The sequence below is a fragment of the Commensalibacter nepenthis genome (assembly GCF_029953305.1).
GTDB classification, from domain to species: domain Bacteria; phylum Pseudomonadota; class Alphaproteobacteria; order Acetobacterales; family Acetobacteraceae; genus Commensalibacter; species Commensalibacter nepenthis.
The window spans coordinates 1,605,001-1,662,671 of the sequence record NZ_JASBAN010000001.1; the positions used below are offsets into that span (position 1 = coordinate 1,605,001).

The following is a 57,671-nucleotide window of genomic DNA, read 5'->3' on the forward strand; positions in this document are numbered from 1 at the left end:
AGATTCTGCTAGTAGTGGCGAGCGAACGCGGAACAGGCCAGTGGCTTTAAAGAGGTAAGTAGAATGGTATTGAAAGACCAGTCATAGAGGGTGATAACCCCGTATACGTAATATCTTTAAAGTCCTTGAGTAGGGCGGGACACGTGAAATCCTGTCTGAACATGGGGGGACCTCCCTCCAAGCCTAAATACTCCCTGATGACCGATAGTGAACAAGTACCGTGAGGGAAAGGTGAAAAGCACCCCGACAAGGGGAGTGAAAGAGACCTGAAACCGAATGCTTACAAACAGCTGGAGCCTCTTATGGGGTGACAGCGTACCTTTTGTATAATGGGTCAGCGAGTTTCTGTTTGCAGCAAGCTTAAGCCGATAGGTGTAGGCGCAGCGAAAGCGAGTCTGAATAGGGCATTAGTTGCTGGCAGAAGACCCGAAACCAAGTGATCTAGCCATGGCCAGGTTGAAGGTGCGGTAACACGCACTGGAGGACCGAACCCACGTCTGTTGAAAAAGACGGGGATGAGCTGTGGCTAGGGGTGAAAGGCCAATCAAACTTGGTAATAGCTGGTTCTCCGCGAAATCTATTGAGGTAGAGCGTCATGTATTACCTTGGGGGGTAGAGCACTGAATGGGCTCGGGGGTCCCAAAGACCTACCAAACCTAATCAAACTCCGAATACCCAAGAGTATGAGCATGGCAGACAGACAGTGGGTGCTAAGGTCCATTGTCGAGAGGGAAACAGCCCAGACCACCAGCTAAGGCCCCTAAATGATATCTAAGTGGGAAAGGATGTGGAGATTCCAAAACAACCAGGAGGTTGGCTTAGAAGCAGCCATCCTTTAAAGAAAGCGTAATAGCTCACTGGTCTAATTAAGAAACTCTGCGCCGAAAATGTAACGGGGCTCAAGATATCTGCCGAAGCTGTGGGTGCATATTTATATGCGCAGTAGCGGAGCGTTCTGTAAGTCTGTGAAGGAGATGGGGTGACCCTCTTTGGAGATATCAGAAGTGCGAATGCTGACATGAGTAGCGACAAACAGTGCGAGAAACACTGTCGCCGAAAGTCCAAGGGTTCCTGCGCCAGGTTAATCCACGCAGGGTTAGTCGGCCCCTAAGGCGAGGGCGAAAGCCGTAGTCGATGGAAATCAGGTTAATATTCCTGAACCTGCTAGAAGTGACGAATAGAATATGTTGTCAGATCTTATTGGATTGATCTGGCTTTTGGACTATTCCAGGAAATAGCTCTAGCGGATAGACCGTACCCGAAACCGACACAGGTGGACTGGTAGAGAATACCAAGGCGCTTGAGAGAACGATGCTGAAGGAACTAGGCAAATTACTTGCGTAACTTCGGGATAAGCAAGACCGGATTGTGGGCAACCATAATCAGGTGGCACAGAGCAGGGGGTAGCGACTGTTTAGTAAAAACACAGGGCTCTGCAAAGTCGAAAGACGACGTATAGGGTCTGACGCCTGCCCGGTGCCGGAAGGTTAAGAGGAGGTGTGCAAGCACTGAATTGAAGCCCCGGTAAACGGCGGCCGTAACTATAACGGTCCTAAGGTAGCGAAATTCCTTGTCGGGTAAGTTCCGACCTGCACGAATGGCGTAACGACTTCCCCGCTGTCTCCAGCATCGGCTCAGCGAAATTGAATTCCCCGTGAAGATGCGGGGTATCCGCGGTCAGACGGAAAGACCCTATGAACCTTTACTGCAACTTTGTAGTGGCATCAGGAAAACGCTGTGTAGGATAGGTGGGAGGCTTTGAAGCAGAGGCGCCAGTCTTTGTGGAGCCATCCTTGAAATACCACCCTGAGTTTTTTTGATGTCTAACCATATCCAGTAAGCCTGGATTGGGACCCTGCATGGTGGGCAGTTTGACTGGGGCGGTCGCCTCCCAAAAAGTAACGGAGGCGCGCGATGGTGGGCTCAAGCCGGTCGGACATCGGCTGTTGAGTGCAATGGCATAAGCCCGCCTGACTGTGAGAGTGACAGCTCGAACAGAGACGAAAGTCGGCCATAGTGATCCGGTGGTTCCACGTGGAAGGGCCATCGCTCAACGGATAAAAGGTACTCTAGGGATAACAGGCTGATCTCCCCCAAGAGTCCACATCGACGGGGAGGTTTGGCACCTCGATGTCGGCTCATCACATCCTGGGGCTGGAGCAGGTCCCAAGGGTTCGGCTGTTCGCCGATTAAAGTGGTACGTGAGCTGGGTTTAGAACGTCGTGAGACAGTTCGGTCCCTATCTGCCGTGGATGTCGAGACTTGAGAGGATTTGCCCCTAGTACGAGAGGACCGGGGTGAACATACCTCTGGTGTACCGGTTGTTGCGCCAGCAGCACCGCCGGGTAGCTAAGTATGGAAAGGATAACCGCTGAAAGCATCTAAGCGGGAAACCCCCCTCAAAACAAGGTCTCATTACGGGCCGTGGTAGACCACCACGTTAATAGGTCAGGTGTGAAAGCATGGAAACATGTGCAGCTAACTGATACTAATCGCCCTTGCACTTACACTATAAAACACACATACACTCATATCAGTCACTCTTATAAAATAACCAATTCCAATTAACCAACCATACACTCACAATACCAACCAACACACAAGGGTATATTAGATGACCTGGTGGCAATGGCGGGGAGTGAACCACCCGATCCCATCCCGAACTCGGCCGTGAAAACCCCCAGCGCCCATGATACTATGTCTTAAGGCATGGGAAAGTAGGTCGCCGCCAGGTCTTCTAATATACCCCCCTCTAAATATAAAATAATCCCCATTAAACTAAACACTCAGTTTAAACTTTCTATTACTATTATAAATAAAATAGGATTATCATTTATACTCTGTCCAATATACCTCGCAGAGTAAGAAAATAACGATCTGAACTATCCTTCAAAATAAAGAACGATAACTCTCAGATCTAAAATTAACTGAGATTAACTCAATTCATGTTAATTCAGTTCTCATATGCCAATAGGGAAATCATGCATCCCTCAACTACAAAGGCATATACACCCCTGCGGGGTGGAGCAGCCCGGTAGCTCGTCAGGCTCATAACCTGAAGGTCAGAGGTTCAAATCCTCTCCCCGCTCCCAATCAAATACATGTATAATCTGTAAGAATTAATCGCGTCGTTTACAGATTTTGTTTAAAATAACCATCTAAAACCTCATAGGGAAATTAATTAACTATGTTCGATTATGTCATGACAAATGCTCGTGTATATAAGGTCGTTAAAGATAGGTTTTGCAATCTTATTGGGTAATTATCTAAAGCCTGCGTTGCATAAACATGTGTTTTATTTTCACTATCTACTTCAAAACTATATTGTCTAGGATAATTTAAATATTGTTTTGTGTAAGATCATATAGTTAAATAGACTAATTTTATCGTATAACAGTTAACTTCTGATATTTATAAGTATAAATTATATTATTGATATAATAATTTATAAATTTTAAATGTATTTCAAAGTAATTATTGAAATAATTATTATAATATTACTATTTTTATAAATATATATGTTATAATAACATCATAATAATAATTTATATTACATATTTTATTTATAAAAGGATAGTTTTATTATGGTATTTACAGTAAATGTTAATAAAAAATTGAGGAATATTTTATTAGGAAAAAATGGTTTGTTAAAGGAGGTGAATGGTATAAACGGTATGCCCATTTCTGTTGCACCAGGGTTTCCAGATTTAGAAGATCAATTTAATCAAATGGGTATTACGCATATTTGATTGCATGATTGTTTTGGGATTGGTGATATTGATAATGGTTTTAATGTTACGCATTCAAATATTGATCAGTTAATGATAAACGTTCCTTCTGACCAACAACTTAAAGCAAAACAATTTATTGCTGATTATGCGAATAAAAGAACAATTTTTCCGTATGCTGCTGTTGGTATGCGTAATAACGATCTTACACAAGCTTTAAAAGGTGCGAATTATCAAATTACAGATGATGCTATTCGTCGTATTATGAATAATAATGTCAATGTGAACCCTGGTAAGCTTCAACGACAAATGATGTTTCGCATTGGGCGGACACTTGATGGTGGGTATGAGCCTCCCGAAAATTTTGATATTTATGCGTCGCTAGTTTCTAAGTTAGTAGAGCGTTATTCTTTAAACTATAAAGCGACTGGTTTGCCAAGAAAAGTTACATATTGGGAAATATGGAACGAACCAGATTTAATATTTTTTTGGAATAATAATACACCACAGGTTTTCTATGAATTTTATAGTAAAATAGCAAAAGCTATTAAAGCAGTTGACCCAATAGCGAAAGTAGGTGGGGCAGCTGTTGCTTTTGCATATAATCTCGATGGGGCATATATTGATGGCTTGCTTGGTTATTGTAAAACAACTGAGACTCCGATTGATTTCCTTTCTTGGCACTATTACCATAGCGAACCACAAAGTATTATGGATGTTGGCTATCATATCCAAAAAACTTTAAATAAATATGGTTACAATGATATTGAAAGTCACTGTACAGAATGGAATTCTACCGCAATAGGAACTGTGAATAGTTTAACGAAACTACAATCTGCGCAGAATGCTGCATTTTTGACATCAGTGTTAATATGTATGCAATATTCTAAAATTGATAAAGCATATTATTATCGTGGTGATGGCGCATCTTTTGGTCTGTTTAATGACCAATTTAATCCACAAAGTTGGCCCAATAAGAATTTTTGTACATACGCTGCGCAGGGATTTAATTTATTTACACGCATGTTTGAAACCCCTTATATATTAACCCAAGATAATAATTTTGATACTGGATTAACAACACTTGTTGGCGAAAACGAGGTGGGGAACAAGATCAATATTTTGGCTGCTAATTTTGAAATAGATACGAATTTTATCGACACCAATTTGCCGCCGAATGGCTATTCTTTGTATCAACAATATTATTTAGATTCAAATAGAACAACAAATCAATTAAATGATGATTGGAGCAAAGCTCATTGGTTCGGGGGAGTTGATCCTAGTACTATTCTGTATGATAATGAAGTTCGACAAAAAAAATTGATGCTTCAATTGCCTGTTATTGGGACGTTACCTACAAGAAATATCAGTTACGATCAAAGTCACACAGGATTGACTGTCAATATCACAAATATTGCAGAAAATTATAAAATCACAGCATATCTTATCAAAGAAGGTGGTCGCCTTGATCGTATGACACCAGAAAACGTAACGGCATCTGTGAATAGCTCTCTGATCAATAATGTTTTGTCGATTACGGATTTGGGGGTCACTCCATCAACTGTGACATTATATACTATTGATTTCACAGGTTAAGAGTGATCCCATATAAAGAACTTTTTTAAAAATAATGATAAATTTCTTTTTTTTAATAATAATTAGAGTGGAAAATTATCATTCAAAATATTATTTAGTTTATTGAGTGTATTCAATATTGTTGAGTGAATTTGAAGTATGTATTTTATTTAAAAATGTTATTGGTTTACACTTAATAAATATTATGGATAGTATCCATGGTTTACAACATTGAAAATAATAAATATTACACATGATAGAACTTTTTGAAATTATAGGAATAGGGCTCATTACCCTTTTACCTTTGGCAAACCCTTTAACGGCGGTTGCTTTGTTTCTTAGCTTAACTGAGGATATGAATCAAAAAACACGTAATCAGCAAGCACTGATGGCGGGTGTCTATGTTTTTCTTATTATGATTGTGACATGGTACGCGGGTCAGCTCGTTATGAATACGTTTGGTATTTCTGTGCCAGGGCTGCGCATTGCGGGTGGGCTTATCGTTTGTTTTATTGGTTTCCAAATGCTGTTTCCTGTCAAGAAGTTGCATGAGGTGCCAGAAGTTCATTCTGTGACAGCAGAATTGAAAAAAGAACCCGATACGAATATTGCTTTTGTTCCTTTGGCAATGCCTGGAACAGCAGGACCTGGAACGATTGCAATGATTATCAGCAATGCATCAGCCGTAAAGCAACCAACGGTACATATCTCCGAGTGGGTTATTTATGTTGCTCCAGTGGTGGTGTTTTTTATTATTAGTGCTTTATTGTGGATTTCTTTGCGCAGTTCAATGGTAATTATGCGCATTATTGGAAATAGTGGTGTACAGGCAATATCGCGGTTAATGGGATTTTTGTTGGTATGTATGGGGGTTCAGTTTATTATTAATGGTTCTTTGGATGTTGCAGCGAGCATACATTAAGTTTTTTTAATGGGATCACAACCTCTTGAATTGACCAAATAGCCGGCTTTTGATTTCCTGCTTGAATAAATTGGTTTTAAGGGTTTAAAAAAATGTTTCGTAAAAGTAATTATAAAATATCTTCTGCTTTAATGGTAATTACTTTTTTGTCTGTAACCTATACGGAAAAAGCGGACGCGCAACAATCTTTTCAATTGAAAAAAAGTACGACACTTCAACCAATTGATCGTAACGGCGCTAACGAGGATCCGTCTAAAGAGTTGTTATTTAGCGGATTAAATCATTACTTGAACCAATATGGAATTCAGTTGGGATTAAATTGGGTTACTGAAACTGCTGGGGTTGTCAGTGGTGGTAAGCGCAAAGGTGCTGATTTTACCCAACAAATTGCTTTTTCAGTTGATGTTGATTGGGAAAAGATTATCGGTTGGAAAGGTTTTTCAACTCATGCAATTATTATGAATCGTTCTGGACGTAATGCCAGTGCTGATTATGTAGGGGATTCGCAAATCCAAGCACAAGAAGTTTACGGGGGCGGGTATGCCCGTCTGGTTCGTATGTATGATTTATATGGTGAACAAAAATTATGGCATGACAAGATTGATATCAAGATCGGACGTATGAGTGTTGGTGATGATTATGCACATAGTGCGATTGCGTGTCAGTTTATTTTATTGACCACTTGTGGACATCCCAGAAGCACACAATCTCAACAAGGGTTTTCTGATTGGCCAGGTGCTGTTTGGGGAGGACGTATTTTATATAAAATAACTTCACAAGCTTATATACAAGTTGGCGCGTATCAAAGTACTCCTTGGCCTCAAGGAGGCAGAACGGGTTGGGATTGGGGAACATCACAAACAACAGGCGCTTTTGTCCCAGTAGAAGTTGGATATAATCCTGATATTGGTAAAGATCATTTGGTTGGGCATATTCATGTGGGTGCTGGGATTGACAGCAGCCGTTTTGAAACATGGTCTTCACAAGTAACGGGTTCAGGTAAAAAGGATAATCGTTTTCAATTTTGGATTCAAGCTGACCAAATGGTTTATCGTAATGATCCTGTGGAAGACCATGGGTTATACGTGATAGCGAATTATGGGCATGATGCAGCCACGACATCTACGTTTAAAGATTTTTATAATATTGGTGTTTTAGACCGTGGATTTTGGAAATCACGATCTTACGATCAATTTGGGTTAATGCTGACCTATTATACAGTGCCACGTGCTTTAAGTAGAGCACAACAATATCAAATTAATAATGGAATGGTCACAGGTGCTAATGGAATCTTTAACGGTTTATTGAACGGTGCACCTGGGGTTCAAACCAACAGTTTGTTATTCGAAGCCAATTATGGCATAGCAGCCTATCGTGGGGTGATGTTGATGCCAATTTTTGAATATTTTCATAATGTTGCTGCGACAAAAAGCACTTATAAAGATGCGGTCGTGTTTGGTTTAAAAACAAACGTTACTTTTTAGGGAAACTATTGTATAAATAACTGCTATTCGTTCGTTGAATTGATATCGTATTTAAAAATTTGACACGATTACATAAAATGAAACAGCGGTATTGAACAAAGTGATTAAAAAAATAATTTTATCAGGAGCAGCATTTTTATTGCTAGGAGCATGCAATCCTGAGATGGGGCGATTGCCTCTCGAAAGTGATGTTGGTTGTTTGCGCAAAGAATTATCTTCAGATATGCATTTATCTTTTCAAACAGCTGCCAATTTTTGTCAAAAAAACGATCATGGTGTGCCGTTGCCCTTGAATTTAAAAGGTGCATTGGATCTTCAAGTGCAGGCAGAGCGAGCCAATATTGCGTATATAAATTAAATATGTTCACGCTTTAATTTTTCAAGCAACAAAAACTGGTTTTTTGAATAATGAAACAACCAAAGAACCACAAGAAATCAATAAAAAAACTTGGAAACTGCGTTAATATATGTATTATTTGGGCGTAGTTAATGAAATTACTTAATTTTATATAGGATAAAAATGGTGCCGACACTCGGAATTGAACCGAGGACCTACTGATTACGAATCAGTTGCTCTACCCCTGAGCTATGTCGGCTTGTATATTTTGCTTTTTATATAGGAGCTGAGCATAGACTGCAAGGGTGATAAAAGATTTTTTTTGTAAGTTTATTACAAAATTTATAGATTTATCACAGTATCTATGTTTGCTTGTAAATAAAAAACGATATGTAAGATACATTGACATTGAAACAAGTTGTCAGGTTCACAGTTGATTAAGAGAGATTTTGTGTTAGAGAGTAAAAAAATAAACGAAGCGATACGCATCGTTGATCAAGTGGTGGAATGCCCATCTTGTGGATTAGTGCAAAAATATCCAGAGGTAAAACATGGTGAATTGGTCGCATGTCATCGATGTGGGCTTGAACTTTTTCGACATCCGATCAGCCGGCAATGGGCAGTTCCTTTTGCCTTTGCGATATCATCAGCGATTTTATACGTGATGATGGTGTCGTTTCCCTTATTATCTGTGAATATTTATGGACGAACAAATTCGCTGGGTATTTTGAAAGGTAGTATTGAATTTATGCATCAGAGCTTGGGAAGTGTAGGAGCTTTGGTGGGATTAGTTGTTGTTGTCTTTCCCATTATTATTATCGGTTTGATCCTTAGCATTTTGTATTATTCACGGTTTTTGACATTGCCGGCTTTTTTCCCGAAATTATTGCATTTATACCGATTATTACGACCTTGGTCGATGATTGAAGTCTATATTTTGGGGGTTTTCGTTGCTTATACAAAACTTGTAGGCATGGCTTATGTTGAAATTGATTATTCATTATATGCTATGGTTTTGCTGATGATTACCATGAGCATCACGGATGCGAGTACTGATTTTGCTATGTTGTGGGAACGATGTGCTATTCACAAAATAATGGTTTATCGTGAAAAACAAGTAGAAGTCAGCCATTATCATGCTGATATTTTACCCGAAAATGACTATCTGGCTTCATGTGAATGTTGTGGTTTGGTTTTTACAACCGACACTCGGATTCAAGAAGAGGAACAGCTTGGGATATGTCCTCGATGTGGAAAAAATATCCATAAACGTAAACCAAATAGCTTGAATCGGTCGTTGGCTTTGTTAATTACAGCTTTTGTTTTTTATATCCCAGCCAATCTCTATCCTATTATGAGTACAACAATGATGGGTAGAGTGAGCAGCCATCAAATCTTTGGCGGGGTTGTAGAGCTATGGCAAAGTCAGATGATTCCTTTGGCTTTATTGGTGTTTGTTGCCAGTATTGCTGTGCCTGTTTTAAAAATATCAGGCATAGGATTGATGATTGCTGCGTGCTTAATACGATCAAAAAAATGGCTGGTGATGAGGTCTAAATTATTTCGTGTCATTACCTTTATTGGTCGTTGGTCTATGATTGATGTCTTTATGATTTCCATTCTAATTGCATTAATTCATTTTGATGCGTTGGCAACAGTGCATGCCCATATTGGTATTTTGATGTTTGCTGCTGTGGTCGTGGTTACAATATTTGCAGCAGATACGTTCGATCCCCGTTTAATGTGGGATTATGCCAAAATGAATGAGTCTCGATCCAGTCATACAACAGCAGATAAAAATTAAGTTTCTATACAATTCGTATAAATAGTATTAACATTCAGTAAAAGAAATATGTCTAACAATAATAATGATCAATTACCCTTGGCACCAACACGAAAGATCAAGTTCTCCTTGGTGTGGGTTGTTCCTATTTTAGTCGCTGTACTAGCGATTTATCTGGGATGGAAAGCGATTTATAACGCAGGACCTACGATTACAATTTCATTTGAAACGGCTGATGGAATCGTCAGTGGACAAACACAAGTAAAAAATAAATCGGTTGTTTTAGGTACGGTTAAAAGCGTAAATTTAAGTCAAGATATGCGTCATGTTGATGTGCAAGTTGCGATGACAAGACGTGCTGCCTCTGTGATTTCAAGCAATGCACGCTTTTGGGTTGTTCGACCCCGCTTTAATGGTGCCAATATTTCAGGTCTAGAAACTTTGATTAGCGGTGCTTATATTGCGTTTGATCCAGGAAATTATAAAGTTGGCAAACGACAACGCTCCTTTGTGGGACTGGAATCACCACCTGGAGTGCGTTCTGGGCAACCTGGAACTACTTATACCCTTGCCACTAATAATCTAGGATCTTTGGGAGAGGGCGCGCCTATTTTCTATCGAGATACTGTGGCGGGCGAAGTGTTGAGTTACGACATGCCCAAGGGCGGTGTTGGACCGATTTTATTGCATATTTTCCTAAAAAAACCTTATGACAGCTATTTGCACCCTAATAGTGCTTTTTGGAATGTATCGGGGATTAAATTTGGTTTTGGTGCGACAGGGTTAAATATTGAATTGCAATCTATTCAGGCATTAATGTCTGGAGGTGTTGCTTTTGATGAATTAGATAGACCTTTGGTGGCAGATAAAGAGCATCAAAATAATGAGATCGTTCCTGCCAATACGCAATTTAATCTATATACCGATAGAGATGCTGCGGAAAATGCACGCTATCAAGATAATGTGCATCTTGTAACTTATGTAACGTCTTCGGTAAAAGGGTTATCCAAAGGAAGCAGAGTAACTTTGTTCGGATTACAGATCGGAACCGTACAGAATGTTGCATTAATTATTGATCGTGCCGCCAATAAAACCCGTGCAAAAATCACTATGGATATTCAACCCGACCGTGTTTTTTCATTTCAAAAAAAGTATGATTCTGCAACATTGGCTTTGATTACGAAATCATTGATTGCAAATGGAATGAGAGCAAGTGTCGCCAGTGATAATTTCTTGTTTGGCAGCTCTTTAATTTCATTGAATTTTGTTGATGCGAAGAAACTTATTATCCCGCAAAAAGAAGGCGATGCCTTGGTTATTCCAAGCCAAGCAGGGGGTATGGATGGGATTATGGCTTCTATGTCAACAGTTGCATCAAAATTGGCAGCAATGCCGTTGGATCAGTTGGGTGAAAATCTTAATAACCTCATGGCACATGCTGATGATCGTTTGAATAGTCCAGATGTGACCAAAACGTTAAAAGCAATGCGCCAAACGATGCAAAATATGAGCGATTTGAGTAAGAAAGTGAATAATGGAGCCTCTCCTTTACTAAAGGAATTGCCAGAGATGAGTCGCCAGCTAGATCAAACCTTAAAGAATGCGAATAAATTACTGGGCAGTTATGGTGGTAACACAGATTTCCATCGTAATTTACAAACAATGATTGTTCAGTTAAGCGAAACAGCAAGATCTTTGCGTTTTCTTAGTGATTTTATGACACAACATCCATCTGCTCTTATAACAGGACGTAAATAATGACCAGTTTTAACATAACAAACAGAGTATCGCGCCGTCATCTTTTGAAAACTGTTATGGGCGGGTCTCTTTTAGCCGTAACGGGTAGCGCATTAGCTGCATGCAGCAATTCTGGTCCGACATATTACACGCTTTCCCCTGTACAGGGCAGAGTTTATAATACGAATTCTTCTATTATAGAAGTCAGAACGCCTTCTTTAGCAGGATTTTTAGATAAGGATCGGATTGTTTCAGAAATTAGTAATAACAAATTGACATTATCTTCTTCTGATGCATGGGCGGATAATATTACCAATATGATTGGTCGGGTGATGATGCTAGATCTTGCCCAACGTCTGCCTAACTCACGTGTATTCTTGCAAAATCAAGCAACACAAACAGTCCCACAAGTTTATGTTGAAATGGATATTTCCAGATTCAACCAAGATGCAAGGGGTAAAGCGGTGGTCACTGCTGATTTAGTGATTCGACCTGAAGGGGATAAGCCTGCTCGTTTGAATCGTTTATTGACTTTAGAAAAGGCTCCTGCCGATAGTAGCACGCAAGCATTGGTCGTTGCATTAAGCGAGATGTTGGGCGAGATCGCAGATATGGCGGCGGGAAACCTTGTAAACATACCTGTTACGTCTGAACGTTACTAATTTATATCCTATAGATATGTATTGAAAAGGAAGCTTAGGCTTCCTTTTTTGTAATAGGAACATATTGAGATAATGGATGAATTATATATGTGGATAATATTAGATACAGCTGGCATTCAAGGAAATGAAAAAGGTGTTATTCTTTTGGAAGAGGAGTAATTTAGGGGCTCGTATAACGTTAGAAAGATGTGAGCAATATAATACCATTACAATAGGGATTTATGGTGTTGTGGTCCATACAGTTTTTTGCGACCAAGATTCGAGCTATAAGCTATATAAGGAAATGAAAAAAGATATTCAGGAATTTCTTGCACGGGAAACGACTGAAATAGAGAAACTACAATTTTATGAATTTTTTACTAAAAACTATTAAAAAAGCGCTTTGAACTATTAAAGCGCTTTTAAAACTTACTATTATAATTTTTCGACTTGATTATATTCAAGTTCTACAGGTGTTGAGCGACCAAAAATAGAAACGCTGACTTTCAAACGACCTTTTTCTGTATCTACTTCTTCAACGACACCGTTAAATGAGGTAAATGGACCGTCAGAAACTCTGATTTGCTCACCCACTTCGAAATTGACAGAAGGACGTGGACTATCCGTCCCTTCCTGAGCTTGTTTCATAATTTGCTCGGCCTCTGCGTTAGAAATAGGAGAGGGGCGCATTCTGTTACCCAGAAAGCCTGTGACTTTGGGAGTATCTTTGACTAGATGCCAAGCTTCGTCTGTCATTTCCATTTTTACTAGCACATAGCCTGGGAAAAATTTACGCTCTGTTTGAATTTTTTGACCGCGTTTAACTTCAATTACTTCTTCAGAAGGAACCAAAATCTCTTCGATTTGACCTGTTAAACCTTTTTGTTCTGCTTGTTCTTTGATTTGCTGAACGACTTTTTTTTCAAATCCAGAATAAACGTGAATGACGTACCATCTTTTTGCCATGACTGGCTTAACCCCCTATAAGCCAAACAAAGATTGAATACCAAAGCCGATGACTTGGTCTACAATAAAAAAGAATGCGGAAGCCCCAGCGGCCATGGCAAGCACGGCGGCTGTTGTGACTAATGTCGTGCGACGTGTTGGCCAAGTAACTTTCCTGGCTTCACTACGAACGTCACGCAAAAATTTCGTGGGATTGACCGACACGAAACACCTTTCCTAATTCAAAATAGTACAACATATTATATTGATGAATATAATATATCCGTACGGTTAAAGGACAAGATGAATGTGATTACATTCATGAAATACTATACGTGTCTTTTGGCAGGGGTGGAGGGTCTCGAACCCGCAACCTCCGGTTTTGGAGACCGGCACTCTAGCCAATTGAGCTACACCCCTGCATGATCACTGTGTGACTTTAAACTAGAATCACTCTTTTTGCAAGAACGATCATTTAAAATCATGATTAGGAGAAAAAGCAATGAATTTGATCGAAAGTCAAGAAAAAAATAAACGAAAAAATATTTTTCTATAAAATTAAAAAAAAGACTTGATCTGATAAAAATTTTTGCTAAAAGAGTGTTACATTAGTTGAATGTTTGTATAAACATCATCAATATCCTTGGTATAAGCGGGCGTAGCATAGTGGTAATGCAGTAGCCTTCCAAGCTTCTGAGGAGGGTTCGATTCCCTTCGCCCGCTCCAAATCTTCCCTAAATAATTAAATATAAAATAAGCATAAATTATGCTTGTGGCTTGTGCATTCCTTCTTTCAGTATTTGATGATGCTTTAATATCGATGGCTTAGTAAAATGTCATACGATAAGGCAAAAATGTCATTATGGTGCGGATGATTTTCCTAAAGAGCCATCAATTATTCAAGGTGGTGTTGATTTATTCAATAACGTCAATAAAAAATCAGAAGATTATTCTGTATTAGACCTATTATTTAATTTTAATGATGGCGGCTTGATTGACGAGGATTTTAATCAAGAAGATGCTGAATTTGCTGATGTTTATTATGATGATAAACTGCCATTTTCCAAAAAATATGGATCTTATTTACAAGATTATTGTAGTTTAGATATGCCTTTCTTGAGGGTGCCAAAGAAGAAAGTTATTATTATATTCATTTCTCAAGTGAAAATGGTGTGAAAGTAAAAGTGCTGTTCGACCAACTCTATCAACAATTTATGGATTTGCAGTGTAAATCATAGCTTTTTGTAGAAGAGATTGTAATAAATATGGCGTGACGAAGAGAAGTGTTTGAAAAGGAATTACACTATTTTTAAAAACTCATTTGGTGAAGTATCGTTATTTGTGAGTGAATGGAAACTATATTTCTATTGATAATAAAAAAGGATTTAAAGCAAAAATTAACTGGCAATATTTGAATGTAGGTATGGAATATGCTTGGTCTTTATTTATGGTTGATGCTGATATGATGTCTTTTACCAATTAATTAGATCCGCCTTACCCTTCCAATTTAGCGAATAGCCGACTTATTGATGATATTCTTGAATATCCAAATTGTTATGCGTTTCCACTTTTGATGGCTTTGTATATCATTCAAGAGAATCGTTTGAGTAAAGAGTATATAGATTGGGAGATGTTGTTGAGTGAGGGTAAATCAGGTTATTTTAATGATATATCTTTGAAAATTTCTTTGAATACGATGATTGCACAACAATGGATCAAAGGGGATATGAATAGTCTGTGATATAATGAAATGTGGTTCAAGCATTTAGGTGAATATTTAGTCTCTACTTTTTGTTACTTAAAGATCAAGTTATAAAATAATTTATCATTTATACTTGATCTTCCTTATTTTGACTGTTCTGGGGCTTTTCTTTTTGTAAAAAATCTTTTATCTAACACACAAGTTTAAAGTTACGGGTTTTGTGGTTTTGCGCTGGGGAAAAGATGTTAAGTCGTACAGACTTGCAACAGTCCAGAATTAAACGATGGGCAAAGTGCTTTTTAGTTTTTGTTTTTGATATGGTTTGGTATAGAGTATGTTTTTTATAAACATCTATCCATAATTGTTGGGAAGGTAAAGAAAGCTATATGGCTTTGTTACACTATTCTAGAAGAGAAATGAAAGAATAAACGAAGTGAGTACCGATGCAACAATGGCTGCTGGTGCAGCGTCAACTTTTGCGGCAAATGATCTCAAAGGTCGTTATGCTATTGCTCTTTACGAGTTGGCTGAAGAAGAGCGAGTTTTGAATGAAGTCGTTAGTGAAGTTGAAAATCTGTTAAAAATTATCAACGAAAGCGAATTGTTAAGAGAAGTGTTAAATAATCCTTCTTTTGATACAGCGCAAAGCCGTGAGATTATTGTCGGCACATTAAAACAAGCTGGATTTGGTCAATTGCTGCAAAATTTTGTTGGCGTAATTGCGAATAATCGTCGGCTTGCAAGTTTAAAATCTATTTTATTAGCTTTTTTTGCCTTGGTTGATTTTCGTCGTGGCGTAACAACGGCACAAGTCACCACAGCGCATCCTTTGACGGACAAACAACGTGCCCAGTTAAAAGATCGCTTGGCTCAAGTAGGGTATAATAAAGTAAATATACAAGAGCGTATTGATACAAAGTTACTAGGCGGCTTTGTCGTACGCATTGGGGCTCAGCTCTATGATGCTAGCCTTAAATCTCGTCTTAATCGTCTACATAATGTTATGAAGGGAGCCGCGTGATGGAAATCCGTCCCGCAGAGATTTCGGACATCCTTAAAAAACAAATTGCGTCCTTTGATAAAGAGTCTAACGTTGAGGAAACAGGAATTGTTTTGTCTGTTGGTGACGGTATTGCATTGGTTTATGGCCTGCAAAACGTCATGGCGGGTGAATTAGTATCCTTTGGCAATGGTGACTTGACAGGGATGGCATTGAACCTTTCCAGCGATCACGTTGGGGTTGTTATTTTCGGTAATGATAGCCAAGTGCGTGAAGGGGATACTGTTTCTCGTACGAATCGTGTGATTGATGTTCCTGTTGGAAAAGGTCTTTTGGGTCGTGTTGTTGATGGTCTTGGAAATCCAATTGATGGCAAAGGTCCATTAAAAGACGTTGAACGCCGTTTGGCAGAGGTAAAAGCTCCTGGCATTATGCCTCGTCAATCTGTATGTGAGCCGATGTTGACAGGTATCAAAGCGATTGATGCTTTAGTTCCTATTGGACGTGGGCAACGTGAATTGATTATTGGGGATCGTCAAACAGGAAAATCAACTGTATTGATCGACACCATGATTGCGCAAAAGAAAACCAACGCGTTAAATGATCCAAAGAAAAGCCTGTATTGTATTTATGTTGCTATTGGACAAAAACGTTCAACAGTGGCTCAGGTTGTTCGCACGCTTGAAGAACAAGGCGTTATGGAATATTGTATCATTGTTGCAGCAACAGCTTCTGATGCTGCTCCTATGCAATATATTGCTCCTTATGCAGCGGCTTCTATGGGTGAATATTTCCGTGACAACGGAATGCACGCATTAATCAGCTATGATGATTTGTCAAAACAAGCGGTTGCTTATCGCCAAATGTCATTGTTGCTACGCCGTCCACCTGGACGTGAAGCCTATCCTGGGGATGTGTTCTATTTGCATTCACGTTTGTTGGAACGCGCTGCGAAAATGTCTGATGAATATGGTGGTGGTTCATTGACAGCATTGCCTGTGATTGAAACACAAGCGGGTGACGTTTCTGCATATATTCCGACCAACGTGATTTCAATTACCGATGGTCAGGTTTTCTTGGAAACGGATTTGTTTTACCGTGGTATTCGTCCTGCGGTCAACGTGGGAACATCTGTTTCTCGTGTGGGTTCAGCAGCGCAAACCAAAGCAATGAAACAAGTTGCAGGTAGTATTAAATTAGAACTAGCACAATATCGTGAGATGGAAGCATTTTCGCAGTTTGCGTCTGATCTTGATGCGTCTACCAGAAAATTATTGGCTCGTGGTGCACGGTTAACAGAATTATTAAAGCAACCTCAAAATTCTCCTTATACAATGGAAGAAGAAGTCGTTGTTTTATATGCTGGAACACGTGGATACACAGATGATATTGCAGTCGATAAAATTGCTCATTTTGAAAAACTATTTATCGAAGTCATGCGTTCTTCTGGTTTAGATATTCTTAATGGAATCCGTGATGCTGCTCAAATTACCAAGGAATTGGAAGAAAAATTGGTGGCATTCTTAAAAGATTTCGTTCTTAAGTTCAAGCAAGTTTAAGGAGCATTGCAATGGCTTCTTTAAAGGAATTACGCGCGCGAATTAACAGCGTTAAATCGACTAAGAAAATTACCAGTGCTATGAAAATGGTTGCTGCGGCAAAGATGAATCGTGCTGAAAAACGTTCACGTGAAGCAAAGCCTTTTGCAACAACCATGCAACGCATCTTGGTTAATTTAAAAGAATCTCTGGGCGATCGTCCTGGTTTGCCAAAATTATTGGCAGGGACAGGCAAACAAGATATTCATTTAATTATTCCAATGAGCAGCGATCGTGGCTTGGCGGGTGGATTTAACGGTAATATTAATCGTGCGACACGTGACTTGGTTGAAAAGCTTCTTAAACAAGGGAAAAAAGTAAAAATTTGCCCTGTTGGGTTTAAATCTTACATTTATTTTCGTGGTGAATATAAAGACCTCGTTGTTGGACCCGAAGGTGGCGATCATCGGTTGGGCAATGTAACATTTGAAACGGCTAATCAAATTGCCAGTTTCATTGAAAAAATGTTGCATGAAGAACAATGTGATGTGTGCACCGTGGTTTATAACCAGTTTAAGAATGTTATGTTACAAGTTCCAACGGAACTGTCGTTGATTCCTTTGAATATTGCTGCGACTGAGAAAAAAGAAGAAACCTTGGACGAAAAGCTAGCTGTTCATACGGAGCAATTACAGGCTGAATATTTGTTTGAACCAGAGCCAGAGGAAGTATTACATCGCTTGCTTCCACAAAATCTTCGGGTTCAATTATTTTCAGCCATGCTTGAAACCAATGCTGGAGAGCAAGGCGCTCGTATGACGGCTATGGATAGTGCGACACGTAATGCAGGTAAAGCGATTGATAAGTTGAGCTTACATTACAACCGTACTCGTCAAGCAAATATTACGAATGAACTTGCCGAGGTTATATCAGGTGCAAATGCTGCCTGATTGTTATAATTATTCTGCTAGGAGCTGACCCTATTATGTCGGAAACCGCAATTGAAGAAAAAAACGCAGCATATACTGATTCATCAGCGGGGAATCAGGCTGCATCTAAAAGTAACTCTGTAGGTCGCGTCACCGAAGTCAAAGGTGCTGTTGTTGACGTGCAATTTACTGGTGATTTGCCTTATATTTTGAACGCATTAACTTGTAAAGTTGGCGATCGTAATTTGGTATTAGAAGTCGCACAAGAAATTGGGGATAACCAAGTTCGTTGTATTGCGATGGATTCTACCGATGGTATGGTTCGTGGAATGGAAGTTGCTGATACAGGACATCAAATTCGTATGCCTGTTGGTAATGAAACATTGGGTCGTATTTTAAACGTTATTGGTGAACCTATTGATGAACTAGGTCCAATTAACGCTAAAAGCTACTCGCCGATTCATCGTGAAGCACCTTCTTTTGAAGAACAAAGTGCAGCAAGTGAAATCTTGGAAACAGGTATTAAAGTTGTTGACTTGCTTTGCCCGTATCTTCGTGGGGGTAAAGTTGGCTTGTTCGGTGGTGCTGGTGTTGGTAAAACCGTTTTGATTCAAGAGTTGATTAACAATATTGCAATGAGGCATGGTGGTGTGTCTGTGTTTGCTGGTGTTGGTGAAAGAACTCGTGAAGGTAACGATTTGTATCACGAAATGAAAGATGCTGGCGTTATCAAAATTGATGGAAGTAACACCGATGGTTCAAAAGTTGCTCTTGTTTATGGGCAAATGAATGAACCCCCTGGGGCACGTGCTCGTGTTGCTTTATCTGGTTTGACTGTTGCTGAATATTTCCGTGATGAAGCGGGACAAGACGTATTGTTCTTCGTTGATAATATTTTCCGTTTTACCCAAGCGGGCTCTGAAGTATCTGCATTGTTGGGTCGTATTCCATCTGCTGTGGGGTATCAACCTACATTGGCAACGGAAATGGGTAATTTGCAAGAACGTATTACCTCTACGAAAAAAGGTTCTATTACGTCAGTGCAAGCCGTTTATGTGCCTGCTGATGACTTGACAGATCCTGCGCCTGCAACCACTTTTGCTCATTTGGATGCAACAACTGTGTTGAACCGTTCGATTGCTGAACTTGGGATTTATCCTGCGGTTGATCCCTTGGATTCTACCTCTCGTTCATTGGATCCACGTATTGTTGGTGAAGAACATTATGAAGTTGCACGTAGCGTTCAAAAAATTCTACAAAACTATAAATCTTTGCAAGACATCATTGCAATTCTAGGAATGGATGAGTTATCTGAAGAAGATAAAAAAGTTGTTTCACGTGCACGTCGTATTCAACGTTTTCTTTCTCAGCCTTTCCATGTTGCTGAAGTCTTTACGGGTATGTCTGGTAAACTGGTTCCAGTTAAAGATACTGTACGTTCCTTTAAAGAAATTATTGATGGTAAGCATGATGATTTGCCAGAAGCAGCGTTCTATATGGTAGGAACCGTTGATGAAGCAATTGCAAAGGCAGAAAAAATGAAACAAGATGCTAAATAAGCATTTTGTACAGCTATAAAGGAAGACAGTAATGTCGATACAACTTGAAATTGTCAGCCCAGAGAAAGTTGTCGTTTCTCAAAAGGTCGATATGGCTGTTTTACCCGGTTTAGAAGGTGATATTGCTGCAATGGAGGGTCATGTTCCTATGATCCTTCTCCTTCGTGGGGGTGTTATTGATCTTTATGAAGGTGACAAAATTACGAATAGTTTTTTTGTTGAAAACGGTTTTGCTGAGATGCAAGAGGCAAAATGCACCGTACTTGCCAAAGAAGTCAAAAAACTAGACGAGCTATCTGAAGATGTCGCGAGTCAACGGTTGGCTGACTTAGAGGAAAGTTTCAAAGAAGCTGCTAAGGGTAATGATGCTGAAAGACAACGTGAGTTAATTGATGAAATTCAAAATGCTCGTGTTATGTTAGAGTTAGCTACCTCTGTAAAGAAGTAGCCTTTTAATTCTAAAGAGGGAGGTATTTATTATCTTCCTCTATATGCTGGAACTTCTTGCTCTGGGATCCAAACTTTTTCAGGTGGCGCATCTGTTTGCCAAAAAACATCGATCGGCATTCCGCCTCTGGGATACCAATATCCCCCAATTCTCAGCCATTTTGGTTTTAATAATTTTACAATCGTCGAACCAATTTCGACGGTGCATGCTTCGTGAAAAGAACCGTGGTTACGAAAGCTAGATAAATATAATTTTAAAGATTTGCTCTCAACGATCCATTTTTCAGGAATATAATCAATCACAAGATGGGCAAAGTCAGGTTGTCCTGTAATTGGACAAAGAGACGTGAATTCTGGCGCGGTAAAACGAATAGTATAATCATATTCTTGATAGGGTGCTGGTACGCGTTCCAGTTTTGCGTCTTGTGGTGATTGCGGTAAAGGAGTGTTTTCCCCAAGTTGGGTAAGGTGCTTTTTTAAATCAGGTGATTTGGACATAATATGATATTCATTGTTTGATAGGGTTATTTATTTGAAATAGTATAAATTGAACTCTCAAAATATTCTATCTTAATATGAAGATATGTAAGAGAGAGATTGATATATGTTTACAAAAGAAGAAAAAGATAAAGCAAGATATTTTAAGTTCTCCTTTCATCCTTTGAATGAATTAGAGCATTATTTACAACCTCGATTTTTACCTGTTATCGAACAAAATCCAGACCTAGACGTTATTGAAAATCATTCGATTACTATTCCTAAACATATCATTTTATTTTGGCATGAGGCAACTCCTCCAAAAGATGTGCAGGATTCTATTGATAAAATCCGTCTTCATAATCCGACTTATCAAGTATTACTATTTGATGAACAATCCGCAGGTCAATTTATTCAACAAAATTATGGACAAGAATTTTATTATTTATACGCGCGCCGTTGTGTCCATCCCTCAATGAAATCAGATTTTTTTCGGATGTGTTATTTGGCACAAAAAGGGGGCATATATGTGGATATTGATATTGATTGTGTAAAAAGTTTAGAAGAAATCTTTAAAAATTATGCATTTGATTGTTTGTTATTTTATTCCAGAGGGCAGCCTTGCTGTATTGATAATGACTTTATTGTTTGTCAACCTAATAATCCCATTATCGCAGCTGTTTTAAAAAAAATATGTGACAATTTAACTGGCGAATATAGTTTTTCGAGTGTGTGGGAATGTACGGGGCCTGGTGCAGTTTCGATGGCAGTGATGGAAATTTTGATGCAAGGGATTATTGATGATGCAATGGATCATGTGGGATTAAACCGTTTACAGTTAATCGAACATCATTTGATGACCAAAGCATATTATCATATGGAGTTGGAATATAAAAAATCGCAAGAAGGAAATTGGCGATATTTTAAATTACCAACACGTTTAAATGTATTATAGTTTTGATAGTGATACCAATATGGTATTTCATCAGTGAGAATATATTTTTGCTTATGTGATTTTTAATTAAATCGAGTAGAAAAATATTTAGAACTAAAGTGAAATATGATAGATTTATTCTTCGGAAAAATTAATTTTTAAAAGTATATGACCAATTTACAAAAATTTTCTAAGCCTGTGATGATTATAGACAATGAGTCGTTACAGAAGATGGTTGCATCTTTATTACAAGAAAAATTCATTACAGTGGATACGGAATTCGTTCGAGAACAAACCTATTGGCCTGAATTATGTCTGGTGCAAATGGCAGGAACGGGAACTGTATATTTATTGGATATATTGTCACCTGATATTGATTTATCATTACTATTACCTTTGTTAACTGCGTCATCGGTTGTAAAGGTTTTTCATGCAGCGCAACAAGATTTGGAAATATTTTTACATTTACTGGGTGTATTGCCTGCGCCTGTTTTCGATACACAAGTTGCAGCGATGGTGGCGGGATTTGGGAATCAAATTGGGTATGACAGTTTGGTTGAATCGTTATTAAAAGTAACGATCGATAAATCACATCGATTTAGTGATTGGGCGATGCGCCCTTTGACAGCGGCACAACAAAATTACGCGGCAGCAGATGTGACGTATTTGTGGGATGTTTACCTTGTTTTATTGCAGAAATTGCAAGATACGAATCGACTAAGCTGGGTTGCCGCTGAAATAGATGTGTTATCTGATCCCAATTTCTTTTTACCGCCGTTAACAAAGATATGGAAACGGTTGCGTCCCAAGACGAATAATCGTCGTGTATTGGGATGTTTATACGCTATTATTCAGTGGCGTGAAGAAGAAGCACAAAGGCTGAATATCCCAAGGCAACATTTGGTCAAGGATGAAAGTCTACTTGCGATTGCTGCTGCTTTACCTGATAGTGTTAAAGCGTTGTCTCGTATTCGTGGCATTTCACAAGGGTTCGCCGAGGGGAAAGAAGGTGGAAATTTGTTGACAGTGATAAAAACTGTAAAAAATACGGATGTTGAATCATTGCCTCTGCCTATTCCAGTCGAATCGAACAAGAGAAAACCGTCTGAAGCAATGATTTCTTTATTAAAAGTATTGCTGCAGGCTAAATGTGAATTATATCAAGTAGCTCCGAAATTAGTTATTGATAGCAAAGATATTGAAAAACTGGCATTGGGAAAACGTGATTTGCCTGTATTATCTGGGTGGCGACATGATGTATTCGGACAGGATGCGATTGACCTTTGCAATGGGCAACTCATTTTAGGGGTTCGAGATCAAAAAATAGAATTAATCAAACGTTAATTGATTTTCAGCTTGAGAATAACTAATTGTATAAATGACATCGATATTAAGGGGACGGTAAGCGTTATGGAATGGAATGAAGAAGCCGTAGCACGGTTAAAAGAGTTATGGGCGCAAGGGTTGTCTACTGCTGAAATAGGGCGACATTTGAATGTGACAAAGAACGCAGTGGTGGGCAAGGCGCATCGTTTGGGTTTGGAAGGGAGACCTTCACCGATTCGTAGAGCAGCTGCCGCTAAAAAGGAAAAAGTAGTAGCACCAGTTGCGGCAAAACCTGAGCGTAAACCAGAAGAAAAAGCTGTAAAAGTTGCAAAGCCAAAAGCAGAAAAAATCGAAAAAGTTCAAAAAGAAAAGCTTGCTCCAGCTGTGAATTCTGCAAAAACCGCAGAAGTTACACAGTTAGAGATGGTGGCACCTGTTGTAAAGAAAGAGGTTAAACCTGCAAAGAAAACAAAAATTGAGTTTTCAACGCCAGTGGAATTACCAAAGAGACGTTCAATGTCGGATTGTTGTTGGCCTATTGGGGATCCTGGGACTAAGGATTTTCACTTTTGTGGTGCCAAGGCCATTCCTGGCAAGCCTTATTGCTTAGAGCATGTTCAAATTGCCTATGTTAAATTAAGAGATCGTAAAAATAACGTTGCTTAATGTATTTTGTTTCTCTCAACTTTAATGGTTCAGAGAAACAATAAGTTACATTAGTCGAGTTTAGGCTCAACTGTATTTAGAAGTTCGTCAGCAATAGAAGTTTCTTCGTTATGTTTAGATTCGGTTTCAGAGTGGCTAATTGTTGCTTTGGGCTTGTCAGCAGTAATCATCTCAATTTGCCCCGTAATTTGTCCGCCATCTTCGACTTTTAGGCGACGACATTTTGCTTTGCCAATTAAACGACCTGTTGCTGTTACAACCAAGTTTCCTTGTGCAACAATATTTCCCTCTAAAGTGCCTGTAATTTCGATGTCTTGAGAATCGACCTCGCCTTTAAGAAGACCTGCTTTTTGCACAATGATTTTTTTTGTTTTAATTGTATTGGTTTCGACAGTGCCTTCGATAATTAATGTTTCAACGTCTTCTATTACGCCTTGGATACGAATTCCTTGTCCTATTGCAAGGGTGCGACGATGAGATGCATTATCATGATGTAAAGAACTATTTGTACCATAAGTGCGTTCTGTATTGGGAAGGAGTGTATTACGGTTAATTAGTTTCTTCTCTAATGTTGGGGGTAAGTTATTTTTCATAAAGTTAGAGCCTTCATCATGATTTGGGATAAAATAAAGATTGTATGATTATAAGGTTGTTCTTTAAAACACTAATCTTCATATAGTTGATTAAGGTTAAAATTGTAAATCATAATTAATAATTATATACCAGTTAATATGATTAAATCTAGGTTTTCATAATCAGAATAACGAAAAACTAGATATTGTTTTTAAACAAGACAATGCAGAAAAAGAGTTGCTGTCGTGATTTTTTGATTAATTACGATAAGAAAAAGGAAAATGAAGTAAAGATGAGAAGTTTCAGAGAAATCTTGGGTCGTAAACAAACAGATGATACAGAATTTGATATTGTAGGTATAGGGAATGCGATTGTTGATATCCTAGTTCAAGTCGATTCGAATTTTTTAGAACAACATGGAATGGTGCCTGGAACGATGGCACTGATTGATGGACACCGTGCCAAAGAGTTAAAATCATTGGTAAAGCCTGAAAAACAAATGAGCGGTGGCTCTGTGGCGAATACATGCTTTGTGGCAGCATTAATGGGGGCAAAGGCCGCTTATCTTGGTAAGGTTGCAGATGATAGCTTGGGTAAAAACTTTGCGGAAGATATTCGACAAGGTGGGGTTTATTTTCCTTCTCAACCGTTAAAAGCCAAAGGGAATGCCGATTTATTGACTGCACGTTCTATTATTTTTGTGACCCCTGATGGACAGCGGACAATGAATACTTATTTGGGTGCCTGTACTCAATTTAAGCCTAAAGATGTTATTGAAGAAGTAATCAGTGCTGCTAAAGTCACTTTTTTAGAAGGCTATTTATTTGATGGTGAGCTGGCACAAAGAGCTTTTTATCAAGCAGCAGATATGGCACATAAAGCAGGTAAAAAGGTTGCATTAAGCCTTTCTGATGCTTTTTGTGTACAACGTCACTTAGCAGCATTTAAAGATTTTGTATCTACACGTGTGGATATGGTTTTTGCAAACGAGCATGAAATTTGTGCTTTATATGAAACAGAAGATTTTGAAGTTGCGATTGTACAAGCCGCAAAGGATGCCCCCATCGTTGTCGTAACACGTGGGGAAAAAGGAAGTGTGATTGTTGCTGAGAATGAGCGAGTAGAGGTTGCTTGTGTTCCTACGGTTGTAGTGGATACAACAGGTGCAGGGGATGCTTATGTCGCTGGTTTCTTGGCAGGATGGACAACAGACCGTACGTATGCAGAATGTGGACGTTTAGGAAGCGTGGTTGCTTCTGAGGTTATTTCTCATTTTGGTGCAAGACCATTGCCTGAATTAAAAGAAGTAATGAATTTTTAATATGCAAAGTTATCTTGTCCTCTGACGTGATAGAGGTTAAAGGTAACTGCAAAGATATTTATGCTGTGGATAAGGCATAGAGAATTAATTTTATTGGAGAAAATAGAGTATTATGGAAATCCGTAACATTGCCATTATTGCGCACGTTGACCATGGCAAAACAACCCTTGTGGATCAATTATTACAACAATCTGGGACATTTCGTGAAAATCAACATGTTGTTGAACGTGCGATGGACAGTAATGACTTGGAACGTGAACGTGGTATTACCATTTTGGCAAAATGTACATCTGTGACGTGGAACGATGTACGTATTAATATTATTGATACCCCAGGCCATGCTGATTTTGGTGGTGAAGTAGAACGTATTTTGTCGATGGTTGATGGCGCGGTGGTATTGGTTGATGCTGCTGAAGGGGCTTTGCCACAAACTAAATTTGTGGTTGCCAAAGCACTTAAACGTGGATTACGTCCGATTGTTGTTGTGAATAAAGTGGATCGTTCTGATGCACGTGCTGATGAAGTGCATGATGAAGTATTCGATCTATTCGCAGCGCAAGGTGCGAATGATGAACAACTTGATTTCCCAATGCTCTATGCTTCTGGTCGTCAAGGTTGGGCAGATTATGTGGTGGATGGTCACAAAGAAGATTTAAGTTCTTTGTTTGATTTGATTGTAAAACATGTCCCTGCACCAAATGTTGATAAAAACGCGCCTTTTGCAATGGTTGCCAGTATTCTAGAAGCTGATAATTTTTTAGGTCGTATTTTGACAGGTCGTGTAGAGCAAGGTACTGCAAAAGTAAATATGCCAGTTCGTGTATTACGTATGGATGGTACTATTGTTGAAACAGGTCGTGTCAGTAAGTTATTAGCTTTCCGTGGTTTGGATCGCGTGCCGGTCGAAGAAGTACAAGCAGGGGATATTGTGGCGATTGCGGGGCTTTCTGATGCAACGGTTTCTGAAACAATTGCGTCTCCTGAAATTACCGAAGCATTACACGCTGAACCGATTGATCCGCCAACTTTGTCTATGACCTTTCGTATTAACGATGGTCCTTTGGGTGGTCGTGAAGGTAAAAAAGTGACTTCTCGTCAGATTCGTGAACGTTTATTCCGTGAAGTAGAAAGTAACGTTGCGATTAAGGTGACAGACAGTAATGAAAGTGATGCGTTTGAAGTTGCTGGACGTGGGGAATTGCAACTGGGTGTGTTAATTGAAACCATGCGTCGTGAAGGGTTTGAATTAACAATTGGTCGTCCGAAAGTATTAACGCAAATCAACGAAGAAACTGGTGAAAAAGAAGAGCCATACGAAGAAGTATTGGTTGATGTTGATGAACCTTATTCTGGTGTGGTTGTTGAAAAATTATCTCTTCGCAAAGGGGTAATGCAAGATATGAATCCATCTGGTGGTGGTAAAGTACGTTTGACTTTTTCAATTCCATCTCGTGGATTGATTGGATATCACAGTGAGTTCTTAACCGATACACGTGGTACAGGCATTATGAACCGTTTATTCTCTGGTTATGGTCCTTGGGCTGGTCCGATTGCGGGTCGTCGTAATGGTTCATTGATTTCTGCTGAAGATGGTGTGGCAGTTCAATATTCTTTATTCTCTTTACAAGATCGTGGAACATTATTCGTCAGCCCTGGTGAAAAAGTTTATGTAGGGATGATTCTTGGTGAGCACTCTCGTGAAAATGATTTGGACGTTAATCCAGTCAGAGAAAAGAAATTAACCAATATTCGTGCTGCGGGTAAGGACGAAGCTTTATTGTTGACTCCACCTCGTAAAATGTCTTTGGAGCAAGCGATTGCCTATATTGAAGATGATGAATTGGTCGAAGTGACTCCATCAGCAGTGCGTATTCGTAAGCTTTATTTAAATCCTCATGATCGCAAAAAGAATTCTCGCCAAAAAGCTGGCTAATTATTGTAACTAAATGTTAAAAAGCCACCTTAATTCATTTTAAGGTGGCTTTTTTTGTAACAAATTGTATTATGATAAGCATATGCTTTTAAAGCATTTTTTATGATTATGACTAAAATATGCCAATTTAATTAAAAAAAACGTGGCAAATAAAAAGAAATAAGACCAAAATAAGGTCTAATTGTAATAAATTGTAACAAAATCCAAATTTTAAAATAAGACATGCTAAAAACATTATGTTAGTTTTTACTCATGTCGAAACAACTTGGTTTTCGATCCCGTTTTTCAAACTTTGGTGATATAAAATGAAATTATTTTCTCGTCTTTCAGCAGTTCTTTCAACTGTAGCAGTATTAGGTTTCGCAGCTCCTGCATTCGCTCAAGAAGCAGCTCCAGCTCCTGCTGCTCCTGCACCACAAGCAGCTCCTGCTCCTGCACAAGCAGCCCCAGCTCCTGCTGCTCCAGAAGGTAAAGCTCCTGCTCATCATGGTAAAAAAGATCATCATGGTAAAAAAGATCATCATGGCAAAAAAGATCATCATGGTAAAAAAGATCATCATGGCAAAAAAGCTGCAGCTCCAGAAGCAGGTTCAGAAGCTCCAGCAGCAGAATAATCCTAGCTTCTCCTAGGTAATTTTCAAGAAGAAGGGGTAGTCATTTGACTATCCTTTTTTTTTGTGATTGTTGTAGGGCGTGTATGGTTTTAAAAATGATTGATACAAATTTTATTTGCTGCTTAACACAAGAAAAGCTAAAGCATATGATTGTGACAGGGTTTATTGATTCTGATACTAAATCCAACTTGGTTTTTCATCCTCTGTATGACAGATTATTTTTCGTTTTTCAGCAATTTATCTTTTAACTTGATCTAGGGTCATGACCTATTAATTTTGTCAGTTCCCATTTTAAATGCCTTGTGATTCATTGATGTTACAGAGGTAGCCGATGAGTGATTTATTTTTATTGAGTGAAGAGCAGATAGCGATGATATTGCCTTATTTTTTATTGCCGCATGGAGTTTTACATGTTGATGATAGAGGCGTTATTAGCGGGATTATTTATGGTATTACACATGGTTTGCAATGAAAAGATGCGCCAGTGAGTTATGGGTCATAAAAACCTTATATGATCATTTCATCCGTTAGAGCCAGCTTGGGCATGTTTGATCGCATTTTTGCAGCACTTGCGGGGCAAGGGTCAACGCCTCAACGCATCATGATTGATGCCCCCCATCTCAATAGCACATCGCATAGCAGCGAGCCTTTTTAAAAAGAGGATGTGCCCCGTCGCATAGGACGCACGAAAGGGGGGTGAACTCAAAGTTGCATACGATTTGTGATCAAGATGGAAAACCGATATGCTTGCTATTATCATAACGGCAAAGGAGTGACTACAAAAGTGCGGCTCTTCTGTTACCAGTTCTATTAGATGCGCAAGAGCTCATTGCTGACAAAGGTTACGATGCGGACAGGTTCAGACAAGCCTTGAGTGATAGAAACATCAAGCCTTGCATTCCTTCTCGAAAAGCTAGAACAGAAACCATTCTCTTTAACAAGACAATCTATAAATTACATCATAAGGTTGAGAATATATTTGTAAAACTCAAGCATCGGAGACGTATCGCCACGAGATATGACCGATACGCTCATACCTTCCTTTCCGCAATATGCATCCCTGCAGGTGTCATCTTTTATCTCAATGAATGAGTCCTGACCTTAGCAGAATCATGGTTTTATTCAAGCCAATATTATGAATAAAATTGCTATATGGTTTGATCTTGATGAAGACGATCAATTTGCTCAAATGTCTATCTTTTTTCAGATGTTTAAGACAAACAAGACATCACAATATCAAAGGTTGAATACACACATACCGCATTTTCATCGATATTTATTACTTATTTGGATGGTAATATTGCCAGAATACTGACAATAGATCCCCGCAATTTGTTTGGTTTTACTTTTTACTAGGATAACAAATTAAGTATAAATACGATGATATCGATTACCTAAGGATGTTAATATTTCATATCCAATGGTATCAGCTTGTTGAGCAAGGATATCAATGGGGTAATGGTTCCCTATTATTTCAATTTTATCCCCGATTTGTATACCATTTTCTGGCAGGTCAGTAATATCAAGACACAAAGAATCCATCGAAACACGCCCTAATAAAGCAAGTGGAATCGTAGGAAATTTAGGGCTGATTGCGGATATTTTATTGCTGAAAGCACGGAAAAACCCATCAGCATAGCCAATAGAGATTAATGCCAATCGCATATCTTTAGGTGCGGTAAATGTTGCCCCATAACCAATAGAAGCCCCTTTGGGAATATAACGTGTTTGAATGATTTTCCCTTGTAAAGAAATGACGTTTTGCATTGGGTTTGGTTGATCTGGTATGGGGTTTCCGCCATAGAGGGCAATCCCAGCTCTGATAAGGTCAAAATGCCAATTATTGCCCAAGAAAATACCACTAGATGCAGCAAGGCTGGCTCGACTATTGGGGACAAGTTGCTTTAATGCTTGAAATTGTTCCAGCTGTTGTTGGTTGGCAGGATGGTTGGGTGTATCAGCGCAAGCCAGGTGGCTCATCACTAATGCTGGTTGAAATATATTCCAATCAATATGTTGCAATTCAAAAAGCTCATCCTGTCCGATTCCAAATCTGGACATTCCTGTATCAAATTGTATGCCAGCTTGATACGAATTATGGTGGTCTTTACATAAGGATACCCAGTTTCGTAGCTGATGAACATCATTTAAGATGGGGATAAGATGATGTTCTAAATAGATGGATTCTGTTCCATGAGGAACGCCATGCAAAACATAAATGAGATATTCTTTTCCTAAAATACTTCTTAAAGCGATTCCTTCATCAAGATGCGCAACAAAAAATTCTCTACATCCAGTTTTGGCTAATGCTTGTGCAACTGGGATCATTCCTAGCCCATAGGCATTGGCTTTTACAACTGCTCCACATTGTGCTGGGGTAACTTTTTGTTTTAGATAATGATAATTCTGCACGATTGCTGATAAATTAATATAAAGTTCAGCACCAGCATGTTGGGTAAATAAAGTGGCATCAATAAGAGAATAGGGTTGTGACATCTGTAAAGACCTAGAGAAATCAAAGTTTACTGAGGAATTCCTTGGGTGGTGGAATGTTCAAAATGCAATGCTAAATCTGGATAGACAACGCTATAAACATCATGTGCTGCCATCGCACTTTCACTGAACCCTTGCAAGATTAGTTTTAACTTACCAGGGTATTGAACAATATCGCCTACTGCATAAATGCCTTCTTTGCTGGTTTGTAACGTTGTTTGATTGACGGGGATACGTCCTTGATTGGTTTCAATGCCCCAAGATTTCAAAGATCCTAAATCGGTTGTCAGCCCAAAGAAAGCGAGCAAATGATCCGCTTTTAAGTGTTGAATGTCGCCGTTCAAGGAAATTACATCAACGGCATTTAAACTATTTTGTTCACCTTGTAATGCGTGGAGTTGATAAGGAACGAGCTTTTGTATTTTTCCTTCGTTAATTGCTTGTTCTAAACGATAGAGGCTTTCGGGTGCTGCGCGGAAACGGTCTCTGCGATGGATTAAGGAAATAGAGTTGGCTTTGTCTTTTAATGCCAATGCCCAATCAACAGCGGAATCTCCACCACCAGCAATGACAATATCTTTGCCAATAAATTGATCGCTATATCGAATATAATAATGAATATTTCCTGCCTTTTCAAATTGTTCAATATTTTCTAAAGGTGGGCGGTTAGGACCAAAAGAGCCAGCACCTGCAGCGATAATGACGGCTTTGGCATAGATTACATCGCCTTTATGTGTGATAAGGGTAAAATGACCTTTTTCGCCTTTTAACTCTACGACTGTTTTGGACAGTAGGCGAGGGACAGAAAAAGGCTCAATTTGCTTTTCAAGAGAATCAATTAAAGATTGTGCAGTAATGGCAGGATGTGCAGGAATATCATAAATGGGTTTTTCTGGGTATAAAGCTGAACATTGTCCCCCTACGTGTTCCAAAGTATCAATCAGAACGCAGGTCATTTTTAACATGCTACATTCAAATGCGGCAAATAATCCTGTTGGACCTGCGCCAATAATGGCAACATCAGTAGAGATGGATGATTTTGTCATAGCTTTTGACCTTTAATGATTCATCATAAAAATGGTTATTGATTTGGTATGTATCCTTAAAAAACGCAATATACTGTAGAATAATGGTTTTATAAATAACTTCCCTTTGTAATATAATATGTATAACACCATTTTATAAAGGATAAGCAACTCTATATGCGAAAAAATACAGAAAATGATTGCATATGTTTGTGATAAGTTGTTGGGAAAAGGATTTAAAAGATGGATGAGTTACTTTACGCATTGCCAGATTTGGCAGCGACAGAGGCATTAGCACAAAAAATTGCATTGCAGATCAGAAAGCAAGATTCCATTTTATTATTCGGTCCATTGGGGGTTGGCAAAACATCTTTGGCACGTGCGTTATTAAGAGCAGTGTGCCACGACCCAGCAATGGAAGTCCCTAGCCCATCTTTTACCTTAGTACAGCAATATGATGCGCCTAATTTTTCTTTGTATCATTATGATTTGTGGCGCTTGCAAGATGAAGAAGAATTAATTGAACTTGACTGGGATGATGCCAGAGAAGGAGTGACATTGGTGGAATGGCCAGAACGCTTAGGCAGTTGGTTACCAGAAGATAGCTTGCAAATTCATCTTTCCATTCAGTCAAAAACGTTACGACAAGCAAAATTAATAGGTTGGAAAGATCGCCTCTCTTTATTGTCATGACAATATAAACATCTTTGATTTTGGTACAACAGGAAATAATTGCGGCATGAATGTAATCTCTATACCGTTTAATATGCCTTTTTTAGAAATCTTGGCAAAACGATGGATTGATGAAGCGAAAGACCAACCAGAGATGATCCGTCAAGGGATAATTCTTGTTCCTAATCAAAGAACGGTCAAAGCGTTAATTGATACGTTTCTAAGGATTACCAAAGGAAAACCTACTTTACTGCCTCGGATTATGTCCATTGGGGCAATTGATGAATCGGCGTTGATCTTAAAGGGAGAACATGCGTTTGCGTTGCTTCCGTCCGTTGATCCGATTTTACGCATTTCTGTTTTAACCAAGCTGATTATGAAAAAGGATCAGTCTTTGGAGTATAAAGAACAAGCTGGAGAAATATGGAAGCTGGCATGTTCTTTGGCGGAACTTATGGATGAAGCAGAATGGGCAGATTGTTCTTTAAAAGACACATTACCAAAAGCGGTTGAAGGAGAATATGCACAACATTGGCAAAATATTCTGCAATTCCTAAGTATTGTTACAGAAATTTGGCCGCAATGGTTGCTTGATAATCAAGTGATGAATCCAATTGCTCGGAAAGTGGCGTTGCTGCGTATACAAGCTAAATATTGGCAAGAATTTGGTGCGTCTGTCTCAGTCTGGGCGGTTGGCTTTATTGATGCGCGCCCTGCGGTGGTGGAATTATTATCTTCGATTATGAATCTACCCAATGGCAAATTAATTATCACGGGGATACAGGAAGACTTGCCCGAAGCTATTTGGAAGGATTTGGCACTGACGCATCCATATGCGGAGATGGCAAAGATGTTTATCGCGCTGGGGATTAAACGCTCTGACTTGCAATATTGGCAAGAAGAGACAATGTTTGTTCCCAATGAACGAGTTAAGGCATTTCAACAAATCTTATTGCCTGCCGAGTTATTGGATCAGTGGTTAATAGGGCAACATTCTGTGATGTTGCCAGGTTGTTATTTATCCGAATCTACCGATCAACAACAAGAAGCCGTCTCTATAGCATTGATGATAAGGGATGCTTTGGAGCAACCTGATAAAAGAATGGCTTTGGTAACACCAGATCGTAATCTTGCTATGCGTGTTGCGTTGGAGTTAGGACGGTGGGGGATCGTAGCGGATGATAGTGCGGGCGAGCCTTTATATAAAACACCCGCAGCGATTTTACTCAGTCTTGTGTTGCGGGCATGTATAGAAAAATTTACACCTGTTTCGTTGCTGGCATTATTGAAACATCCTTTTGTTTGCTGCGGATATGCGCATAAGACTTGTCGTGAATATACGCGGTTACTTGAGATTAATATTTTACGGCAATTTGCAGCATCAGGTTTGGAAACGATTGGCTATGCAACGCGACAAAGAATTGCAGAGCTTAAGCTGACACATCCAGAACATTTAGGTGAACAATCTTTACAATTCTTATCCCATGCTTATGAGGTTTTAAACCTGATCCATTTGCTCGAAAAATTCATGGTTCCTTTACAAGAGGGGGAATATAAACGCCCATTGGGTCAATGGGCGATTGCTTTGGTCGAAGTGGTGGAAGCGTTGACTTCTAATAGTAAGCAAGCAGGGGAGGATTTATTATGGACAGCTGAAGAAGGGAATATTTTGGCTGAACATTTACGGAATCTTATTGCTGAGGCACAGATTTTAACAGAGATTACGTTGCAAGAATTTGAAGGAATTCTAAACGCATCTTATACAGGGATGATTGTGCATACGCGTCGAGTTTTGCGGGGACGTAAAGACAAAGAATTGCATCCCAGAGTCTATATTTGGGGATTGATTGAAGCGCGTTTGCAAGTCGTGGATATGGTTATTTTAGGAGGATTGTCCGAAGGTGTTTGGCCGCCCACGATTGATTCTGGTCCTTGGATCAGCAGACCCATGCGCAGTAAAATTGGTATTCCTTTGCCTGATGCAGAGGTCGGGCGTTCAGCATATGACTTTATGTTAATTTGTTGCTCGGTTCCAGAAATTATATTGTCGGTACCTTTGCAAAGAGATAACGCTCCTGTTGTGCCATCGCGGTGGATTACGCGCTTAAAAGCATGGTTAAAAGGACGGCAAAGTGTTATTGCAAAACATCCAGCGTTGGAATGGGCAAAATTATTGGATCAACCCAAAGGAGCTGCGCAACCTGTTCTTGCTCCAAGTCCTATGCCTCCTTTAAAATGGCGACCTAAGACGATTTCGATTACCGATGTTGAGTATTGGTTAAAAGACCCTTATGAGATTTATGCAAAACGGATTTTAAAGCTCAGGAAAATCGTTGGTTTGGAAGAAGATCGTTCTGCCAGTATTTTTGGGAATGTGGTTCATGAAGGGCTGAAAAAAGCCTATCAACAAATTGGCTGGGATAAACAAATTGTAAAGGAGTGTATGGTCCAAGCATTGGAGGAAAGGCGTGATATTATTCCTTCGATGCGAGAATGGTGGAGATCCAAAGTCATCAAGATTGCACAATGGGTTTATCAAGAAGAGCAAGCCAGACGGAATCAAAAGAATTTTGGGTGTGTTTATTCTGAAATCTCAGGGGCGTATGATTTTGCCGAGGAGGCGGGCATATCTTTTACTTTGCGCGGTATTGCCGATCGTATTGATTTCAATTATGACGGCACGATTGAAATTTTTGATTATAAGACAGGACAAACACCATCCATTACCAGTGTGAAAAATGGTTCTGCTCCACAGTTACCTCTAGAAGCTGCAATGATTTATCGTGGGGCCTTTGGTCAGAATATGGCGGGTAAGATTATTACTCAGCTTTATTATTGGAAACTCAAAGGAGGGTTGGATAATGATGAGCAAGTCACAATTACCAAGAAATCCTCTGAAATCACGATGGAAAACGAAGTTTATTTCTTATCCCAACAATATTGGGAAGCATTAATTCGCCTGATTAAACGCTATAACGATCCTGAACAACCCTATTTATCTCGCCCACGACCTTATTTATTTGATAAATCTGCAAGCGGTGGCATTCCTCGGTTTGGCGATTATACCCATTTGGCCAGAGTGCTGGAGTGGAGCAGCATGGCAGGGGACGAGTGATGCAGTTGGAATTGTTGATGAATACGCCTGTTGATGAAGCAAATGCTCAACAACGATTGGCATCGACACCGACGATTTCCGTCTTTGTGTCTGCTTCTGCGGGAAGTGGTAAAACGAAGTTATTGGTCGATCGTTTATTGCGTTTGATGTTGCCACGAAAAGCCCGAGATGGCACGTTACAACCTGGAACGCACCCACAAAAAATTCAATGTTTGACTTATTCCAAAGCAGCTGCTGCGGAAATGGCTATTCGGTTGCAACGTAAATTAAGTGAATGGGTGGGATATTCAGAACAAGAGCTTAATCAAGCCTTATTGGATTTAGAGATCGAACCCAATGAAGAGATGCGCAAGGCAGCACGGGCTTTATTTGCTCAAGTATTGGATTTGCCAGGAGGGATGCGGATTGAAACGAACCATGCGTTTTGCCAATCTATTTTACAACGATTTCCATTGGAAGCCTCGATCAGTCCCCAATTTAAAATTATCGAGGAAGGGGATAATATCCTTGCGTTCAAACGAGCATTTGATGAGAAAATTCATCTGGCTTCAGAACAAGATATTCAAATTTTAAGCCCAATTGTCAGCAGCCAGAATTTTTTAGAGATTTTACAAGAGTTACAACAAAATCAACGTTTTCTCCCTCCTGTTTTTCAACTGATTGAAGAGGGTAGTTTTTCGTTATATTTACGTCGTTTATTACAATTAGCTTGTTCAAGTAAAGAGAAATATTTACAGTCTGTTTGTCAAAAATGGCGAGATGAAGCAGAGTTTAAAACTTATTTATTGCGAGCTCTTGAGGCAAATTCTAAACGGTTAAGGGATATTGCTGAGGCTGTATTAAAATGGCTTGAATATTCCACAGAGCAACGAATTGAGACATGGGATTTTTTTACCAGCTGTTTTTTGACGCAAAAAATGGAACTGAAATCGATCAAAGGCAATAAAACAGATGATGACGATATTGCGCCTTATTTGATTGAGCAAGGTCAATATATTTTAGAAGTTATTGATCAGTTAAATATTTATACGGTGTATGAATATACGCTGGCATTGATGAATGTTTTTGCACCGATCTGGAAACGCTATCAAGAGATCAAACGCACGCAAGGCGCACTTTATTATAATGATTTAATTGCTTATACCTTGATGTTATTGGATGATCCTGGTTCTGCTTGGGTGTTATATAAACTCGATGGCGGATTGGATCACATTTTGTTGGATGAGGTACAAGATAACTCTGCCGAACAATGGAAAATTGCTGCGGATTTATCGACAGAGTTTTTCGCGGGTATGGGACGGGACGAGGACCAACCGCATCCCAGAACGGTTTTTGCAGTTGGGGATTACAAGCAATCCATTTATTCTTTTCAAGGTGCAAAACCGCAAGAATTTTTAAGTTGGCAAAAAATATTTAAGCGTACTGTTTTAGAAGCAGATCAATTATGGGAAGACCCACAATTACGGGTTTCTTTTCGATCCAGTCAAATTATTCTCGATTTTGTCGATCAGGTATTTGCCCCTCAACAAGAGTTGAAAGGATTATCAGGAAATGGTAGCGAAAATCAGTTTCCTGCACATCGATCGGCAAAAGAAAATGCTCCTGGGCGTATTGATCTGTGGCCATTAACGCGCATTGATGCGTTGGATAAAGAAGCCGACATGGAATTGTGGCAGCCTTTACAACAAAATCAAAAACATCAAAGCGCAGAGCGTATTCTCGCTGAAACCTTAGCGGATTGGATATCTCAGCAAATTGGAAAAGAGCCTCCTTATGGGGGTAAGTCTATTCAAGCTGGAGATGTTTTAATCTTAATTCGTAAACGCTCAGTTTTTTCCAAAGCATTAATACGATCATTAAAATCAAAAAATATACCTTTGGCGAATTTGGTTAAAACGCAATTATTGGATCAATTAGCGGTTCAAGATTTATTGATTTTATGCGAAGTTTTATTATTGCCTCAAGATGATCTGGCACTTGCCTGCGTATTGAAATCTCCATTAGGTGGATTAAGCGAAGATAGTTTAATGGAGCTGGCTGCTCCCAGAAAAAACGGACAAAGCCTGTGGGGGACTTTATTTATCAGGCACGAGGAACGACCAGATTGGACAGCAGTGTGGAAAATGTTGTCCAATTTATTTTTAAGGATTGATTTTGTCACGCCTTACGCTTTGTTAGTCGAGATTTTAGGAGAACATCGAGGGCGCACAAAATTACTTGCGCGATTGGGTGGGGAGGCGATTGAGGCGATTGATGAGTTATTATCTCAGGCTTTACAATATGAAACGCTGCACACCCCATCTTTGCAAGGGTTTTTATATTGGTTAAAGCAATCCGAACGCATGATAAAAAATGAAGCAGAATCAAGTGTGGATATGGTGCGGATTATGACGGTGCATGGAGCCAAAGGCTTACAAGGGCGTTTGGTTATTTTACCTGATACGATGAATGTTGCATCAAAGCAGGGAGGGTTTCAATCAGATAAAGTATTAATTTGGAAAGATGATCCTGCGTTGGGGTTAACCGTGCCGTTATATATCCCTCAAAAGCAGTTTGATATTGCTGAAAGTCAGTTGGATAAAGAACAGAAAAAACAAAGTGATGAGGCAGAAAGTAATCGTTTGCTTTATGTGGCGTTGACGCGTGCCAGTGAGTGGTTATTAATTTGTGGTTGGCAGAAACCAACTCAAGAGCAAAAAGAGCTTGAGGAGTTGCCGATTGGGAATTGGTATAAACATAGCGTTATCGCTTTGAGGGAGTTACATGCCTCTTCACGAGATTTTTCTGGTGGATGGGAAGGGGAACATCTGTGGATTGAACAGAAAGTAATTTCTTCTAATAAATCAGTTATTCAAGATAAGCACGTAATTAAACAAACGAAGCAAGAAGCCACATTGCCTGCATGGATGGGGCAAGATAGTGGCTGGGTTGCAAAGCCGCTTGCTTCTGAAAAAATACCTACAGCACATCTTGCGCCTAGTCGTCCAGAAGGAATTGAAATGGGAGATGTGCCTTCTATTATTTCCCCTTTACAAACCAAAGCAAAAAGAGACCCTTTATATCGTGGGCGTTTGGTGCATCAGCTGTTGCAATATTTACCCGATTGTCCAAAAGAAGCCCGTGCTGATATTGCATTACATTGGCTAACACCGCTTGAAAAACAATTTTCCTTCAAAGAAATTCACTATTTGGTCAAACAAGTATTACGGATTATCGAGCATCCTGAATTAAAATTTTTGTTTGATATAGAAAGTTTGGTAGAGCAACCCTTGGTAGGCACCGTCAATGGAGTGGTTGTGACGGGACAAATTGATCGGATGCGTATCTTGCCCGATCAAATTTTATTATGTGATTTTAAGTCTGGACGTAAAGTCCCCACCCAACCCGAAGAAACACCCATAAATTATTTAAAACAAATGGCGGCTTATTGGGCGTTATTAAAATTATTATATCCTAAACACCAAATAAAACCTTTGATTGTTTGGACGGATGTGGCTCAAATAATGTTTTTACCAGAGCAATTATTAATGAATTATATCCCAACGGTAAAAGATAATCTTTCTTGATTCTTAAATAGTCGCTATTATGTATAAATTAATCATTAATGATTTGTTTAAATGATAAAGGAATTAAGCATGGGTGAATTTACAAAAGCAGTCACAGACGCTTCATTTGAAACGGATGTTTTGAAGTCTTCTAAACCAGTATTGGTTGATTTTTGGGCTGAATGGTGTGGGCCTTGTAAAATGGTCGCACCTGTTTTAGAAGAGCTTGCCAAAGAAATGGGTGAACAAGTAACGATTGCCAAAGTCAATGTTGAGGAAAACCCTGATACCCCAACAAATTTTGGCGTACGTGGTATTCCAACCATGATTCTATTTAAAGATGGGGTTCCAGTAGCAACAAAAGTTGGTGCTTTACCTAAAGATAAATTAAAATCATGGATTGAATCTGCTTTATAAGTCGATCAATTCGAATTAATTGACATTATCCCAAGTTATTGGGGTAATGTTATTTTCTTTGAGAATCTTTGGAAAATCTGGATGACATAAAGCCTCCAGTTCTTTGGTAGGCTCATAATCAGGCATCAATTCATGGTATAAGCCAGCATGACTGATTGATGGGTGAAAGAATATTTCAGAATGTCCTTTAGGAAGATTTCTGAGCAGTTTCGAAATCTTATCAAAATTCATATGCCCACACCAAGACAACCCAAAACACCAGTCTAAATAACGCATATCTGCACGGCGGAGTTGATATTTCAGAACATTGGTCCAATATTGAACCAATAAATTTCCAATATTATCTTTATATGTGGAGTTATCAATCTTCATGAGCGTTGTAACAGGTTCGTACGGCACACGAATATTTCGAACGCCAAATTCTTTGCTGATTTCAATTAGCATTTTGCCAACGCTAGGATGTAAATGCATGTGTTTATGCACATCAATATGATCCAAAACAAGACCTGTATTTGTAAAGGCTTGTATTTGCGCTCTGATTTCTCTACGAAGTTGATATTGTATTGATTTTTTAAAGAAATAGTCTATTCCCATTCGTAGTTGATCGGAGGGGAACAGTTTGTTTTTATCGACGATCAAAGGAATTTCAGAATGTGGTAAAATAGCAGGTCCTTCGATCACCACAAGATGTAATCCAACTTTCAGATTAGGCAGTCTTTTTGCCCGTTGAATAGCATCTTCTGCCGCAGTACCTGCAATCATCAAGTTAGCTGTACTTAACACACCTTGACGATGTGCTTGCTCGATCGCTTCGTTGACCTCGACTGACAATCCAAAATCATCAGCCGAGATTAAAACTTGTTTACTCACAAAAAACCTTTGATCGTTTAAAGATTAAGAATGTCTATCACGTAAGAATTGGAAGAATTCAACACCTTCACGGAGACGACGTTTCATCATTTGTGGGCTGGTAATCATTTCTCCAACAATAGAAGCAATCTTTGGCGCGCGGAAATAGAATTTTTTATAGAATGTTTCAACGCTATCAAAGATTTCAGTATGAGAAAGATGAGGGTAATGTAAAGGTGCGATTTGAACACCATTTTCATCGATTAACTCAGCATGATCTTTGTCTAACCAACCATTTTCCATTGCTTGTTTATACAAGAATGTTCCTGGATACGGTGCAGCCAAAGAAACTTGCAATGTATGAGGATTAATCTCTGTCGCAAATTTAATGGTTTCTTGAATGGTTTCTTTGGTTTCACCAGGAAGCCCTAGGATAAAGGTGCCGTGGATTTTAATGCCTAATTCATGACAGTTTTTGGTAAATTCACGAGCAACCTCAACACGCATTCCCTTTTTAATATTATGAAGGATTTGTTGATTACCACTTTCATAACCGACCAATAAGAGGCGTAATCCATTGTCACGTAATACTTTTAATGTGTTGCGAGGAACATTTGCTTTGGCATTACAAGACCATGTAACCCCTAATTTGCCCAATTCTTTTGCAATGGCTTCCGCACGAGGAAGATCATCGGTAAAGGTATCATCGTCAAAGAAATATTCTTGAACTTGTGGGAAATATTGTTGAGCCAAACGGATTTCAGCAGCAACATGTTCTGGGCTACGAGTACGATATTTATGCCCACCAACGGTTTGTGGCCATAAACAGAATGTGCAATGAGATTTACATCCACGACCTGTATATAAAGAAAGATAAGGGTGTTTTAAATATCCAATGAAGTAATCTTCAATACGAAGGTCTCTTTTATAAACCTCGGTAACAAATGGCAATGAATCCATATCTTCAATAATGGCTCGGTCTTTATTATGAATGATTTGACCATTCCCATCACGCCAAGAAATACCATCAACATTTTTGAAATCCATTCCTTCAGCAATATCTTTGATGGTAAAATCAAATTCATTGCGGGCAACAAAATCAATAACATCGCTTTTTTCAAGACTTTCTTGAGGTTGTACAGCCACTTTTGCACCAACCATACCGATTTTAACAGATGGGTTGGCATCTTTTAACATTTTTGCCACTTTGACATCAGATGAAAAAGAGGGTGTTGATGTATGCATAATGACTAAGTCACGATTTTTAACATCAGCTAAGATTGGTTCCATTCCCATTTTCGCAGGAGGCGCATCAATAAGACGGCTATTTGGGATTAATGCCGCTGGTTGAGCCAACCAAGTTGGATACCAAAAAGATTTAATTTCACGCTTTGCTTGGTAACGAGAGCCTGCGCCACCATCAAAACCTTCAAAAGAGGGTGGTTGTAGAAAGAGCGTCTTCATCATGATAGCAGTTATCCTTTGATTGTTACTTGGCAGATTGGAAATATGTAGTTTTGAATATAATTAATTGATTTGGTTATATATCATCATATGTGGTGGTTTGGAACTCTGGATGTTTTTTAATTGTCATTTTTTGTCCACGCCATGTGACATTCGTACCAAAAAAACTGTTGAACATTACAAGGGCAGAGAACCAATCCCTGTATGGCAATAATGATAAAGTCGGAAGACAAGGATAGTCTAATTTTTTATTAATCGCAGTACAACAAAGGGCTTTGAATGCCCAGCATGCTATAAAAAATACCCAAGATATAGAGGTTAATGGGTTGAAAAGAATCGCCAAAGAAGCCCAAAATAAGGGGAGTTGCAGAAAAGAAAAGGTAAAGCCCACTGGCTCTAATGTGAATGTTGTGCGATTCCAGCGTAATTCATGTTCATATAAAGAGAACAAATCTTTTTCAACAATTGTTGTTTGTACAATGCTGGGTGAAAGCACAATGTCAAGCGATTGTGCGCGGACTTTACGACCAATAACAGCATCATCAGCGACATGCTTAACCAAGCTTTGAAAGCCACCTATTTTATTTAACAAGTCACGTTTAATGGTAATTGCAGCACCAAAACAATCTTGACGTCCTAGGTAACGTGATAACAATACACCAGGCAGAAAATTGTAATTAATATGTGCGCTGGCCATATGCTGCACGCGAGATTCAAAAGAGGGTAATCCGCTATATAAAGAAGTCACCAAACCAATATTTGGTTTTTGTAACTCTGTGACGACTTCTTTGATATAATTCTTGTCTGGCGCATGAATGTCCGAGTCAGATATCAGAAAAATATCGTGTTTTGCAACCGAAGACATGTTGATAAGGTTTGATACTTTGAGGTTACATCCGTGAATATCTGAATTAATAACAATATCAATGTCTATATTGGGATATCGTTCTTGCAGTTTCTTAACAACAGGTAACGCACTATCTTTGGTATGGTGTAGTCCAAAAATAATTTGCAATTTTGGATAATCTTGTTCACAAAAACTTTGTAATGCTTCAAAAAGTAACGGATCTTTACCTGATAAAGGTTTGAATATTGTAACCGCGGGTAAGGGGTGTGTGCTATGATGGTTGTTTATTTTATAGTTTTTTTTAAAATAATGAACCAATAAAGCTCCAATACCTGCTTGAACACATCCTAACGCAGCACATCCTAATAATAATTTATTGGATTTAGAAAGTTTAAATAATGAACCAAACATAGTTTTCGTAGTGAACACTATTTTTTATTAAAAGATTGTGTTTTTTGATTAAGCATTTCCACCAGTGCTTGGCTGCCACCTTTCGCAAGGGTAGAACTGAAATCACCATGTTGGACGGCGGTTTGGCTGATGTTGCCATTTAACAATACATCAACGATCTTCCACCCTTGGGGGGTATTTTGGACGATGTAATTGATTTGGGTTGCATCGTTACCAGAATCAATCGTAGTGCTGACAATTTGCTTATTTCCCGTTGTAACGGCTTTTATATCAGAGGAAATTTTGAATTGTGTATCTTTTTCATTGGCAAAACTAGAGAGATATCTTGCAATGGTATATTTCTTAAATGCTTCTAAGACAGCTGTCTTTTCTTGTGGGGTAAAAGAATTATAACGATACCCAACCGTTTTTCCAATAATCGCAGGGAAATCATAGCTGGCATCCAAAGCTTGATTCAATATTACCCCATGTTGCGCAAGTGAATTTCCAGCAGATTTTTGGATAGTGCTTAATGCTTGATATAGCTTTACAACAGGTTCTTTGACAGCATTTTGATTGCTTTTTGCCGACATTGTATCAGAAGGCTGTGTATGTTGGGTTTGTGCTTGCGCCTGAATAGTGGTTGTACTTGCAAGGGTAAAACCACATAATAAGAGAAAATGTTGTAATTTCATTGCTATGTTGACTTTATTCAAATAAACGTTTTGTTAAAGATTATATTAGACTAAGATGATTGATAATCAACCCTCAATTGCTTTTATGGCTGTTTTTACAATCGATGCTGCGTCTAAACCTGCTTGGGCATATTGTGCATTTTGTGTATTGTGATGGATGAAAAAATCTGGAATGACCATTGGTCTGAAACGAATATTGTCTAGCAATCCATTGCCAGCAAGATGCTCCATTACAAATGCGCCAAATCCCCCACGAGAGCCTTCTTCAATTGTAATAAGTACTTTATGGTTACGGGCAATTTGGTTAATTAAATCGGTATCTAATGGTTTTGCAAAACGTGCATCGACGATGGTAGGGGGATATCCTTGCTCTGTTAATATTTCAGCAGCTTTTAAACATTCCGTCAAACGCGCACCAAAGGAAAGAATGGCAATGCCACCTTTTTCCTTGCCTGTTTGATTGCTCATTTCTTGGATAATACGTCCTTTACCGATTTCTAAAATCTCGGCTTGAGTCGGCAGCTTTAACCCTAAACCTGGACCACGAGGGAACCTAAAGGCAATTGGACCTTCATCAAAAGCAGCAGCGGTTGCCGTCATGTGCATTAATTCAACTTCATCACTAGGTGCCATTAATACAATGTCAGGTAAACATCCAAGATAAGCAATATCATAAGTTCCTGCGTGGGTTGCACCATCGGCACCCACCAAACCAGCGCGATCAATTGCAAAACGAACAGGTAGCTTTTGTAAAACTACGTCATGCATCACTTGATCGTATGCACGCTGTAAAAATGAGGAATAAATTGCACAGAATGGGCGGATACCTTCTGTTGCCATACCAGCAGCAAAAGTGACTGCATGTTGCTCGGCAATACCAACATCAAAATAGCGATCTGGGAATTTTTGTTCGAATTTATCTAATCCTGTTCCTGTCGGCATTGCCGCCGTAATGGCAACAATCTGTTCATCTTTTTCTGCACATTTTAACAGCTCTTTGCTGAAAATAGAGGTATAAGAAGGCGGTCCAGGAGGGGCTTTGGTCTGTTCCCCAGTAATAACATTAAATTTAGAAACAGCATGGTATTTGTCGCCAGAGCTTTCTGCAGGCTTATATCCATGTCCTTTTTCTGTAACAATATGTAATAAAATAGGTCCGATATGTTCCGCATCACGCAGATTGCGTAAAACAGGAACCAGTTGTTGCAAATTATGACCATCAATAGGTCCAACATAATAAAAGCCGAGCTCTTCAAATAATGTTCCGCCTGTCATCATTGAACGGGCATATTCTTCAGCTCTTTTTGCTCTTTTTTCAATACTTTCAGGCAGTTTACTGGCCACTCTGGCAGCAAGGTCACGTAGCCCAAGGAAATGACGAGAAGATAATAGTTGGGATAGATAAACGGACATTGAACCAACAGGTTCAGAAATTGACATTTCGTTATCATTTAAGATAACAATCAATTTTTCTGCACCTGGACCCGCAACCGCAGCATTATTCATGGCTTCATACGCCATTCCTGCTGTGATAGATCCATCCCCAATAACTGCCAAAACATTTCGTTCAATGTAACTTGGGTCATATTTTGCTTTGAAATGATTAGCAACCGCAATCCCTAGTCCAGCAGAAATAGAGGTTGATGAATGTGCAGCCCCAAACGGATCATAAATACTTTCGGAGCGTTTGGTAAATCCTGATAACCCGTTAGGCTGGCGTAATGTACGGATTAATTCCCGACGACCTGTAAGGATTTTATGGGGATACGCCTGATGTCCTACGTCCCAAATCAAAGAATCTCTGGGTGTGTCAAAGACAGCGTGCAACGCAACAGTCAGTTCCACAACCCCCAAAGAGGCTCCTAAATGTCCACCAGTTGTTGAAACAACATCAATGGTTTCAGCGCGCAATTCGCGTGCCACTTGTTCAAGTTGTTCAATCGATAAATTATTCAGATCAGCAGGGTGGCGAATATGATCGAGGAGTGGGAAGCGTCCATAGGTAGGAATAGATTTAATGAAATTAGCCGATTCATTTCCTGAAGGAGTATATTGATTCTTAGGATTTTCGGGTTGTTCATCCATGTTTGATCTCATCCGTTTTGTTGCACAAGGATACAAATGAGCGGAACATTTGTATTTCATAAAATTGCTTTTAGCCTGTTTAATCGTAGATTGAAACTTCTAATTATACGAATCTTCATTCAATAAACAGTGTGTTTAAGTATATTTTTCGATATTTTTCTAAATAGCATGATTATTTTGTGATATAATTGTCACTAAAATCTGACAAGAAAAAATTATTTCTATAAATAATCTGCTATTTTGATGGAAATACATTATGTTGTGTTCTACATCAGATATGAACGAGATGTGTTAACGAATTAATCTGGTTGAAATAATTTTTGTTGTTTAAAAGATTAATTTACTCTTGTCGTATATTTTTATTTATCTTAAATAAATCTAAATTTATTGTATTTTAAATACCGGTTTTCCGGTTTGGGAGCTGAAAAATGGCTGTTCCTCTGATGCAGGCGGTTCGAGTCGGCAGTTATGTTGTAAAGCAACATTTACAAGGACGTAAAAAATATCCGCTGGTTTTGATGTTGGAACCACTATTACGGTGCAATCTTGCTTGTTCTGGTTGCGGGAAAATTGATTATCCTGCAGAGATTTTAAATCAAAGGCTAAGTGTTCAGGAATGTTTGGATGCCGATGCTGAATGTGGTGCGCCTGTGGTTGCTGTGGCTGGGGGGGAACCCTTGTTGCACAAAGACATGCCCAAAATTATCCAAGGGTTAATCGCACGTAAACGCTATGTTTATTTATGTACCAATGGGTTATTGTTGGAAAAGAAAATTGATGATTATAAGCCATCTCCATTCTTTTCTTGGGATATCCACTTGGACGGCGATCAATTAATGCATGATGCCTCTGTTTGCCAAGATGGCGTGTATGACAGAGCCGTTACAGCAATTAAGCTTGCTAAATCCAAAGGGTTCAGAGTTTCAATTAATTGTACGTTATTTGATGGTGCTGATCCTCATCGTGTTGCGTCATTCTTTGATGAAGTGATGGCGTTGGGTGTTGATGGGATTATGACCGCCCCTGGCTATGCGTATGAACGTGCACCAGATCAAGAGCATTTCTTGAACCGTCAAAAAACCAAGCAACTATTCCGTGATGTTTTCCGGTTGGGTAAAGGACATAAATGGCGTTTCACGCAATCTCCTTTATTCTTGAATTTCCTTGCGGGAAATGAACAATATCATTGTACTCCTTGGGGTAAACCTTTAAAAACAGTATTTGGATGGCAACGTCCTTGTTATCTGTTGGGTGAAGGCTATGCGTCTACTTATCAAGAGTTGATGGATGACACTCAGTGGGATTTATATGGTACGGGTAATTATGCGAAATGTGCGGATTGTATGGTGCATTCTGGATATGAATCTACTGCTGTAAAAGATGCAATTCAACGTCCTTGGCATATTGCTCAGGTTGCATTGATGGGACCAAAAACCGAAGGACCCATGGCACCAGAGATCGATTTGTCCAAACAACGTCCAGCTGAATATGCATATAATGAACAAGTCCAAGGTTTGATGCAAAAAATCAAAACCGAGGCCCCCAGTGCAAGTAAACGCACCACAACCATTCGTCGTGTCAAAACGGTTAAAAAAGAAGAGGCTAAAGAAAACTCTTAAATTTTACTTAAATAAATTGAGTTTTTGGAAACGAGCTTTTCTTAGTAAAGGCTCGTTTTTTATTAATGAAGTGTACGAATTGATCGTGTTGTTTACAGATTTTGTTTAAAATAACCATTTAAGACCTCATAGGGTGTTTTTCCTTGAATGCCTTTATGAGGTTTAACAGTGTTATAATAATTAATATGTAGAAATTGATTGCCGATTATATTTCCTTCTTGTCTAGCTTTATTAAAGAAAAAAATCGTAACGAATTTTGGTTATTAGGGTTAGAAGACGGAAATCATCCCAAACGAGGGAATTTGACATGTGTCTTTTTTTCCAAAAGCAATTTATATTGCTTTAGATTTCTAGTCATTCATAGAGTGTTTCTAAAGATTTAATGAAATTCTTGAAATGATTAAGAGTGCAAACATCGATTATTGTGCAAGATGAAGATGGTGAACCTTTCGGTTGGTAGTTTTTTTGTGACTTTATTTTCCTTGCTTATTCTTTTTTTCTTTCTACCATAGGGAATGTATCAACTTAAATTTGTCATTTTATAAAAGGATTTTTGTATGTCAAACGAAACATTTCGTACCGAGAAAGATTTATTAGGTACATTGGATGTTCCTAATGAGGCATATTATGGTATTCAAACATTAAGAGCGATTAATAACTTTAAATTAACGGGGGTTCCGTTATCTCATTTCGCTCATCTTGTGAATGGGCTTGCTTTGGTAAAATGGGCTGCGGCTGCGGCTAATCATAAATTGGGTTATTTATCCGATAAAAAATATAATGCGATTGAAAAAGCATGCCAACGTATTGTGAATGGTGAATTTCACGATCAATTTCAAGTAGATATGATCCAAGGTGGAGCAGGGACTTCAACCAATATGAATGCGAATGAAGTCATTGCCAATATTGCTTTGGAAGAAATGGGACATCAAAAGGGTGAATATCAGTATCTCCATCCAAATAATGATGTGAATATGGCGCAATCAACGAATGATGCGTATCCAACTGCTATTCGTGTCGGATTCTTATTGGGTTATGATACGCTGCTTGAGTCACTTTCTAAATTGAGAGATTCTTTTGCTAAAAAAGGCGAGGAATTCGCACATGTGATTAAAATGGGTCGTACACAATTGCAAGATGCTGTACCAATGACCTTAGGACAAGAGTTTCATGCTTTTGCAACGACGTTGACTGAAGATTTAGAACGTATTCGTACATTGGTACCTGATGTATTATGTGAAATTAACCTTGGTGGAACGGCAATTGGTACTGGGATTAATGCTGATCCACATTATCAAGCATTAGCAGTCGAGCATTTAGCAAAGATTACAGGTCATAAGCTAGTTCCTGCAACAGATTTGATCGAAGCAACTTCTGATATGGGGGCTTTTGTCTTATTATCTGGAATGTTAAAACGCGCAGCCGTCAAATTATCCAAGATTTGTAATGATTTAAGATTATTATCCAGTGGTCCAAGGACAGGGATCAATGAAATTAACTTGCCCGCTCGACAACCAGGCAGCTCTATTATGCCAGGAAAAGTAAATCCTGTTATTCCCGAAGCGGTCAATCAAGTGGCATTTACTGTGATTGGAAATGATTTGGCACTGACATTGGCTGCTGAGGGTGGACAGTTGCAGTTGAATGTGATGGAACCTCTGATTGCTTATAAAACTATGAGCTCTAGCATTCTGTTAATTCGTGCAATGGATATGTTGAGAGAATTATGTATTGATGGCATTACAGCGAATGTAGAACATTGTAAAAACCTTGTTGAGCATTCAATTGGTCTAGTTACAGCGTTAAATCCCTATATTGGGTATGAAAATGCCACACGCATCGCACGTAAGGCGTTGGAAACAGGCAAAGGGGTTTTGGAACTCGTTCGTGAAGAAAAGCTCTTAAGCGAAGCTGAACTTGAAAAAATCTTAAAACCTGAAAATATGATTGCACCACATTTGGCTTTGACTGATCTGAAGCATTAGAGGCTCTGTTTGTGACAGGATTGCACTCTATTTCTTACCTGTTGTTATAAGCTCAGGTAAGAAATAGCGTTTTATTTTTTATCGATATCTTTGAATTAATGTTATATTTTATACTCGGATTAGGTATATAATTACCTCTCTTGATTTCTTTGAGCAGGTTAGTAGCAATTTATGATTATCTCTATCATCATTATTATATGTTTAATTTTTCTGAATGGTATTTTCGCCATGGGGGAATTGGCATTAATTTCTAGCCGAAAAACACGTTTAGTCACGATGCAACGCCAAGGCGTGCGTGGGGCAGATCGTGCCATACGATTGATGGAGGATCCACACAGTTTTTTACCGACAATCCAAATAGGAATAACCATTGTTTCAATTTTCGAAGGTGCGTTCGGAGGAGCAAGGCTTGAGGCTGCTTTAAGCCGATGGCTCAGCACATTTCCTGTGATTGGTCCTTTGGCTGATGATATTTCTATTTTTGTGGTTGTTTTGGTAATTACGTTTTTTATGCTGGTTTTTGGAGAGTTAATCCCCAAACAGCTTGCGTTACAAGACCCAGAAGCAATCGCTGTTCGCTTGGCAAGAACCTTTGAAATTATGTCCAAGATTGCTGCCCCAGGCGTATGGGTCTTGGGAAAATGTTCAGAGGCGATTTTAAGATTATTACGCCGTCATAAAAATGTTCGTGTTTCCGTAAGCGAGGAAGAGTTAAGGGCGTATATTGCTGAGGGCGCACAAACTGGCATCCTTGAAATTGAAGAACGCAATATGATCGAGCGTTTGCTTCGTTTAGCAGATCGCCCTGTTCGGGCGTTAATGCGCCCAAGAAATGAGATCGTGTGGGTGGATCGTTCGGCTTCTGTGCAAGAGTTAAAAAAGACTTTGCTGAACGCGCAGTATACGCGTTTAGTAGTATGTGAAGGTGGTATCGATAATCCATTGGGGATTATTACAGCGAATGACGTCTTAACGATGTTATTACAAGGCAAAGAATTATCAATTGATGTTTGTTTGCAATTACCTTTGGTGGTTCCGGATAGCATGTCGGCATTGGATGCGTTGGAACGTTTAAGAGCCGATGTGTTGGGTGTTGTTTTAGTGTTGGATGAATATGGTTCTTTCGAAGGAATAATCACAGTTTCCGATATTTTTAAAGCTATTGTTGGTGAAGAAAACGAACCGTTGGATGCACCACGATTAGAAGCGGGTGGAACCAACGAATATTTACTAGATGGGACAACATTGGTTGACGGCGTAAAAGACCAATTAAATTTGGATGATTTGCCTGGTGAGGGGAGTTATCACACATTGGGCGGATTGATCTTGGCTTTATTACGTCGTGTGCCTGTCACTGGTGATAAAGTGGTGTTTTCTGGTTGGTTATTCGAGGTGATTGAAATGGATGGCAGGCGTGTGACGAAAGTCCAAGCCAGTCGGCAGGCTGTTGCACAGAACTAACCATATTGTATATGAAGCTATTAAAAAAGGCTTTCCTCGTTGAATAAAAAAGCCTTTTTTATGTTAATGAATTGTTACTGATTTCATAATGTGTTTTTCGTTTTCAAAACAAGGCCATTGATTTTGCATCAAAGAATTCAATGAAGGTCTTGGGAGATCAAGTTCTTTAGAATAAATCCATAAATAGGTTAATGCACGATGCAAATAATGTCTGGTTTCAGTGACAGGAATTGTTTCCATAAATAATAAAGGATCATGTTGATAGTCGGCTATTTCCAGCCATTTATTAATCATAGAAGGACCTGCGTTATAGCTGGCGAGCATATGTAATAAATTGCCACCATGATTATCTTTTTTGTTGGATAATTCTGCTAAATGTTCCAAATAAAGCTGTCCAATTTCTAAATTAAGTGCTGCATTTTTAAGCTCTGAAGGATAATTTAGCGAAACATTATCTTGTTTTTTGGCGATATATTGAGCGGTAACAGGCATGATTTGCATTAATCCCATTGCTCCATTTTGGGAGATGGCTTTGCTGTTAAAGTTTGATTCTAATCGCGTTAATGCATAAACAAGCGCTGGATTCATTTTAAATCCATGTCTTGGTGTTAATTTAGGCAACGGCAAGGCAACGTTGCTTTTGACCGTTTCTTCGTGATGGGTTAAAATGGTTTGTAATTGGTCAGAAAGCCCTTTGAAATTAGCAGCTTTGGCGACCAGTTGAATGGAGCGGGACAAAGCAATATTATGATTGCTTTGCATCCATAATTGTCTAAGGACGATTTCTGCTCTTTCCCTTTGTCCGACTTGTATCAAAGCAAATAAACGTTTTCCCAAAGGCGTATCTTCTACCGCACTGATGTCGGCATTACTTGCTGTTTCGGTTAACGAGGATTGTGCAGAAAGGCTTTTTTTGTTTTTTCGCAACGTTTCTTGGGCTAAAATTCCATAGAATGTCAAAGGCGCATTGGCAGCCTTACGCAACCAAACTTGATATCCATTGGGATCATGTGCGTGTAAACGAGTGCGTGCTGCCCAAAAGAAACAACCTGCTTGGATGTGGGGTGCGGTTATATCGGCATGAGAGGCTTTGGAAAATAGGTAAAAAGCCAAGTCATTATCATTTTGTTTCCATGCGATGAGACCCGCAACATATCCTGCCAATCCTATGCGCCCTTTGGAAAGGGAAAATGCTTGTTGTGCAATACGCAGTGCGTCTTCATCTTTTCCAATAGAGAAAAGCTGCTGCGCAATTTCAGCTTGTAATTGAGCTGCGTATAGATCCGTCATGCCCGAAGTTTTTTTGATGAGTTGTAAGGCGCTTTTAGCTCCTTTTACCCCCAAAGTACTACGGGTAAAGATGGTTTTATCCAGTAAAGGATTTCTTTTAAAAGGCGTGATAATAGGGTCTGCTTCTGTTGGCATTGGCAATGATGCTTGTGTCACATCTGCTTTTAGAACAGGGAAAGAATGATCTATAGAAATGGTTGTATTGGTTGGGTTTAAACTGTTCAATCTTTTGATGATTTGCGAAAAATCGGCATAAGTTGGAAAGTTTTTCAACCATAGTTTTAGCTGCCCAGTATTTGGGGTAAATTGAGGGTTAAGATAACGCTCGGCCAAAATATCGCCGAGCAACAAATTGTCTGAAATCGCAATGGTTTCAGACTGAGCTGTTTTGAAGTCCCCTTGACGTTGCAGATCAAATATGTGGCGAATACGCCGAGCATCCAACCCATCCAATGGGCGAGGAAACCGAACTGAACCATTACTGCCACTTGACGAAGAACGAGTGGTTGAAACGGTTACATCTTCATATTGATCTTGTTGCTGAGGTGTTTGCGCTCTGATTGTAGAGGCGGAAACACCTGCCAACAAGGTTGCACTGGCCACCAAAGCCCGAACAACCGAAGGGGAGATAGAATATATCCCTTGCATAATGCTTCAATATGTAAGTTATTTGTTCAATAAATCAAGTTTTTAATTATAAGAATTAAGGTGTTGAATAAAATATAATAAACATATCAGTGGCTTATATGGAAAATTTTATACCAGTATCGCTAAGGGTTTTGCGGATATGTAAAAGATCATTCCAAGTTTCCTGTCTTATCTTTGCACTCGCTTGGATTTGCGAAGGATGACGCAAAGGGAATAATTGGAGTGTAATATGGGTTTGTGGAAGATGGATTGTGTGCCATTGCCCTTTTAATTGACTGATGGGGGCAGAGGTTTGCGTCAAAATACGTGCAGGTAGAATGCCAATACTGAATATAAATTGTGGTTTATAGAGTTCTAATGCTTTATAAAGAAATGGCAAACATGTAGCCAGTTCATTATTGGATAATTGTCGTCCCCCTGGTGGTCGCCAGGGAATAATCGGCATACGAAAACATTCCTCCAAAGAAAGATCAATGCTGTTTAATAGTTGATTTAACCAAAATTCAGACTGACCAAAGAAAACTTGCCCACTACGGTCTTCGTCAGCATCTGGTACTTCACCGATGATAAAAATACGTGAATTTGGATTTCCCTTTGGCAAAACACAGTGCATTGCCGTATTATGTAATGGATATTCTTTAAAAGAAGTAATCACTTTGCAAAGTTCATCTATATTTTTTGCTTGTAAGGGTTGATTTGGATGTTTTACAAGTGATTTGTGGTGCACAGAAGATGTTTTGATAACAGGGATTGAAGGGGTTGACTTTCTATCATCCAAGTGGTTTGTACATAGAGATGCAAGGGTTTCATCAACGCCCCATTCTGAATAAAGAGTTAAAAGAGATAAATGATCAAACATGTTGGGTAACGATCAATCTGAAGGTTGATTCAAATCCTGTTTATTGAAAAGATATACATTATGCAATGTCCTCGCTTTTTATGCACTATATTTTTATCGATTTCTATGGTTGCTGAATTTTCTTTGGCTGCACATGCTGTGCCTATAGCTCAGGATCCTGATCCTGTTTTATCTTTTGAGCATAAAACAGGCGGATATGGTGATTATCTGGCTGCTGTATTTGCTGCCAGAACCGATGATAGTGACATGGCGTCTCGTCTTTATCATAATGTTTTGTCTTTACGCCCAACCGATAATGATTTACGTCGAATCACTTTTTATCACAGCGTGTTGGCAGGAAATGACCTTGCGGTGCAATTGGCAAAAACGCAAAAAGACCCCATTGCTGATTTGATCATGGCGAATGATGCGATTTTGAAGGGACAATGGCAAGATGCGTATCGCTATGTTTCCCATCCTCCCATGGATGTCTTTAGTCAAATTACCTATCCATTATTACAGGCTTGGTGTTTGTATGGCGAGGGTAAAAAAGATCAAGCTTTGGCGATGCTTATTAAAAATAGCCAAGGGAAGCCATTATCTGCTTTATATACCTTACATACGGGTATCATGTATGCTTTGGCTAAGGATAATGATAAAGCGGGTGTTTATTTTGAAAAAGCCAATAAATCTTTTCCTGGTGAAGACATGCTCTTAACACAGGCTTATGGCAATTGGCTTATTGAGCATCACAGGGCGGGTAAAGCAGAGGCCATGGTAGGGAATTTGGTTAAAAACTTATCGTTTTTAGAGGTTTCTGCACAAGATATTAAAAATAATCTGCAAAAATTTCCCTTAAAAAATGCACCACAAGCAATCGCACAAGTTTATTTAGCAATGGCATCTTTGTTACAGCAAGATCTTGCTTCTCAATTTCCTGATAGTAATATCGATCAAAATCTTGCCAATAAAATTGCGTTACATACTGAACAAATTTTTTTGCGCTTGGCGTTAAAGTTAAATCCAGAATTGTCTTCTGCAAAAATGATGCTATCTGGGATTTTAGCACAAGAAAAACATTTTGAGGCAGCCAGAGATATCCTCTTACCCATTGCTGCCAATGATCCATTAAAGACTGTGATGCAATTACGTGTTGCGCGTTTGAACGCATTGTTAAATCATAACGAGCAAGCTGAAAAAGAAATCAAAGCCCTTATTCAAGAATATCCTTTGTCCCCTGATATTCAACAGGCGTTGGGAGATTTATATTTTGATGAAAAACAATATAAAAAAGCCGCCGAAGCCTATACTGCAGTGTTAGAGCTTACCCAATTAATGGATAGCAGTGTTTGGCCAGTATTTTTTGCGCGCGCAGCCTCTTATGAGAAATTAAATCAATGGGATAAGGCAGAAAAAGATTTAAAACAAGCCTTGGTTTTTGCACCGAATGAACCCATGTTGTTGAATTTTCTAGGATATTCTTGGGTTTTAAAAGGTAAAAATACCCAAGAAGCACAGGAAATATTACAAAAAGCTGTTGATATTGCCCCAGATGAAGGCGCTATTAGGGACAGCCTCGGATGGGCGATGTTGGTTAATAACCAACTTGATGATGCGGTAAAGCAATTAGAGCTTGCTGCGGAAACCATTCCACAAGATCCAGAGTTAAATTATCATCTTGGGGTTGCTTATTGGAAAACAGGACGGCATCAAGAGGCAATTAATCAATGGAATGTGGCGTTAACTTGTTCGCCTACATCTGAAGAAAAAGAGTTGATTTTAAAAGCATTGCAAAGTGCTAAAGAAAACAAAGATATACCCGTTATTACTCCAGAAAAATAAAATCAAGGATATTTCCAATGATGCAAGAAAAAGCATATGCAAAAATTAATCTTAATTTGCATGTCACCGGAAAAAGAGAGGATGGGTATCATTTGTTAGATAGTTTGGTTGTTTTTCCTGATGTTGGGGATTACGTAACAATCATGCCAGTAGATAGTGAGCATGTTGATTTGGTGAGTTTACAGATGACCGGTCCATTCTTTGGATCATTACAACATGAAGATTTAAAGAATAATTTAATTGTCAAAGCAGCATATCAATTGGCAACTTATGCTGACAAAGACTTACCACCTGTTAAATTATGCCTTGAAAAGAATTTACCTGTTGCTTCTGGAATTGGTGGGGGTTCTTCTGATGCTGCGGCAACATTACGGTTATTAATCAACTATTGGGATATAAATATATCCCAACAAGATTTGGCTCAAATGGCTTTAAAGTTGGGGGCAGACGTTCCTGTTTGCCTAACCCCTGTTGCGCAACGGATGGAGGGAATAGGGGAAACGCTTTCCTTTTTACCAGAAATGCCTCAGTTTGGAATGGTGTTGGTCAATCATGGGGAAGCCGTTTCAACCGCCGAGATTTTTCGTAAGAGAGAGGCTCATTTTTCAGGCTATATAGAGTCTATAACTGAGTTAAATAATTTTGAATCCCTGATTGGGGAATTATCAAAATTAACCAATGATTTGCAACCTCCTGCTTGTGCGTTAAATCCCAAAATCACGACTGTGCTACAAGCAATAGAGAAATTGCCTTTGTGCCGCCTATCCAGAATGAGCGGGTCTGGGGCAACATGTTTTGGGCTGTTTGAAACTGCACAACAAGCAAGCTACGCAGCAGATTTATTAGCACAACGATATCCTTGGTGGATTTGGGGGGGTGAGGGCAATGTTAAATAGCGACAGGTTTCTATTGTGTTAATTTTATAATAACGATATTCACTATTTTAATAATAAGGTAGAGAAAGAGAGTAAAATGGCTATTGATATTAATATTAAAATCTCTGAGGATCGCACGAAAACAACCTTAACGTTTTCTGATGAGAATAACCCAGGATCAAAAGTAGATCTGACTCAAGCAGAATTAGAGGACCTGATCCGTGTATTGGGGATAGTGAATTGGTCTATGGCTGATGGAAAGCCCATTCCTGACATTAAGGGTGCAAAAATAAAGCCTGCCTATCAAACAAAATGGGCAATACAAAAGGATCAAGATACGACAGGAACGTTACTAGCGTTTCAACATCCTGGTTATGGTGCTGTTGGGTTTGTCTTGTCCGATCAACAAACCAAAGACTATACAAAAGCATTGCAAAGAAGTTTAAAAGTCAAAAAAATCAAGACAACCTAAACTATAGAAACCTATTTATATTGCAAAATAGGTTTCTATAGCGTTAACGTTGAAATTGATTAAATATATTTAAATGCTAGAACGCCGCCGAGCAGTAAAATACAAAAAGCAGTAGCAACCCAAATCATGCGCTTTTCTATAAAATCTTGAATAGGAGGACCAAATTTATAAAGCAGTGCAGCTTCTGCAAAAAAACGTATTCCGCGTGTGACTAGGCTGGCAATCATAAAAGGCATAATTGAAAAATGTGCAGCACCCGAAGCAATGGTGACGAATTTATAAGGAATAGGGGTTAATCCTTTGATTAAAATGATCCACACACCATAATGATTGAATTTCTCTTGTAAATTCAGAAGCTGCTGTTCGGCATGATAAAAATGGACAATTGGCATCGCCAAATATTGCAGCAAAAATGCGCCAATAATCCATCCCAATAACCCACCAAAAACACTGAAAAAAGTGCATATGGTTGCGTAAAGCCATGCCTTGTGTCTTTTTGCCAAGATCATAGGGCATAATAAAACATCAGGAGGGATGGGAAAAAAACTGGCTTCGGCAAAAGCAATACAAGCAAGCCATATGGTTGCATAACGGCTGCCAGCTAATTGGATAGCACGTTGATAAAGACGGTTAAGCATAAAATTATTCCTGACTATCAAAGAATCAGTATAGTCCTGCCATGTTTATCTTTGATCCGCAAGGATTTAAATAGGTTGTAAGGTGCTTATGCAATCAATGTCACTTTTGCACATAGACCATTGGGGTGGCGATTGCTCAAGGTAATATCTCCACCTTGTCCGTGAATAATATTTCTTGTGATTGATAATCCTAAGCCAGTCCCTCCTGTTGCTCGATTGCGACTGGTTTCCATAC

At 39.0% G+C, this 57,671-nt stretch carries 47 protein-coding genes, 4 tRNA genes, 2 rRNA genes and 1 pseudogene (2 of these 54 only partly in view); 37 read left to right on the top strand and 17 right to left on the bottom strand.

The window, feature by feature from the left end:
- The 8 genes from QJV33_RS07480 to QJV33_RS07515 form a co-directional block, all read left to right on the top strand.
- Window positions 1-2,511: ribosomal RNA gene (locus tag QJV33_RS07480) — 23S ribosomal RNA — on the top strand; it begins 225 nt to the left of the window's first position.
- 107 nt (window positions 2,512-2,618) lie between these two features.
- Window positions 2,619-2,734 (top strand): 5S ribosomal RNA (rrf, locus tag QJV33_RS07485).
- Between the two features lie 281 nt (window positions 2,735-3,015).
- Window positions 3,016-3,092: transfer RNA gene (locus tag QJV33_RS07490), tRNA-Met, on the top strand.
- 492 nt (window positions 3,093-3,584) lie between these two features.
- Window positions 3,585-3,749 carry a hypothetical protein gene (locus QJV33_RS07495; protein WP_281462737.1) on the top strand — a complete coding sequence of 55 codons (165 nt, stop codon included), beginning with the start codon at window positions 3,585-3,587 and terminating at the stop codon, window positions 3,747-3,749.
- Window positions 3,750-5,324: a GH39 family glycosyl hydrolase gene (locus tag QJV33_RS07500; RefSeq protein WP_281462738.1), complete on the top strand. Its 1,575-nt coding sequence runs from the start codon at window positions 3,750-3,752 to the stop codon at window positions 5,322-5,324.
- 232 nt (window positions 5,325-5,556) lie between these two features.
- On the top strand, window positions 5,557-6,225 hold the full coding sequence (locus QJV33_RS07505) for a MarC family NAAT transporter (protein ID WP_281462739.1): 669 nt from the start codon (window positions 5,557-5,559) through the stop codon (window positions 6,223-6,225).
- A gap of 92 nt (window positions 6,226-6,317) precedes the next feature.
- Complete coding sequence (locus QJV33_RS07510; protein ID WP_281462740.1) at window positions 6,318-7,709, top strand: carbohydrate porin; 1,392 nt, start codon at window positions 6,318-6,320, stop codon at window positions 7,707-7,709.
- A gap of 100 nt (window positions 7,710-7,809) precedes the next feature.
- Window positions 7,810-8,067 (top strand): hypothetical protein, encoded by a 258-nt coding sequence (locus tag QJV33_RS07515; RefSeq protein WP_408869652.1) that lies wholly within the window; start codon window positions 7,810-7,812, stop codon window positions 8,065-8,067.
- A gap of 163 nt (window positions 8,068-8,230) precedes the next feature.
- Here the strand turns inward: QJV33_RS07515 and QJV33_RS07520 are convergent.
- Window positions 8,231-8,305 (bottom strand) — tRNA-Thr (locus tag QJV33_RS07520).
- Window positions 8,306-8,497: 192 nt separating this feature from the next.
- Between QJV33_RS07520 and QJV33_RS07525 the strand changes: the two genes are divergently transcribed.
- The 3 genes from QJV33_RS07525 to QJV33_RS07535 are packed head-to-tail and all read left to right on the top strand — an operon-like array spanning window position 8,498 to window position 12,228.
- The gene (locus QJV33_RS07525; protein ID WP_281462741.1) at window positions 8,498-9,850 is read left to right on the top strand and encodes a paraquat-inducible protein A; all 1,353 of its coding nucleotides are present in this window, start codon (window positions 8,498-8,500) and stop codon (window positions 9,848-9,850) included.
- A gap of 48 nt (window positions 9,851-9,898) precedes the next feature.
- Window positions 9,899-11,587, top strand: coding sequence for a PqiB family protein (locus QJV33_RS07530; protein ID WP_281462742.1), 1,689 nt, complete (start codon window positions 9,899-9,901; stop codon window positions 11,585-11,587).
- Entirely contained in the window at window positions 11,587-12,228 is a 642-nt protein-coding gene (locus QJV33_RS07535; RefSeq protein WP_281462743.1) for a PqiC family protein, read from the top strand. The genes QJV33_RS07530 and QJV33_RS07535 overlap by 1 nt, the downstream gene beginning before the upstream one ends.
- Before the next feature lie 414 nt (window positions 12,229-12,642).
- On the opposite strand, the gene nusG is transcribed toward QJV33_RS07535, so the two are convergent.
- The 3 genes from nusG to QJV33_RS07550 form a co-directional block, all read right to left on the bottom strand.
- Entirely contained in the window at window positions 12,643-13,173 is a 531-nt protein-coding gene (gene nusG, locus QJV33_RS07540; RefSeq protein ID WP_281462744.1) for a transcription termination/antitermination protein NusG, read from the bottom strand.
- Between the two features lie 15 nt (window positions 13,174-13,188).
- Complete coding sequence (secE, locus tag QJV33_RS07545; protein ID WP_281462745.1) at window positions 13,189-13,377, bottom strand: preprotein translocase subunit SecE; 189 nt, start codon at window positions 13,375-13,377, stop codon at window positions 13,189-13,191.
- 118 nt (window positions 13,378-13,495) lie between these two features.
- Window positions 13,496-13,572, bottom strand: a tRNA-Trp gene (locus tag QJV33_RS07550).
- Between the two features lie 232 nt (window positions 13,573-13,804).
- On the opposite strand from QJV33_RS07550, the gene QJV33_RS07555 reads away from it, so the two are divergent.
- The 9 genes from QJV33_RS07555 (at window position 13,805) to atpC (ending at window position 20,328) form a co-directional block, all read left to right on the top strand.
- Window positions 13,805-13,878, top strand: a tRNA-Gly gene (locus tag QJV33_RS07555).
- A 171-nt stretch (window positions 13,879-14,049) separates the two neighbouring features.
- Window positions 14,050-14,328 (top strand): DUF7832 domain-containing protein, encoded by a 279-nt coding sequence (locus tag QJV33_RS12080; RefSeq protein ID WP_456305230.1) that lies wholly within the window; start codon window positions 14,050-14,052, stop codon window positions 14,326-14,328.
- A 169-nt stretch (window positions 14,329-14,497) separates the two neighbouring features.
- On the top strand, window positions 14,498-14,635 hold the full coding sequence (locus QJV33_RS07560; RefSeq protein WP_281462746.1) for a hypothetical protein: 138 nt from the start codon (window positions 14,498-14,500) through the stop codon (window positions 14,633-14,635).
- A 120-nt stretch (window positions 14,636-14,755) separates the two neighbouring features.
- Window positions 14,756-14,893, top strand: a complete 138-nt coding sequence (locus QJV33_RS07565; RefSeq protein ID WP_281462747.1) for a hypothetical protein — start codon at window positions 14,756-14,758, stop codon at window positions 14,891-14,893.
- Window positions 14,894-15,305: 412 nt separating this feature from the next.
- Window positions 15,306-15,875, top strand: a complete 570-nt coding sequence (gene atpH, locus QJV33_RS07570; protein ID WP_281463403.1) for an ATP synthase F1 subunit delta — start codon at window positions 15,306-15,308, stop codon at window positions 15,873-15,875.
- Entirely contained in the window at window positions 15,875-17,413 is a 1,539-nt protein-coding gene (gene atpA / locus QJV33_RS07575; RefSeq protein WP_281462748.1) for a F0F1 ATP synthase subunit alpha, read from the top strand. The genes atpH and atpA overlap by 1 nt, the downstream gene beginning before the upstream one ends.
- Before the next feature lie 11 nt (window positions 17,414-17,424).
- Window positions 17,425-18,342 carry a F0F1 ATP synthase subunit gamma gene (locus tag QJV33_RS07580; RefSeq protein WP_281462749.1) on the top strand — a complete coding sequence of 306 codons (918 nt, stop codon included), beginning with the start codon at window positions 17,425-17,427 and terminating at the stop codon, window positions 18,340-18,342.
- Window positions 18,343-18,377: 35 nt separating this feature from the next.
- Entirely contained in the window at window positions 18,378-19,880 is a 1,503-nt protein-coding gene (gene atpD / locus QJV33_RS07585) for a F0F1 ATP synthase subunit beta (protein WP_281462750.1), read from the top strand.
- Window positions 19,881-19,911: 31 nt separating this feature from the next.
- Window positions 19,912-20,328, top strand: coding sequence for an ATP synthase F1 subunit epsilon (gene atpC / locus QJV33_RS07590; RefSeq protein WP_281462751.1), 417 nt, complete (start codon window positions 19,912-19,914; stop codon window positions 20,326-20,328).
- A gap of 29 nt (window positions 20,329-20,357) precedes the next feature.
- Here atpC and queF read toward each other — a convergent pair whose 3' ends face one another.
- A complete protein-coding gene (gene queF / locus QJV33_RS07595; protein WP_281462752.1) occupies window positions 20,358-20,825 on the bottom strand; it encodes a preQ(1) synthase in 468 nt (155 codons plus the stop codon).
- Window positions 20,826-20,931: 106 nt separating this feature from the next.
- Between queF and QJV33_RS07600 the strand changes: the two genes are divergently transcribed.
- The 3 genes from QJV33_RS07600 (at window position 20,932) to QJV33_RS07610 (ending at window position 23,730) form a co-directional block, all read left to right on the top strand.
- Complete coding sequence (locus tag QJV33_RS07600) at window positions 20,932-21,759, top strand: glycosyltransferase family 32 protein (RefSeq protein WP_281462753.1); 828 nt, start codon at window positions 20,932-20,934, stop codon at window positions 21,757-21,759.
- Window positions 21,760-21,906: 147 nt separating this feature from the next.
- Entirely contained in the window at window positions 21,907-23,082 is a 1,176-nt protein-coding gene (gene rnd / locus QJV33_RS07605) for a ribonuclease D (RefSeq protein WP_281462754.1), read from the top strand.
- 66 nt (window positions 23,083-23,148) lie between these two features.
- Window positions 23,149-23,730 carry a GcrA family cell cycle regulator gene (locus tag QJV33_RS07610; protein WP_281462755.1) on the top strand — a complete coding sequence of 194 codons (582 nt, stop codon included), beginning with the start codon at window positions 23,149-23,151 and terminating at the stop codon, window positions 23,728-23,730.
- A gap of 50 nt (window positions 23,731-23,780) precedes the next feature.
- On the opposite strand, the gene QJV33_RS07615 is transcribed toward QJV33_RS07610, so the two are convergent.
- Window positions 23,781-24,323 (bottom strand): bactofilin family protein, encoded by a 543-nt coding sequence (locus QJV33_RS07615; RefSeq protein WP_281462756.1) that lies wholly within the window; start codon window positions 24,321-24,323, stop codon window positions 23,781-23,783.
- A gap of 272 nt (window positions 24,324-24,595) precedes the next feature.
- On the opposite strand from QJV33_RS07615, the gene QJV33_RS07620 reads away from it, so the two are divergent.
- The 4 genes and pseudogenes from QJV33_RS07620 to QJV33_RS12030 all read left to right on the top strand — a co-directional run bounded on the left by QJV33_RS07620 (window position 24,596) and on the right by QJV33_RS12030 (window position 29,263).
- Entirely contained in the window at window positions 24,596-25,624 is a 1,029-nt protein-coding gene (locus tag QJV33_RS07620) for an adenosine kinase (protein WP_281462757.1), read from the top strand.
- 112 nt (window positions 25,625-25,736) lie between these two features.
- Window positions 25,737-27,557 (top strand): translational GTPase TypA, encoded by a 1,821-nt coding sequence (gene typA, locus QJV33_RS07625; RefSeq protein WP_281462758.1) that lies wholly within the window; start codon window positions 25,737-25,739, stop codon window positions 27,555-27,557.
- Window positions 27,558-27,862: 305 nt separating this feature from the next.
- Window positions 27,863-28,171 (top strand): hypothetical protein, encoded by a 309-nt coding sequence (locus QJV33_RS07630; RefSeq protein ID WP_281462759.1) that lies wholly within the window; start codon window positions 27,863-27,865, stop codon window positions 28,169-28,171.
- 331 nt (window positions 28,172-28,502) lie between these two features.
- Window positions 28,503-29,263 (top strand): annotated as a pseudogene (locus tag QJV33_RS12030) (IS5 family transposase).
- 273 nt (window positions 29,264-29,536) lie between these two features.
- On the opposite strand, the gene alr reads toward QJV33_RS12030, so the two are convergent.
- Both alr and QJV33_RS07650 read right to left on the bottom strand, forming a co-directional pair.
- The gene (gene alr / locus QJV33_RS07645) at window positions 29,537-30,667 is read right to left on the bottom strand and encodes an alanine racemase (RefSeq protein WP_281462762.1); all 1,131 of its coding nucleotides are present in this window, start codon (window positions 30,665-30,667) and stop codon (window positions 29,537-29,539) included.
- Window positions 30,668-30,693: 26 nt separating this feature from the next.
- Window positions 30,694-31,710 carry an NAD(P)/FAD-dependent oxidoreductase gene (locus tag QJV33_RS07650; RefSeq protein ID WP_281462763.1) on the bottom strand — a complete coding sequence of 339 codons (1,017 nt, stop codon included), beginning with the start codon at window positions 31,708-31,710 and terminating at the stop codon, window positions 30,694-30,696.
- 222 nt (window positions 31,711-31,932) lie between these two features.
- On the opposite strand from QJV33_RS07650, the gene tsaE reads away from it, so the two are divergent.
- From tsaE to trxA, 4 genes are all read left to right on the top strand, one after another.
- Window positions 31,933-32,382, top strand: coding sequence for a tRNA (adenosine(37)-N6)-threonylcarbamoyltransferase complex ATPase subunit type 1 TsaE (gene tsaE / locus QJV33_RS07655; RefSeq protein WP_281462764.1), 450 nt, complete (start codon window positions 31,933-31,935; stop codon window positions 32,380-32,382).
- Window positions 32,383-32,428: 46 nt separating this feature from the next.
- Window positions 32,429-35,476 (top strand): double-strand break repair protein AddB, encoded by a 3,048-nt coding sequence (gene addB, locus QJV33_RS07660; RefSeq protein WP_281462765.1) that lies wholly within the window; start codon window positions 32,429-32,431, stop codon window positions 35,474-35,476.
- Window positions 35,476-39,042 (top strand): double-strand break repair helicase AddA, encoded by a 3,567-nt coding sequence (gene addA / locus QJV33_RS07665; RefSeq protein WP_281462766.1) that lies wholly within the window; start codon window positions 35,476-35,478, stop codon window positions 39,040-39,042. The genes addB and addA overlap by 1 nt, the downstream gene beginning before the upstream one ends.
- Window positions 39,043-39,111: 69 nt before the next feature.
- Window positions 39,112-39,438 carry a thioredoxin gene (gene trxA / locus QJV33_RS07670; protein ID WP_281462767.1) on the top strand — a complete coding sequence of 109 codons (327 nt, stop codon included), beginning with the start codon at window positions 39,112-39,114 and terminating at the stop codon, window positions 39,436-39,438.
- Window positions 39,439-39,453: 15 nt separating this feature from the next.
- Here the strand turns inward: trxA and hpnK are convergent, their stop codons facing one another.
- The 5 genes from hpnK to dxs form a co-directional block, all read right to left on the bottom strand.
- A complete protein-coding gene (gene hpnK, locus QJV33_RS07675) occupies window positions 39,454-40,308 on the bottom strand; it encodes a hopanoid biosynthesis-associated protein HpnK (RefSeq protein WP_281462768.1) in 855 nt (284 codons plus the stop codon).
- Window positions 40,309-40,332: 24 nt separating this feature from the next.
- Entirely contained in the window at window positions 40,333-41,754 is a 1,422-nt protein-coding gene (hpnJ, locus tag QJV33_RS07680) for a hopanoid biosynthesis associated radical SAM protein HpnJ (protein ID WP_281462769.1), read from the bottom strand.
- Between the two features lie 73 nt (window positions 41,755-41,827).
- Window positions 41,828-43,009 (bottom strand): bacteriohopanetetrol glucosamine biosynthesis glycosyltransferase HpnI, encoded by a 1,182-nt coding sequence (gene hpnI / locus QJV33_RS07685; RefSeq protein ID WP_281462770.1) that lies wholly within the window; start codon window positions 43,007-43,009, stop codon window positions 41,828-41,830.
- A 17-nt stretch (window positions 43,010-43,026) separates the two neighbouring features.
- Entirely contained in the window at window positions 43,027-43,683 is a 657-nt protein-coding gene (locus tag QJV33_RS07690; RefSeq protein WP_281462771.1) for an ABC transporter substrate-binding protein, read from the bottom strand.
- 66 nt (window positions 43,684-43,749) lie between these two features.
- On the bottom strand, window positions 43,750-45,768 hold the full coding sequence (dxs, locus tag QJV33_RS07695) for a 1-deoxy-D-xylulose-5-phosphate synthase (protein WP_281462772.1): 2,019 nt from the start codon (window positions 45,766-45,768) through the stop codon (window positions 43,750-43,752).
- 428 nt (window positions 45,769-46,196) lie between these two features.
- Here dxs and hpnH point away from each other — a divergent pair, with 428 nt between their 5' ends.
- The 3 genes from hpnH to QJV33_RS07710 all read left to right on the top strand — a co-directional run bounded on the left by hpnH (window position 46,197) and on the right by QJV33_RS07710 (window position 50,833).
- Window positions 46,197-47,387: an adenosyl-hopene transferase HpnH gene (gene hpnH / locus QJV33_RS07700; protein ID WP_281462773.1), complete on the top strand. Its 1,191-nt coding sequence runs from the start codon at window positions 46,197-46,199 to the stop codon at window positions 47,385-47,387.
- A 557-nt stretch (window positions 47,388-47,944) separates the two neighbouring features.
- Entirely contained in the window at window positions 47,945-49,372 is a 1,428-nt protein-coding gene (gene aspA / locus QJV33_RS07705; protein WP_281462774.1) for an aspartate ammonia-lyase, read from the top strand.
- A gap of 171 nt (window positions 49,373-49,543) precedes the next feature.
- On the top strand, window positions 49,544-50,833 hold the full coding sequence (locus QJV33_RS07710) for a hemolysin family protein (protein WP_281462775.1): 1,290 nt from the start codon (window positions 49,544-49,546) through the stop codon (window positions 50,831-50,833).
- A 63-nt stretch (window positions 50,834-50,896) separates the two neighbouring features.
- Here QJV33_RS07710 and QJV33_RS07715 read toward each other — a convergent pair whose 3' ends face one another.
- Window positions 50,897-52,771 carry a lytic transglycosylase domain-containing protein gene (locus tag QJV33_RS07715; protein ID WP_281462776.1) on the bottom strand — a complete coding sequence of 625 codons (1,875 nt, stop codon included), beginning with the start codon at window positions 52,769-52,771 and terminating at the stop codon, window positions 50,897-50,899.
- A gap of 94 nt (window positions 52,772-52,865) precedes the next feature.
- Window positions 52,866-53,630, bottom strand: a complete 765-nt coding sequence (locus tag QJV33_RS07720; protein ID WP_281462777.1) for a uracil-DNA glycosylase — start codon at window positions 53,628-53,630, stop codon at window positions 52,866-52,868.
- A gap of 60 nt (window positions 53,631-53,690) precedes the next feature.
- On the opposite strand from QJV33_RS07720, the gene QJV33_RS07725 reads away from it, so the two are divergent.
- The 3 genes from QJV33_RS07725 to QJV33_RS07735 all read left to right on the top strand — a co-directional run bounded on the left by QJV33_RS07725 (window position 53,691) and on the right by QJV33_RS07735 (window position 56,798).
- Window positions 53,691-55,451, top strand: coding sequence for a tetratricopeptide repeat protein (locus QJV33_RS07725; RefSeq protein WP_281462778.1), 1,761 nt, complete (start codon window positions 53,691-53,693; stop codon window positions 55,449-55,451).
- A gap of 17 nt (window positions 55,452-55,468) precedes the next feature.
- Window positions 55,469-56,347, top strand: a complete 879-nt coding sequence (locus QJV33_RS07730; RefSeq protein ID WP_281462779.1) for a 4-(cytidine 5'-diphospho)-2-C-methyl-D-erythritol kinase — start codon at window positions 55,469-55,471, stop codon at window positions 56,345-56,347.
- 76 nt (window positions 56,348-56,423) lie between these two features.
- The gene (locus tag QJV33_RS07735; RefSeq protein WP_281462780.1) at window positions 56,424-56,798 is read left to right on the top strand and encodes a hypothetical protein; all 375 of its coding nucleotides are present in this window, start codon (window positions 56,424-56,426) and stop codon (window positions 56,796-56,798) included.
- Window positions 56,799-56,857: 59 nt separating this feature from the next.
- Here the strand turns inward: QJV33_RS07735 and QJV33_RS07740 are convergent, their stop codons facing one another.
- A complete protein-coding gene (locus tag QJV33_RS07740; protein WP_281462781.1) occupies window positions 56,858-57,436 on the bottom strand; it encodes a YqaA family protein in 579 nt (192 codons plus the stop codon).
- Between the two features lie 86 nt (window positions 57,437-57,522).
- On the bottom strand, window positions 57,523-57,671 hold the 3' portion of the coding sequence (locus QJV33_RS07745) for an ATP-binding protein (protein WP_281462782.1). Its footprint extends 1,264 nt past the window's final position; only the last 149 of its 1,413 coding nucleotides appear in the window; the start codon falls outside the window, past its right edge; its stop codon occupies window positions 57,523-57,525.

Bases quoted from the DNA above. Each gene is read 5' to 3' on its own strand.
- QJV33_RS07495 (WP_281462737.1), top strand. From the start codon at position 3,585: ATGGTATTTACAGTAAATGTTAATAAAAAATTGAGGAATATTTTATTA.
- QJV33_RS07505 (WP_281462739.1), top strand. From the start codon at position 5,557: ATGATAGAACTTTTTGAAATTATAGGAATAGGGCTCATTACCCTTTTA.
- QJV33_RS07510 (WP_281462740.1), top strand. From the start codon at position 6,318: ATGTTTCGTAAAAGTAATTATAAAATATCTTCTGCTTTAATGGTAATT.
- QJV33_RS07530 (WP_281462742.1), top strand. From the start codon at position 9,899: ATGTCTAACAATAATAATGATCAATTACCCTTGGCACCAACACGAAAG.
- QJV33_RS07535 (WP_281462743.1), top strand. From the start codon at position 11,587: ATGACCAGTTTTAACATAACAAACAGAGTATCGCGCCGTCATCTTTTG.
- nusG (WP_281462744.1), bottom strand. From the start codon at position 13,173: ATGGCAAAAAGATGGTACGTCATTCACGTTTATTCTGGATTTGAAAAA.
- atpH (WP_281463403.1), top strand. From the start codon at position 15,306: ATGGCTGCTGGTGCAGCGTCAACTTTTGCGGCAAATGATCTCAAAGGT.
- atpA (WP_281462748.1), top strand. From the start codon at position 15,875: ATGGAAATCCGTCCCGCAGAGATTTCGGACATCCTTAAAAAACAAATT.
- QJV33_RS07580 (WP_281462749.1), top strand. From the start codon at position 17,425: ATGGCTTCTTTAAAGGAATTACGCGCGCGAATTAACAGCGTTAAATCG.
- atpD (WP_281462750.1), top strand. From the start codon at position 18,378: ATGTCGGAAACCGCAATTGAAGAAAAAAACGCAGCATATACTGATTCA.
- atpC (WP_281462751.1), top strand. From the start codon at position 19,912: ATGTCGATACAACTTGAAATTGTCAGCCCAGAGAAAGTTGTCGTTTCT.
- queF (WP_281462752.1), bottom strand. From the start codon at position 20,825: ATGTCCAAATCACCTGATTTAAAAAAGCACCTTACCCAACTTGGGGAA.
- QJV33_RS07600 (WP_281462753.1), top strand. From the start codon at position 20,932: ATGTTTACAAAAGAAGAAAAAGATAAAGCAAGATATTTTAAGTTCTCC.
- rnd (WP_281462754.1), top strand. From the start codon at position 21,907: ATGACCAATTTACAAAAATTTTCTAAGCCTGTGATGATTATAGACAAT.
- QJV33_RS07610 (WP_281462755.1), top strand. From the start codon at position 23,149: ATGGAATGGAATGAAGAAGCCGTAGCACGGTTAAAAGAGTTATGGGCG.
- QJV33_RS07615 (WP_281462756.1), bottom strand. From the start codon at position 24,323: ATGAAAAATAACTTACCCCCAACATTAGAGAAGAAACTAATTAACCGT.
- QJV33_RS07620 (WP_281462757.1), top strand. From the start codon at position 24,596: ATGAGAAGTTTCAGAGAAATCTTGGGTCGTAAACAAACAGATGATACA.
- typA (WP_281462758.1), top strand. From the start codon at position 25,737: ATGGAAATCCGTAACATTGCCATTATTGCGCACGTTGACCATGGCAAA.
- QJV33_RS07630 (WP_281462759.1), top strand. From the start codon at position 27,863: ATGAAATTATTTTCTCGTCTTTCAGCAGTTCTTTCAACTGTAGCAGTA.
- alr (WP_281462762.1), bottom strand. From the start codon at position 30,667: ATGTCACAACCCTATTCTCTTATTGATGCCACTTTATTTACCCAACAT.
- QJV33_RS07650 (WP_281462763.1), bottom strand. From the start codon at position 31,710: ATGACAAAATCATCCATCTCTACTGATGTTGCCATTATTGGCGCAGGT.
- tsaE (WP_281462764.1), top strand. From the start codon at position 31,933: ATGGATGAGTTACTTTACGCATTGCCAGATTTGGCAGCGACAGAGGCA.
- addB (WP_281462765.1), top strand. From the start codon at position 32,429: ATGAATGTAATCTCTATACCGTTTAATATGCCTTTTTTAGAAATCTTG.
- addA (WP_281462766.1), top strand. From the start codon at position 35,476: ATGCAGTTGGAATTGTTGATGAATACGCCTGTTGATGAAGCAAATGCT.
- trxA (WP_281462767.1), top strand. From the start codon at position 39,112: ATGGGTGAATTTACAAAAGCAGTCACAGACGCTTCATTTGAAACGGAT.
- hpnJ (WP_281462769.1), bottom strand. From the start codon at position 41,754: ATGATGAAGACGCTCTTTCTACAACCACCCTCTTTTGAAGGTTTTGAT.
- hpnI (WP_281462770.1), bottom strand. From the start codon at position 43,009: ATGTTTGGTTCATTATTTAAACTTTCTAAATCCAATAAATTATTATTA.
- QJV33_RS07690 (WP_281462771.1), bottom strand. From the start codon at position 43,683: ATGAAATTACAACATTTTCTCTTATTATGTGGTTTTACCCTTGCAAGT.
- dxs (WP_281462772.1), bottom strand. From the start codon at position 45,768: ATGGATGAACAACCCGAAAATCCTAAGAATCAATATACTCCTTCAGGA.
- hpnH (WP_281462773.1), top strand. From the start codon at position 46,197: ATGGCTGTTCCTCTGATGCAGGCGGTTCGAGTCGGCAGTTATGTTGTA.
- aspA (WP_281462774.1), top strand. From the start codon at position 47,945: ATGTCAAACGAAACATTTCGTACCGAGAAAGATTTATTAGGTACATTG.
- QJV33_RS07710 (WP_281462775.1), top strand. From the start codon at position 49,544: ATGATTATCTCTATCATCATTATTATATGTTTAATTTTTCTGAATGGT.
- QJV33_RS07715 (WP_281462776.1), bottom strand. From the start codon at position 52,771: ATGCAAGGGATATATTCTATCTCCCCTTCGGTTGTTCGGGCTTTGGTG.
- QJV33_RS07720 (WP_281462777.1), bottom strand. From the start codon at position 53,630: ATGTTTGATCATTTATCTCTTTTAACTCTTTATTCAGAATGGGGCGTT.
- QJV33_RS07725 (WP_281462778.1), top strand. From the start codon at position 53,691: ATGCAATGTCCTCGCTTTTTATGCACTATATTTTTATCGATTTCTATG.
- QJV33_RS07730 (WP_281462779.1), top strand. From the start codon at position 55,469: ATGATGCAAGAAAAAGCATATGCAAAAATTAATCTTAATTTGCATGTC.
- QJV33_RS07735 (WP_281462780.1), top strand. From the start codon at position 56,424: ATGGCTATTGATATTAATATTAAAATCTCTGAGGATCGCACGAAAACA.
- QJV33_RS07740 (WP_281462781.1), bottom strand. From the start codon at position 57,436: ATGCTTAACCGTCTTTATCAACGTGCTATCCAATTAGCTGGCAGCCGT.